Source organism: Mycolicibacter sinensis, from assembly GCF_001673565.1.
GTDB classification, from domain to species: domain Bacteria; phylum Actinomycetota; class Actinomycetes; order Mycobacteriales; family Mycobacteriaceae; genus Mycobacterium; species Mycobacterium sinense_C.
On record NZ_LZMF01000137.1, the window covers coordinates 56,222 to 110,231 of the forward strand.

A 54,010-nucleotide genomic window follows, 5' to 3' on the forward strand; every position below is an offset into this window, starting at 1 on the left:
CCCAGCTGTCTTGGGACTCGAGCACGTCGAAATCCGGGTAGCGCCCGATCATCTGCGGTGTGGTGCCGCGGCGCTGGCGAGGCAGCCAGGACGGATGTGGCGGTTGACGATCCGCCCGTAGGTTGGGTAGGTGGTCGGGAAGGGAGGTGTCGGCCATGGGCACCTCAGCGCTCGCGACGCAGCACCGCGGCCAACAGGCCCATCCCGCCCACCATGGCCATCAGGCCGGGCGCCGCGATGGGCGGACCCATCGGAACGTTGTAGGACGCGTTCTTCCAGCCGCCGGGCTTGCGGGCTACCCCGCGAGCGTGCAGGTACTCACCCAGCAGGCCGTTGGCGGCGTAGATCCCGGCGCTCAACGGCAACCAGCGTTTGGCCCAGCGGCGGGAGAACACGCCGCCGATGCCTGCCACCACCACCGGCGGCGTGACCAGCACCGGGCTCCACATCCACTTGTTGCCGAAGCCGGCCTTGTAATGCTCGAGATAGATCTCGGCGGTCGTCACCACCGCCGCCACCGCCGTCATCGCCGACAACGACCTCTCGAACCGGCCGTGTGCGACGTTGCGTAACAGGTGGTCGACAAGGTCGCCGGCCTCGCCGATCCACTCCGCGTGACTGCCCGCTCGCAGGCCCGATTCGCCGGTGCCCAGCAACATCATCTGCGCTCCGTCCTGTCATTCTTCCGTCCAACTCGGCCGCAGTACCCCGCTGCTGCCGGGGTCAAACATCGCCGTGCGGACCGCCAGGTTTCAACAGCGAGAGAAGCGGGAATTGATCGGGTACAGGTGAATGGAGGGACGGATGCGGTTCGGTGGGTTAGCCGGGGCGATTGTGCTGATATGGCTGCTTATCGGCGTCGTCGCCGCCTGGCAACGTGATTATTTCCGCGGTGGTCAAACCAGTTGTGCCACTGCCGGAACCATCGCTGTTACCACGCTGGCGGGCCCCTTGAACTATGCCGGATACAACCCGGTCGTGACGGATTGCCGTTTGCCGCAGCCCTCTTCGTCGGGTGTAGTCAGTTCGGTTGTTTAGAGAAGGGATTGGTGATGATCGCGCTCGGAGTGATCCTGCTTATTCTGGCCCTCGTTTTCAAGATCAACATCTTGTGGACGATCGGAATCATTCTGCTGGTTATCGGCGCAGCACTGTGGATCCTGGGCGCTGTCGGTCGTCCGGTCGCGGGCCGGCGCTACTGGTATTGATCAGTACCGCTGGGCGCCTTTCCCGCGCGCGGTCAAGCTAACGGTCGCTTACCCTCCCAGTGGCGGGCGGCCGCGTTAGACTGGCGAGGTTCTGCGGCCCGCTCACGGTAGACAACGGGGGCACATGCGATGACCGGCACGGCCGACGACGATCGCGGCACTTTCAGTCATATCGCGCTGTTCTACCGATCGCCGCGCGAATACTTGGATTCCATCTGCCCGTTCGTGAGCGACAGCGTTGTCGCCGGATTTCCCGTCTTGGTGGCTGTGCCAGAGCCCAACCTCTCACTGCTGCGCGATAGCCTCCCCCGAGGGATCGCCGAGGGCGTGACGCTGGCGGACATGAGCCAGGTAGGACGCAACCCCGGGCACATCCTCGGGGGCGTGATGGGCATGTTCGCCGCCGGTCACCCGTCCGGGCGGGTGCGGATGGTCGGCGAGCCGGTCTGGAAGGACCGGTCCGAGCAGGAGTATCCGGCCTGCGTTCAACATGAGGCGCTGGCCAACCAGGCGTTCACCGGCCGGGACATCACGCTGCTCTGCCCTTACGACGCAACGCAACTGGGCTCGGACATCCTCCTCGATGCGGAGATCACCCACCCGCGCCTGGACGGTGCCGGGCATCCGGAGCGAACCAGCGTGGGATTCGCCCCCGAGGCGGCCTGGGCCCGCTACAACGAGCCGCTGCCCAGCAGCCCGACGGCGGCGAGCTACACACTGAACCGGCTCGCCGATCTGTCGGCCGCCCGGGCGTTTTCCGCCAGATATGCCCGCTGGTTCGGTTTTTCCGCCGCCGACATCGCCGATCTGCAACTGATCGTCAATGAGCTGGCATCCAATAGCCTGCAGCACGGGAGCGGCCCCTGCACCGTGGCGCTCTGGGAGACCGACGGCCAATTGATCTGCCAGGTGCGCGACTCCGGCTACCTGGCGGACCCGATGGCCGGCCGATGGCCGCTCCGGCTCGACGACCACCAGGGACGCGGGCTGTTCGTGGTCAACGCGACCGCGGATCTGGTACGCATTCACAGCGCGGTAACCGGTACCACCGTGCAGGCACATCTGCGGATGAGGGAGCCGGCGTGATGGGAACCTTGCGGGCAGACCCGTCGGGCGAATTCGGACACATCGGCTGGCAGTACCAGGGCCACGACGAATTCCTCTGTCGGGCCGCGGAATACCTCGCGGTCGGCTTGAACCTGGACCAGCGGATGGTCTACGTCGGTGAGGAGGAACCCGCGGCGCTCCGGGCCGCTTTGGCTGCGGCCGGGCTCGGCGCCGGCGCGGACGAGGTGGACATCAAAGCCGTGCCGCAGCACTTCCGGTTCCGTGCGGGCGGTGACGTCGTCGATGCCGAGAGCATGGTCGAGCGCTATGCGGCCGCCGCGATCGCATCAGTCGCAGACGGCTATAGCGGTCTGCGGATTGTCATCGACGTGACACCGGTGGTTCGGACGCCGGCCCAGCGGGAGGCCCAAGCGGCCCTGGAGTTCCTCGGTGACCGGCGGATATCGACGCTGCCCGTCGCGGCGCTATGTGGTTACGACATCGCTGAACTCGGCGACGACGCTGCCGGGTTGTTGTGCCTGCACCCGGGGACCGGGCCGAGGCCGGTTCCGTTCCAGCTGTACACCCAACCCTCCCGGCGCAATGCGATCGCGCTGACCGGTGATCTCGACGCCGCGAGCGAGGCCCTGTTCATCGCCACCTTGCAGCGAATCCTGCCGCTGCTGTCGCACGGAACCCTGGACATCGACGCGCGGGAGCTGGAATTCGTCGGCCACCGCCAACTCGTCCTGCTCGACCGGTGCTGCGCCGCCCATGGCCGAACGGCGGTGCTGCGCAGCAATCTACCGACCGTGCACCGACTGTTCGAGCTGATCGGATTTCACAACGTCCGTCTCGACACCGCGGTGTGAAGCCTCCCGAACTGTCGAATGTCGGTGTAGCGTAAAAGATCGATGTCTGAGCTAGAACCCAAGTACGCCGAACTGCAATCGATCTACGACATCTCGAATGAGTTCTTCGAGCTGTTCCTAGGCCCCACGATGGGATATACCTGCGGGTATTACCAGCATCCGGAGACCACCCGCGATGAGGCGCAGAACGCCAAGTTCGACCTCGCCCTGGGAAAGCTGGGGCTGCAGCCGGGCATGACGCTGCTGGACGTCGGCTGCGGCTGGGGCGGCGGGATGCGGCGCGCACTGGAAGAATTCGACGTCAACGTCATCGGGCTGACACTCAGTGAGCGGCAACGCGAATACGCCATCGCCAAGCTGGCCGAGATACCCACGCAGCGCACCGTGGAGGTGCGTCTGCAGGGCTGGGAAGAATTCGATGAGCCGGTCGATCGCATCGTCTCCATCGGCGCCTTCGAGCACTTCGGGCACAAGCGTTACCCCGAATTCTTCAACATGGCCCACCGCGTTCTGCCGTCCGACGGGGCGATGCTGCTGCACACCATCACCGCGATCACCCAGGACGACGCGCAACGGCTGGGTCTTCCGCTGACCATGAGCTTGGCCCGATTCAACAAGTTCATCATGACCGAGATCTTCCCCGGAGGTCAGCTGCCGACGGTGTCCATGGTCGCCGACCGCGCGACCGAAGCCGGATTCACCGTCGCGCGCATCCATGAGATCGGGCCCAACTACGTGCGTACCCTTCAGGATTGGGCGGCGGCGCTGGCGGCCAACAAAGACAAGGCGATCGCAGCGCAGTCCGAAGCGGTCTATGACCGTTACGACAAATACCTCACCGGCTGCGTCAAGCTGTTTCGCGACGGCTACACCAGCGTCCACCAGTACACCCTGCAGAAGTGACCCGCCGACGCGGGTAGCCCAGTCAGCGGTGCCGACGCACCGGCCCGGCCCACAGGCCTGCTCGAGATTCGGGTGCCGATGGGCGACGGTAAGTGACCGGGATCTTCACCGGCCTTGCCGGATTCGCCGTGGGATGCTGTGGCCGGGGCGGATCGGCGTCGGCGTTCCGACGGCCGCCCCGACGCAGCGCGTCATGTGCCCGCAGCAGCTGCTGCAACTGTGCCGCCACGTCATCGGAAAGCTGCGAACGCGCAGATCCGGTGTCAGGGTGCAGGGCGCGCACCTTGGTGCGGAAGGCGTGGCTGATCTGAGCCGGAGTGGCCGAAGACATCACTCCCAGCACGTCGTAGGGATCAAAGCTCTCGCTCATCATGTTCCACCACGCTCGATCAGCAACGGAAGGCTTGTAGGGCGGCGTGGTCCCGCTGCCCCCTGCTCTCCCGGCAGCGGGACCACGCCGGACTCCGGTGTCGGGTAAGGGCTATCACCTCCCAGGTGCGAGCGGACAAGGCGGGCGGCGTCCCGGAGGCGACCGCTGCGTGGGCCACACCCGGCTGTTACGCCGCCGGGTGGCCCACCGGTGCGACCGGCAGGCCGGTAGTGGGACGCCACGCCGCCCAAGCGTGGCGCAACGAATGGCGAGCTGCGGGGGTCGGGACCGGGTGGCGGGCATTTCGGTGCGCACCGCGTGGCAGTGCTCCGGGATGGCGGCGCTCAGCAGTCGCAGCCATTCGGCGCGCACGATGCACTCCGCCTCGCCCAGCACCTCCGCGGTCAAAGTGTTGGTGGTCATGCTGCTCACCTCCTTCACCATGCAGGCCGCCTCCCGGCCCCTCGCAATCAGCCGTTGATGGCCCGCTCGCCGTGTCCACTGGCGACCTTGATCCGGCGCGGCTTCGCCTTCTCCGCAACCGGAATGGTCAGCCGAAGCACGCCGTCCTGGTAGCTGGCCTGGATCTGCTCGGCATCGAGGTTGTCGCCCAGAAACAGCTGGCGGCTGAACAGGCCGCGCGGCCGTTCCGCCGACACCATCTCGCGGCTCTGATCGAGGCCGGGCCGTTCGGCGTGCACGGTCAACACGTTGCGTTCGACATCGAGGTCCAAGGTGTCCGCCTGCACTCCCGGCAGGTCGAACTCGACGATGAACTGATCTCCGTCGCGCCAGGCGTCCATCGGCATCACCGCCGGCCGAGCCGCGGTGCCCAGGACTTGCTGGGTCCAGCGGTCGAGATCACGGAACGGATCGGTACGCATCAACATCATCTCCACCTCCTTGAACTGCGGCAGATCTTCTATGTCTGCCGACATAGATTTTTATATAGCACCGATGGTAGGTTCGTGCAAGAGGATCTCGCGACGAGTGGAAGCGACATGCGTTGACCGACGACATGAGTGCCCGATCCGGGCTTGGGGTATACAGCATTTCGGTGGCTGCCGAGCTGTCCGGTATCGGTCCGCAGACGTTGCGGCTCTACGAGAGCCGCGGCCTGCTCACCCCGGCACGCACCGCGGGGGGGACCCGCCGCTACAGCGATCACGACCTGATGCGGCTGCAGCGGATCGTGGAGTTGGTCGGTGAGGGGGTCAATGTGGCCGGTATCGGGGAGATCCTCGGTCTCGAAGCCCGCAACGCCCGCCTCGAGTCGGACAACAGCAGGCTCAGGTCCGATAACGACCAATTGAAGTCGGACTATGCCCTGCTCGCCGCCGAACGCGCAGTGCGACCGGACCAGGGCGCGCGGGCGCAGAAACGACAGAAACGAAAGGGGTCATGATGACGAACGCCGAAGGGCTGCCGCCGACCGAGGGCGTTCCGGAGGCCGATCTCGCCGAACAGCGAATCGACACCTCCGACGAGGACCACGGTCTGGATCCAGCAGACCTGGAAAACGTCAACGACATCGAGGCCAATCCTGCGGACCTGATCGAGCAGGCGACCAGCGTTCCGCTCCCCGACGAGGACTACGACTCCGGCCAGTAGCGCAGAACCGCCCCCCTACTCGGTTTCGGCCACGTCGTCGTCCACGTGGCGGCGCGCCGGTTCGCGGCGCCGGTGGCTGGTGTCGCAGAGCGGGTAATTGCGGCTGCGCCCGCAGGCGCAGATGGCGACCATGAACCGATCCGATTCGACGACGCCCTCGGGTGTCTCGATGCGTACCGGCCCGGGAACCAGAACCGGGCCGTTGCGGACCGGGCGTACCAGCCGCGGTTCGGTCATGGTTTGTCCGCCCGGATCACCACCAGCTGCTCTTCGCGGCAGCCGCGGGGCATCCGCCCGGTTCGTTCCAGCCAGCCGGCGCGCGCCGAGAGCACCGGCCCGAACGGAATCCACCGGGACGCCACGATGTCGGCGTCCAACCCGCCGTCTCGCAGCACTTTCAGCGACCTGCCGGTGTCTGCCAGGGCTGACTGGACCAACAGAAAGGAACCACCGCTGCGCAACAGCGTGCCGGCTGAGCGGCATAGCGGGTCGAGGATGATCCGGCCGTCGACACCGCCGTTCCACGACCACTCCGGGCCGCCGGCCGCCGGGATCGGGCCGCCGTGGCGCGGACTGGGCACATAGGGCGGGTTCGACACGATCAGGTCGAACGGGTCGCAGTCCAGCGCGCCGGTCCACGGGCCGTGCCGGATCTCCACATCCACCCCGGCAGCGCGCGCATTGTCCCGCGAGCACCGCACCGCGCGCGGACAGATGTCGAACGCGGTGACGCTGCCGGCGCCCATATCGGCCGCCGCGATCGCCACCACCCCCGAGCCGGTACACAGGTCGAGCACCCGGCTTGCGCGGGCCAGGCCCGACGATTCCATCGTCTCTATCAGCAGGTGTGAATCCTGCTGCGGGGCATAGACGCCGAGCGGAGTCAGTAAATCGGTCCTGGTAGCGGACGTGGCGATGATGGGGTTCACGCACCCGGTTTACCCGGCCACCGTCGCCGACAAACGCCGTTGCTCGGGCGCGAGACGTGCCATGGGCCGTTCGTCGGGCATACCCCTTCCGCCTCGCGGGTAGTCACCGGCCATGACTTTGCGCGCAGCCACCGCGATCCCGATCGAATCCGTCGAGGTCTCGGCCTACTCGATCCCCACCGACTCCGCAGAGTCCGACGGCACGCTGACCTGGGACTCGACCACATTCGTGCTGGTCAGCGTCCGCGCCGGGGGAATCGTCGGAACCGGCTACACCTACGGCGGAACGGCGGTGGCCACCGTGGTGGAAGCCAAGCTGGCCGACGTCATCACCGGCGAGGACGCGTTGCAGCCGCCGGCCCGGTGGGCCGGAATGCAGCACGCGGTGCGCAACCTGGGCAAGCCGGGCGTGGTCGCCTCGGCGATCGCCGCGGTCGACATCGCGCTGTGGGACCTACGGGCGCGACTGCTGGACGAGCCGCTGGTCATCACCCTGGGCGCCGTCCACGACACCACCCCGATCTACGGCAGCGGCGGATTCACCTCCTACGACAACGACACCTTGTGCGAGCAGTTGTGCGGCTGGGCCGACGCCGGCATTCCCCGGGTCAAGATGAAGGTCGGTCGCGACCCGGATACCGACGCCAACCGGGTGTCGGCGGCCCGCGCGGCGATCGGCGACGGGATCGAGTTGTTCGTCGACGCCAACGGCGCCTACCACCGCAAACAGGCCCTGTGGTGGGCTCATCGCTACGCCGATTTCGACGTGCGGTGGTTCGAGGAACCGGTCAGCTCCGATGATCTCGAGGGCCTGCACCAGCTGAGCCGCAACGGGCCGCCGGGGATGGACATCACCGCCGGCGAATACGGTTACCACCTACCGTATTTCGAGCAGATGCTGGCCGCCGGCGCGGTCGACTGCCTGCAGGCCGACGTCACCCGCGCACTCGGGATCACCGGTGTGCTCAAAGTCGGCGCGCTCTGCGACGCCCGCGGCATCGACCTGTCGCTGCACTGCGCGCCGCAGATCAGCGCTCAGGTCGGCACGGCGCTGTGGCATCTGCGCCATCTGGAGTACTTCCACGACCATGTGCGGATCGAAAGGCTGGCCTTCGACGGTGTGATCACCCCCGAGCCCGGCGGGGTGCTACGCCCGGACCGCACCTCGCCCGGGCACGGGCTGACCGTCAAACAGGCCGACCTCGACGAGTTCCGCGTCGCCTGAATCCGACGGCAGCGGCCGCCATCCCAGCCGCGACCGCGGCCACCGGCCCGGCGGTCCGGATGACCCGCGTCGAGGTGCCGGGCGCCGGGCGCCCGGGCGGGCGGACAGAGCCGACCTCGGCTGACTCCCGCGCCATGGCCATCAGCTGCCCCAGGTGCAGCGCTGAGGCGGCGCGGGCGTCGGAAAGCTGGGTCTGGCAGGAGAACCCGTTGGCCACCACCGTGGCGCCGGGATTCTTGCGGATGGCCGGAAACAGCGCCTGCTCACCGCAATCCATCGATATCTGGTACTTGCCCTCTTCGAAGCCGAACGATCCGGCCAACCCGCAGCAACCCCCGGATACCGGCTCGACGTCGACACCCATTTTCTGCAGCACCTGCTGGTCGGCGTCGACGCCGCCGGTGGCCCGCTGATGGCAGTGCCCCCACAGCAGGGCCCGCATCCCGGAGGTCTGCGGCACCTCGATATCGAACTTGGCGAAGAATTCCGCGAAGTGATAACTGTTGCGCACCAGCCGCTCGGCGTCGTCATCGTAGGGAAGCAGCTTGGGCAGCTCGTCTTTGAACACCGCCAGGCAGCTCGGCTCCATCCCGACCACCGGTGTGTCATCCCGGATCTCGTCGCGCAGTTGGGAAAGCACGTCCAGCAGATAGCGTTTCGCGATGTCCAGGAAGCCGTAGTCATACAGCGGGCGTCCGCAGCAGAGGTGACCGCGCGGCATGATCACCTGCCAGCCGGCCGCTTCGATGGCCTCCACGCAGGCCACACCGACATCGGTGTGCAGGTGGTTGTTGAAGGTGTCGGGGAACAGGATGACCCGTGGTCCGCCGGAGTTGACGACCGGACGCCGGAAGAACCACTGCTGCAAGCTCATCGGCGCGAACGACGGCAGCGGCCGCTGCCGGTCGATGCCACCGGCGAATTTGGCGATGCGCGAGAGCACCGGCGTATGGGTGGCGAAGTTGGCCAGCTCCGGCACCCTGGCGGCCAGCCGGACGGCCTGATCGATGAAGCCGAAGGCGTAGGCGTAGCGGGGCCGCCACCGGCGCCACGACCGGTAGTGGTGGTAGAGGAACTCCGACTTGTAGGTCGGGATGTCGACGTTGACCGGGCAGTCGTTGGTGCAGCCCTTGCAGGCCAGGCATAGGTCCAGTGCGTCGGCGACTTCTCTGGACTGCCAACCGTCTTGAATCACCTCGCCGCGCAGCATCTCGAACAGCAGCCGCGCGCGGCCCCGGGTGGAGTGCTTTTCCTCCCGGGTGACCTGATAGCTCGGACACATGGTGCCACTGGCCTCCGGCACCCGGCACTTACCCACCCCCACGCAGCGCAAGGCGGCATGCGAGAAGTCGCCGTGATCCTCGGGATAGGCGAACTTCACCGCCGGTCGCGGCGGGTTGTAGTCGGTGCCGAGCTTGAGGTTCTCGTCGAACCGGTAGGCGTCGATGACCTTGCCGGGGTTCATCTTCCACATCGGATCCCAGATCGACTTGAATTCCCGCATCGCCTCGATCAGTCGCGGGCCGTACTGCTTGCCGAGCAGCTCGGCGCGCTGCTGGCCGTCCCCGTGCTCACCCGACATGGATCCGCCGTAGGAGGCCACCAGATCGCCGGCGGCTTCCATGAAATGCCGGTAGGTGGCCAGCCCGTCTTTGTGGCGCAGATCGAAATTCACCCGGGAGTGGATGCAGCCCTCCCCCAGGTGCCCGTACATGGCGCCGCGCAGCCCGTGATCGGCGTAGAGCCGCTGCAGGTCTCGCACGTAGTCCCCGACCCGCGCCGGCGGCACCGCCGAATCCTCCCAGCCGGGCCAGTGATTGCCGCTGTCCACCGGGAACGCCGTCGACCCCAGACCCGCCTCTCGGATAGCCCACAGCTCGGCGCTGTTTCCGCCGTCCTGCTTGCTGCGGGCCATCACGATCCGCTCGGAGTCGAAGCCCTTCGCCTTCTGCAACCACTCGGCGAATCGCTGCGCCTGTGCCGAGGCGTCCTGGGGGTCATCGGAGCCGAACTGCACCATCAGCCACGCCCCGGCCGAATCCGGCTGCGGCAGCGCCGCTCTGCCCTCGGGGTTGACCCCGGTCAGCTCCTGGTCGTGCACCAGCAGCTTGTCCACCGCCTCGCATCCGATCGGTTTGAACTCCAGGATCTCCGGCGCCAGGTCGCCGGCGTCGCCGATCGAGTCGAACGCCACCACCACGACGCTGCGGTGCAGCATCGCCGGGGTGAGCATCACGGTGGCGCTCAGCACCACCGCGCAGGTGCTCTCGGTGCCCACCAGGGCGCGCGCGACGTTGAAACCCTTCTCCGGCAACAATTCGTCGAGGTTGTAACCCGACACCCGCCGCGGTAGCTCGTCGACGTCGGGGTAGCCGTGACGGATGTCCTCGGCGTACCTGTCGCGCAGGTCACGTAATGCCGCATAGATCTCGCCTTTGCGGCCGCCCTGGGCGATGATCGCGTCGATCTTGCCCTCTTCGTTGTTGCCCACCCAGAACCGCGCGCCGTCGTAGGTGATGACCTCCAGGGCGTGGGTGTTGTCCGAGGTGCGCGGTCCGGGCCCGTACAGGTGCGCCTGGATCGAGTGCACGCCGCACGAGTTGTTGCCGATGTTGCCACCTAGCGTGCACCGCGAATGCGACGACGGATCCGGTCCGAACACCAGCCCGTACTCGCCGGTGGTCTTGTTGAGTTGCTCGTTGATCACCCCGGTCTGCACGGTGCACAGCCGCCGGCCGGCGTCGATGTCGACGATCTCGGTCAGATACTTGGAGAAGTCGATGACCACCGCCACGTTGACGGTCTCCCCGGACAGGCTGGTCCCACCACCGCGGCACAGCAGGGGTGCTCGGTAGCCGTGGCAGGCCCGCACGGTCTGCACCACGTCCTCGATGGTCTTGGGCACGACCACCCCGATCGGCACCTGGCGGTAGTTCGACGCGTCATTGGCATACATCGCCTTGGTGCCGGCGTCGAAGCGCACCTCACCTTCGACGTGACGGCGCAACTGTTTTTCCAGGCCGATCACGTTGACCCGGTCGACCGCCGCCATCCCGGCGACGAACCGGGTGTCCGGCCGGGCGGGAATCTGCTCGGTGTGCCGGTGGCCGAGCAGGCCCATCAATCGTCCTTGTCGCGCAGGTCCCGCACCGTCTGCTTGGCCGACTCGGTGAACTCGTGCATCTTCTGCTTGGCGCCCTTGGTGGCGATGCTGACCCGGTCGGGATCCTTGATCATCGCCTTGGCGGTGTTCTTCGCGATGTCCATCCGGATCTGCGGCGGCACCGGTGCGACATCGGGGTCGACGACCACTTCCAGCACCACCGGGGTGGTGGCCGACAGCGCCTGATCCCAGGCATTCCCGATGTCCTTCGGGTCATCGCAGCGGATACCGGTCAGGCCCAGCAGCTTGGCGAACTCGGCGTACGGCACATCCGGAATGTATTGGGAGCCCTCGAATTTCTTCTCCCCGCCCATCGCGCGCTGCTCGAAGGTGACCTGGTTGAGATCCTGGTTGTTGAACACGCAGAAGATCAACGGGCCCTTGGACAACCGCTCCTTGTAGCGCTTGACGGTGATCATCTCGGCCATGCCGTTCATCTGGAACACCCCGTCGCCCACCAGAGCGATCACCGGGCGACCCGGATGTGCCAGCTTGGCGGCGATCGCATACGGCGTGCCGGGCCCCATCGTGGCGAGGTTGCCGGCCAGTGAGGCGGCCATCCCCGGCCGCAGCCGCAGATGCCGCGCCCACCAGTTGGCCACCGAGCCGGCATCGGTGGTGATGACGGAGTTGTCGGGCAGCCGCTTGGACAGCTCGTGCACCACCAGTTCGGGGTTGAGCGGGTTCGCCTTGTCGTGAGCCCGCTTGTCGAGCACCCGCCACCACTCCTGCACCTCGCCTTCGATCTTCTTGCGCCAGGACCGGTCGTCTTTGCGCTTGAGTAGCGGGATCAGCTCTTGCAAGGTGTCTTTGGAGTCACCGATCAGATTGGCGTCCATCGGGTACCGCACGCCTATCATCCGGCCGTCGTGGTTGATCTCCACTCCGCGGCACTGCCCTTCCTTGGGCAACCACTCGGCATAGGGGAAGCTGGAGCCGATCATGAACAAGGTGTCGGCCCCCGACATCATCGCTTCGCTGGCCGTGGAGCCGAGCAGCCCGATCGGGCCGGTGACATAGGGCAGATCATCGGGCAGCGAGGCCCGCCCCAAGGAGGTCTTGGCCACCCCGGCGCCCAGCAATTCGGCGACCTGCACCACCTCGTCTGACGCGTCGGCGGCGCCGGCGCCGATGAGGATCGCCACCTTCTTGGCGTCGTTGAGAATGTCGGCCGCCTTCTGCAGTTCGGGCTTCGCCGGCAACATCCGCGACCGGCTCCAGCCGACGCTGCTGTACACCGCGCCGTGCATCCGCGGTGGCGAGGGCACCGCGTCTTCCTCGGCGACGTCCTCCGGCAGGATGATGGTGGCCACCGTCCGATTTGTCAGTGCCACCTTGCACGCCCGGTCCACCAGGTGCCTGGCTTGTACGGGCGCCATGCAGGTTTGGATGAAGTCGGATGAGACGTCCTTGTACAGCGACATCGGGTCGATCTCCTGCTGGAATGCCGCACCCAGCGACATCCGCTTCTGTTGACCGACGATGGCGACCACCGGCTGGTGGTCGAGTTTCGCGTCGTAGAGCCCGTTGAGCAGGTGGATCGCACCGCCGCCGGAGGTGGCCAGACAACACCCGAGCTCGCCGGTGAACTTGGCGTGCCCGGTCGCCATGAACGCGCCCATCTCCTCGTGCCGGGGCTGGATCAGCTCCGGGTCGCCGTTGGCCCGGTCAAGTGCGCCGAGCATGGAGAGGATGCCGTCGCCGGGATATCCGAAGATCCGGCGCACCCCCCATTGGCGTAACCGGTCGATGATGAAGTCCGCGGTTTTCGGCATTGTGCGCTCCCTTCTCTGGGCTGACGGTTACCCGTCACCCTCGTTGCCAAACGCCGCTTGTCGGGCACCGCCCGTCACACCACGGCCCTGTTCTCTCCTGTCACAGCAGCGCCGGCCACCAGCAGGTCGTCGACGAAGGCGCGGTAGGCCTCCTGCCGGTCGGTGCGGTCCCGCAGCACCGCCGAGGGATGCACGGTGGCCAGCACCCGGGCCCGGCTGCGCCCTCCCGCCGCGTCCGGCAGCCGCAGCAGCTTGCCGCGCCCGGTGGAGATCCGGAATGCGGTACCCAGCAACGACTGCGCGGCGGTGGCACCCAGGCAGACCACCAGTTGCGGCCGGACCGCTTCGATCTCGGCGATCAGCCAGGGCCGGCACGCCACCACCTCGGTACGGCCGGGTTTCTGGTGGATCCGGCGTTTGCCCTCCCGGCGGGTGAACTTGAAATGTTTGACCGCGTTGGTCGCATAGATCAGCTCCGGGTCGATTCCCGCGTCGTGTATCGCACGATCCAACAGCCGGCCGGCCGGGCCGACGAAGGGGTGGCCCTGACGGTCCTCCTGATCGCCGGGCTGTTCACCGACCAGCATCAGCGGTGCGCCACGGCGGCCTTCGCCGAACACGGTCTGGGTGGCGTCGCGGTACAGCTCGCAGCCGTGACACCCTGCGGCGGCATCCCGCAGTGCGCCCAGCGTCCGCTTGTCGGGTAGATAACGCTGCGCGCCTGGCACTTTCGTGGTTGCGCTCACGCCGCCAGCTCCGGCGCGATCTCGGACTCCCAGAAGGTGAAGAACTGCTCCTGGTCCGGACCGATCTGCTGAACGTAGAGTTCGTCGAAGCCGGCGTCGGCGAATTCCTTTATCCGGTCCAGATACGGTTTGGCGTCCGGGCCGGCCGGCACTGCCTGTGCCACCGCATCGGTGGTGACCAGGCTCGAGGCCTGCTCGAAATGCGTGGGGGTGGGCAGGTTCTGGCCCAGTTCACCGGGTAGCTGCTCACTGGGCCACAACTCGTGCGCGGTCCGCACCCCCTCCTCTTTCGACGCCGCGTAGCACACCTTGAACCCGGCCTGGCTGGGCTTGCCCATCCCGCCGGCATGGTGGAACTCCGAGACCAGCGCGGCATCGGGCATGCTGCACTGGTAACCGTCGCCGATCCGGCCCGCCAGCCGCGCCGAGTGCGGTCCGTAACCAGACACGTAGATCGGAGTGGGCGCCGGCGGCAGCGTGTAGAGCCGGGCGTTCTCCACCGTGTAGTAGCGCCCATGGTGATTGACCTGTTCGCCGGTGAACAGCTCACGGATCACCGCCACGGCCTCATCAAGCATGCCGCGCCGGACCGCGGCCGGTGGCCAGCGCCGGCCGGTGATGTGCTCGTTCAGCGCCTCTCCGGTGCCCACGCCCAAGACGAAGCGGCCCTCGTGCAGCGCGGCGCTGGTCGCCGCCGCCTGCGCGATCACCGCCGGGTGGGTGCGCACGATCGGGCAGGTGACCGCGGTGGTGATCGGCAGCCTGCAGGATTGCGACAGCGCTCCGATTACCGACCACACGAACGCGCTCTGGCCTTGGGCGTCGGTCCAGGGATGGAAATGATCGGAGATCCACAGCGCCTCGAAACCGGCCTGCTGAGCCCGGACCGCCTGGCGGACCAGGTCGTTGGGGTGAAACTCCTCGCAGGACAACGCATACCCCAGGGTTGTCATGAGGCAGGCATACCCGCCATGGCGGCGGCTAATCGTGGTTGGCGGTTTCCGCGGGAATCAGGGCGTGGTTGTCGCAGGGTGGGCCGGAGTGGGTGTGGCGTCGGCCGGCTTGCGGGTCGTCTGCGGCCCGGAGGACGTCGGCGTCATGGTGGTCGACGAAGCGGCCGCCGGAGACGGGGTGGCCGGATCAGCGGGGGCGGTCGGAGTCGTCGCCACCACGATGTACGTGGCCACCGCCGCCGCGGCGAGCGCCGTCCCTACCAAAATGTGATTTCGCGTGGCCATGATGTTCCTCCCCGGATGTTTGCCCGCCAGGCGCGGGCGCGTGAGGGTGTTTACCCCCGAGCTTTGGGCGTCAACCGGGGTCAGTAGCCGCCCGGCGTTCCGTTGCCCAGGCAGGCTAGCCGGGCCCCGCCCACGGCATGGCGGTCGACGATGTTGCGGGTGTCGACGACCACGGCACCGGCAGCGGCGCATCGGGCGACCGCCTCCCAATCCAGCTCGGCGAAGTCGGGCCATTCGGTGAGCACCACGATCGCGTCGGCATCCTTGGCGGCGACGTAGGGATCGTCGGCGACCGCGATCGGCAGCTGTGCGGTGTCGATCATCTCCAGCCGCGGGTCATAGGCGGTCACCTGGGCGCCGACCCGTTGCAGGCCGGCGCAGACCGCGATCGCCGGGGAGTCCCGGATGTCGCTGGTACCGGCCTTGAACGTCAGACCCAGCACCGCGACCTTCAGCTCGGTCAGCGGTCGGCCGGCCCGCTGCCGCAGCATGGCGGCGATCCGGTGCACCTGGGCGGCGTTGGTCGCCCGCGCGGATTCGATCTCCCGCAATTCCACCCCGTGCGCCCGGCCGGTGCACACCAGTGCCGCGCTGTCCTTCGGCAGGCACGAGCCGCCCCAGCCCGGGCCCGGCCGCAGGAAGTGTGGGCCGATCCGCGGGTCGGCGCCCATGCACCGGGCGATGTCGGCGATATCGGCGCCGACCCGGCTGGAAAGCTGGGCCAGCGAGTTGACGAAGGACAGTTTGACCGCCAGGAAGGCGTTGCTGGCGTACTTGGCCAGCTCCGCGCTCTCCTGGCTCATCCGCAACACCGACTGCCCGGGGTACAGCTGCGCCACCACGTCGGCCGCCGCGCCGTCGTCGGCTCCGATCACCACCCGGTCAGGATGCTGAAAATCCTTGACGGCGAAACCCTCCCGGAGAAACTCCGGGTTGGCCACGACGTGGATAGCCCCCGGCGCCAGTGCCGCACCGAGGCGGCGGCAGGTGCCAGGCGGGACAGTGGATTTGACCGCCACCGTCGACCCCGGCGCCATCGTGTCGGCAAGGCGCGCCACCGCGCGTTCGACGGCGCGCAGGTCGGCGTTGCCGTTGTCGCCGGTGGGCGTCGGTACGCAGACGAAGACGACGTCGCGGTCGGCCAGTAGGCGGTAATCGCCGGTGACCCGCAAGGTTTCGTGCGCCAGCCCGGCGCGCAGCAACTCGGCGATGCCCGGTTCGTCGATCTCGGCGTATCCGGCGCGCAGCTGGGCGACACGGCGCCGGTCGGTGTCGATGCACACCGTGTCCACCCCGTCGGCGGCCAGACACACCGCGCTGGTCAAGCCGACATATCCGGCACCGATGACACCGACGCGTGACGTCATGCGCATTCCGCGAGGACGTCTCGGGCCGCCGCGATGACGCGCGCCGCGGTGATCAGCAGCAGTCCCGCATCCGGCCGATCGGCGTGCGGGTCGCCGCGGTCACCGGCCCAGATGGCGACGTGCGGGCCCGGGCCGCGCGGGCCCCAGTGCGCCGGTGGGGTCGGGCCGAACAGCAGCACCGAGGCGGTTCCGGTGGCGGTGGCGACGTGCCCGATGCCGGTATCCCCGCACACCAGCAGCCGGGCGTCGCTGATCAACGCCACCATGCCCAGCAGGTCCAGTTCACCGGCGAGCACCGACGATGATCTCAAGCCGGCGTAGGCGGCGACGATCTCGGCCAGCGAACGTTCAGCGGCCGAGCCGGTCACCACCACCCGGTGCCCGGCACGGCTCAGCGCCGCGGCGACGGCGGCGAACCGCTCCGGAGGCCAGCGCCGCGCCGGCGCCGCGGCACCGGGATGAATCACCACGACACCGTCTCGGCGCGGATATCCCGGTGGCCTGCCGATGCCGAGTTCGTCAGTCCGGCAGGAGATTCCCGCGGATTCGAGCAGCATGCACCAGCGGTCCACGTCGTGCAGGTCGTCGCGCCAGGGCGGCCCGCTCACCGCCGGGTGATCGCAGTTTCCGTGACTGATCACGGTTTTCGCGCCGGTGGGCAGCAGGTCGGCGATGCTCTGTGGGCCCCGCCCGTGCAGGTTGACCGCCACCTCCGGCGCCGGGCCGGACCACCGCAACGTACCGAGGCCGGCGGTCGGCACCACCTCGTCCACCGCGCCGCACAACAGCGCCAGCGGTGCCAGCGGCTCGCGCGTGGCCAGCACGATCCGCGCCGACGGGTATGCCCGGCGCAGCCCGCGCAGCGCCGGCACGCCGGTGAGCAGGTCGCCCACTCCCAGCGCCCGCAGCACCAGCACGGTGGCGCTGCTGGCTACGGCCACGACGCTTCCTCGCTGGAGCACACCACCATTTCCCGGATCTCGCTACCGGCCGGCTGGCGCAGCGCGAACAGCACCGCCTCGGCCACCTGGTCGGGGTCGTTGAGTTTGGCGTCCGGCGGCGGCTTGTACTGCTCGGGGCGCCCGTCGAAGAACGGCGTGGTCATCCCGCCCGGGATGAGCAGGGTTACGCCGACTTCACCGGCGAGTTCGGCGGCCAGTGCCCGGGTGAAGCCGACCACCCCGAACTTGGATGCGCAGTAGGCAGTGGCGTCGCTGACCGCTTTGATGCCCAGCGTCGATGCGCAGGTGACGATCCGGGCGTCGCCCCCGGCGTCGAGATATGGCAGTGCGGCGCGGATCACCGCGGCGGTGCCCAACAGGTTGACGTGCAGCACCCGTTCCCAGTCTTTGGCCGGGACGCGATCCAGCCGCCCGCAGCTGTCGATGCCCGCCGGCGTGAACACCCCGCGCAACGGTTGGTCGGCGGTGCCGGCCAGATCGGCGACGGCGTCCTCGACCGCCGCGGTGTCGGCGAGATCGGCGCACCGGTAGGCCCCACCACCCAGGTTCTCGGCCGGTGGGTTGATGTCGATCACCAGCGGTGTCCCACCGGCTCGCCGCACCGCGCGGACGGTGGCCGCGCCCAGCCCGGACGCACCGCCGGCGATCAAGATGTTGCCCAGCTCTGCTGTCATTTCCCTCTCACACACCTCTCCTTTTTGGTCAGCGGGCGGCGGCGATCAGCTTCGACGACGAGTAGCCCGGGATGGTGGGAAGCACCATCACCTGGCCGCCGTGGCGGCGCACCGTGTCCGCCTCGGGCAGCTCCACGCCGCCGTAGTCGCCACCTTTGACCCAGATGTCGGGGCGCAGCCGCTCCAGCACGGTGGTCGGCGAGGTCTCATGGAAAATCGCCACGCCGTCCACGCAGGCCAGCGCGGCCAGCACCCGGGCGCGGTCCTCGGCGGCCACCACCGGGCGTCCGGCGCCTTTGAGCGCCCGCACCGAATCGTCGGAGTTGATCAGCACCACCAGCGCATCGCCGAGGTCGCGTGCCCGGCGCAGCAACCGGATATGTCCGGTGTGGAGCAGGTCGAAGCACCCGCCGGTTGCCACCAGCGTGCCGCCGGCCCGCCGGACCCGATGGGCCAGCGCCGTCACCGCCGCCATCCCGGTGACCGCGCCGCCCGGGGTGGTCAGCTCGATCCCGCCCGGCATCGGCATGGCACTGGACACTCCGGCCGCACCGCCGGTCGCCACGAAGCGAGAAGCATCGGCCACCGCGGCGGTGGCGGCCGTCAGCGCGTCGGCGCCGTCGGCCAGCGCCAGCGCGGCGGCTACCGCGAAACGGTCTCCGGCACCGCAGGTATCGCTGCGGCCGGCGGCGGTGCCGGGCGAGTGGATGTGGTGGGCGGCGTGCCGCGCGTCGGCGAACAGCGCCCCGCCGGCGCCCAGCGTGACGCTGACGGCGCCCGCGCTCCAGGCTCGCCGCAGCGCGTCGGCCCGCTGCCCGCCGCCGGCCGAGGGTGCGAAAATCTTCGCTTCGGCGTCGTTCGGGGTCACCAGGGCACACCGCGGGATCGGCACCGCTCCGCGCGGGTGCGGGTCCCAGACCACGGGCGTGTGTGCCGCCGCGGCGGTCAGCGCGACACGCAGCTTCTCGTGGGAGGCAACGCCGTGGCCGTAGTCGGCGACGCAGATCGCGGCGGCCTCGCCGAACAGCTCGCCGATCTCGGCGGGCAGTCGCTCGTCGGCCGCATAGCCGTCGCCGTGGTCGAGGCGCACCACCGATTGCCCGCCGGCCCGGATCCGGATCTTGCTGAGCGTGCCGCCGCACAGTGGCAGCCCCACCACCCGGATGCCCGGGTGGTCGTCGGCGAAGATCTTGGCCAGGCTACGGCCGGTGGCGTCGTCGGCGGTGGCGGTGACCAGCACGACGTCGGGATACTCCCGGGCGGCCAGCACCGCCGCCAGGCCGGCTCCGCCGGGCCGCTGCCAGATCCGCTCGGGGTCGACCACCGGGACCGGCGCCTCCGGGGACAGGCGGCTGGCCGAGCCGTCCACATCGACGTCGAGCATCGAATCACCTATCACCACAAGCGGTTTCATCACAGCACCCGTTCGCTGTCGAGCAGCACGGCGTCCACGGCCATGCACAGGCTGTGCACCAGCAGCAGGTGGATCTCTTGGACGGTGGCCGTCGAATCGGCTTCCACGCCGATGCCGTCGTCGCTCATCGTCAGCAGCGGGTTGGGCGCCGGCCCGGTCAACGACCAGGTGGTCACGCCGATCTCCTGCGCCGCCTTCACCGCGGCCAACACGTTGCGGCTGGTGCCACTGGTGGACAGCGAGATCAGCACGTCCCCGCGGCGCCCGTGGGCACGCACCCCCCGAGCGAACATCTCCTCGGCGCCGTAGTCGTTGACGATCGCGGTGGACGCCGAAGTGTCGGCGTGTAATGCGATGGCCGACAGGGGTTCTCGTTCATGATGGAAGCGGCCCACCAGTTCCGCGGTCAGATGCTGGGCCTCGGCTGCACTGCCGCCATTGCCGCAGGCCAGCAGCCGGCCGCCGCCGGTCAGCACCTCGGCCAGCCGCGCCCCCCAATCCGACAGCTGGGTGGCCGCCGGGCGTACCCGGGCGATCGCTCGCTCCAGCTCGGTCATATGCCGTGCGATCATGCCGCACCTCTTCCGTTTCGGGGACTTCCGATTTCGGCCACGGCCGCCACCACGTCACCGGCGGCGATGCCGTCCAGACAGGGATGGCCCGCGACGGGACAGTTTCGGGCCCGGCTGCCGCGGCACGGCGCACTCTGATCGCCGCACAGCACTACCGGGACGCCGTAGGGACTCCAGCGCTCGGCGGGCACCACCGGCGCGAACAGCGAGACGATCGGCGCCCCGACCGCCGCGGCGAGGTGCGCCGGTCCGGTGTTGGGCGCCACCACCGCCCGGGCACCGGCGAACACCGCACCGAGTTCGGCCAGCGTGGTGCGCCCGCCCAGGTCGGTTGCCATCTCACCGGCGACGGTCGCGGTGAGCTCCCGCTCGGCGGCGGAGCCGGTGACGACGACGTGATGACCGGTCCGCGCCAGCGCGCGCACCAGCTCGGCGGATTTGCCCGCCGGGGGCTGGCGCGCCGGCACCGCGGCTCCGGGATGGAACGCCACGTAGCCGCCGCCGAGCGCCGCGCGCAGCGGCCCGGGCAGCGGCGGTAATCCCTTGACCCGCAGCCGCCCGTCGTCGCCGGGCGGCAACCGCCAGCCGGCGGCCCGGGCCAGCGACAGGGCCCGCAGCGGTTCGGGGATGTCACCGGGGTCGGGGTGGCGAAGGTCCAGCAGGGTGCCGGGGTAGTCGGCGCAGATCGCGCCGATCCAGCGCACGCCCGCCATCCGGCCGATCAGCGCCAGCGGCAGCGGCGACTGGTGAAACGAGGTGAGAATCAGCAGTGCGTCAGGCCGTTCGGCCGCCAGCAAGCCGATCAGTTCGGTCACCGCCGCCGCGGTCACCGGACCGGCGTCGAAGTCCACCCAGCCGGCACGCCACCGCACCACCCGGTCCACCCCGGGCAGCAGCTCGGCGGCGACGGCGCCGCGCGGGCCGGCAAGAAACACCACCCGGTCGTGGGCCGCGGCGACGGCACGCACCGCCGGGCCGCTGATCAGCACGTCGCCGAGACTGTCGAGCCGCGCGACCACCGCGGTGCTCATCGAATCCCCTTGAGCACCAGCGACACCGCCGCATTCAGGGAGCGAGCCACCGCGGCAGTGGCACGCGCGTCGGCGATCTCGGCGGTCCGGGTGCGCCCGGTCGGCACCAGGATGGCGTCGGCCTGCGCAGCCAGCGCGGCGGCCACATCGCCGCCGGTGTCGCCGATCATCACGCAGCGACTGGGCTGCACGTCCAACGCGTCGGCGGCCGCCGCGACCAGGCCGGGAGCCGGTTTGCGGCAGCCGCAGCCGTCGCCGTCGTCGTGCTGGCAGACCTGCCAGCTGTCGAACGGCCCGAGCAGTTCGTCCACCCGGGAGTTGACCGCGGCCAACTGCTCGGGGCTGATCAAGCCTTTGGCCACCCCCGATTGATTGCTCACCACCGCCAGCCGCAGACCATGCCGGCGCAGCCGCGCCAACGCGCGACGGGCGTGCGGCAGCGGAACCACCCCGTCCGGATCGGCCAGGTACGGGCCGTCCTGAATCAGGGTGTCGTCGCGGTCCAGCAGCACCGCCAGCGGCGGTTCGGCCAGCGCATTGCGGAACCGCAGAGCGCCGCGGATCCGGTAGGTCACCGCGACGGGCGGAATCAGCGCACTGCTCACCACCATCGCCGCGATCTCGCGGCCACCTCGGGGCCCGGCGGCGATCCGGCGCAGCGCGAATTCTGCCGTGAGCCCCAGCCAGCCCCATGCCCCGGCCCGCAGCATCGAGCGCCGGCCGGTGAGCATGCCCAGCACCGCGAGCAGCCCGGCACCGCAGCTGATCACGTGCAGCGGCAGTCGTCCGCGTCCCTCGCCGATCGCGCTGCGCCACCCGCGGCCGTGCTTGCGGCGCATCAGCGCGTCATCACGATTGCCGCGCTGCGCCGCGACGCTGCCCCATAGGCTGCTGCGCGCGGGAATCGGATGCACCGATTCACGGCTGCCGACGGTGATTCGGCCCCCGGCCCGGGTGAGCCGCAAGGCGATGTCGGCGTCCTCGCGGTAGGCCCGCGGGAAACGCTCATCGAAGCCGCCGCAGGCCACCAGCGCGTCGCGCCGGTAGGCCATGTCGGCGGTGATCCATCGGGCGCCGTCCAGGCGCAGGGTGCGCCGTTCGTCGTCGGACGGGCGGCGATCCGCCGGCGCCGGCACCACGATCCTGGCCTGGGATCCGACCACCTCGGGGCCGGCGGCCCGCAGGTCGGCTTCCAGGCGGGTGCACCAGTTCTCGCCGGTCTCCACGTCGTCGTCGAGGAAGCAGATCCAGTCCGTCCGGGCCGCGCGCCAGCCGACGTTGCGGGCGGCGGCCGGCCCGCGCCCGCCGGAGTGCAGCACGGTGACCGGCAGAAAACCTGCCTCGGGCCACAGCGGCCGCGGCGGTCCCGGCCGGTCGTCGACGATGATCACCTCACCGGCCGGCAGGCGATCGCCTCCGCACAACGCAACCAGCAGCCGATTCAGTGACGGGCGCCCGATGGTGGGGATCACCACCGCATAGCTCGGTGTCATTGCGCATGCCGCCGAATCAGGAAGGGCCCCAACGCCAATGCGTCGATCGGGGCGCTGCCGAAGCATTCCAGCGCGTCGCGCGGGCTGTCCACCATCGGCCGCCCGGCGGTGTTGAAGCTGGTGTTGACCACCACCGGCACACCGGTGCGCTGGGCGAACGCGCTGATCATCGCGTGCAGCAGCGGCTGGTCGGTGTCGACGGTCTGGATGCGCGCGGTGCCGTCGACGTGGGTGACCGCGGGAATGCGGTCGCGCCACGCCTCGACGACATCGTGCACGAACAGCATGTACGGGCTGGGCAGTGGGCCGCCGGTGAAGATCTCGGCGGCCCACTCGGCGAGCACCATCGGTGCGACCGGGCGGAACTGTTCGCGGCCCTTGACCCGGTTGAGCCGCTCCAGGTTGCCGGCGCGGCGGGGGTCGGCCAGCAGCGACCGGTTGCCCAGTGCCCGCGGACCGAATTCGGAGCGGCCCTGGAACCATCCGACGATCCCGTCACCGGCCAGGACTTCGCCGACCGCGACGGCGATATCGTCGGGGCGTTCATACCGGATGTCGGCGTCGGTCAGCGCGGCGGCGATCGCGTCATCGGTGAACGAGCGGCCCAGCGACGCCGACGGCATCGGCGAGATCGCTGAACCGCCCAGCTCAGCCGCCACGGCCAGTGCCGCCCCCAGCGCGGTGCCGGAATCACCGGCGGCCGGCTGCACCCAGATCGCGCGGAAGTCGCCCCGGTTGAACAACGCGGTGTTGGCCACGCAGTTCAGCGCCACTCCCCCGGCCAGGCACAGACTGTCGGCCTTGGTGTGCGCCGCCAGCCAGGCCACCGTGTCGGCCAGCACCTGCTCGACCACCCGCTGCACGCTGCAGGCCAGGTCGGCGTGCGCCGGGTCCAGGCCGTCCTCATCGCGGCGGCGGGGCCGGGTGAGCTCGGCGAAGTCGACGCCCTGGGTGCGAAAGGTGCCGTCCGGGCAGGAGTACACCCGCTTGCGCAACTCCTCGGCGTAGACGGGCCGGCCGTAGGAGGCCATCGCCATCACCTTGTACTCGTCGCTGGACCGGGTGAACCCGAGGTGCTCGGTGAGGTCTTCGTAGAGCAGGCCTAGTGAATGCGGTAACGCTTGGGAGGCAAGGATATCCAGCTTCTGGTCGCGGTACTCGCCGGCCAGCATCGAGGTGGCCTCACCGCGGCCGTCGACCACCAGCACGGCGCTGTCGCGAAACGGGGACGCCAGCGCCGCCGATGCCGCGTGCGCCACGTGGTGCCGCACGTGCCGCACCACGCCGGGGTCCAGGCCGGGCAGTGCCGCGGCCAGAAACAGCGGGGCCCGGCGGGCGTACATGGTGCGCAGGTGCTCCCAGTCGCGGTCCTGGCCTTCGAGCACCTCGCCTTCGGCTGAACCGGCCTCAGCCAGCGCGGGGTCATAGGAGTAGCCGACCGCGTCGAGGTCTTCCGCCCCGATCCCGCCCTGCTCCAGACACCACCGGGCGGCGCGCACCGGCAGTTCCCAGGTAGAGAACGCCACCGCCTGCTTGCCGTGCTTGCGCCGGGTGAACCGCTCCTCTTCGGCCGCCGCGACGATCCGGCCGTCGACGACCAGGGCGGCGGCCGGGTCGTGAAAGACCGCGTTGACGCCAAGCACCCGCACCAGAACCACCCCCCGACCGCGAGAACCGCTTTGCTAGCACAGGAGATACCCACCAGCACCGTTGCTAAACGGCGGTTGAACAGGGTCGGCTAAACCGTTGCGGTGACGTCGATCTGGGGACGGAACCAGGCGATGGTGGCATCCAGGCCTTCGGCAGCACCGACCTTGGGCGCCCAGCCCAGCGATTCGCGCGCACGCCGGATGTCGGGGCAGCGGCGCTGCGGGTCGTCTTCCGCCGCGGCGATATGCCGGATCGGTGAGGCACTGCCGGAGCGCTCGCGAATCAATTCGGCGACTTCCAGCACGGTCAGCTCATGCGGACTGCCGATGTTGACCGGGCCGGTGACGTCGCAGGCGGCCAGCGCGATCAGCCCGGCAACCGTGTCGTCGACGTAGCACAGTGACCGGGTCTGCCGGCCGCTGCCGGCGACCGTGATCGGCTCGCCGCGCAACGCCTGACCGCAGAACGTCGGCACCATCCGGCCGTCATCCAGGCGCATTCCCGGGCCGTAGCTGTTGAAGATCCGGGCCACCCCGACATCGGCGGACCGGGCCCGGCGGTAGGCGAAAGTCAGCGCTTCAGCGAACCGCTTAGCTTCGTCGTAGACACTGCGCAATCCGATGGGATTCACGTTGCCCCAGTAGGTTTCGGGCTGCGGATGAACCAGCGGATCGCCATAGACCTCGCTGGTGGAGGCCAGCACGAAGCGGGCACGGGACGCCTCGGCGACGACGAGGGCGGCCGCGGTGCCCTGCGCGCCGGCCCGCAGGGTCGCTATCGGCATGCGCAAGTAGTCCGGCGGGGATGCCGCCGAGGCCAGATGAAACACCACGTCCAGCGCCCCGAACCGCCCGGGGTCGGCGAATCCGTCCGAGATATCGGCCTCGACAAACTCGATACCCGAAAGACCCTGCACTACAGAAAGATTGGCTTCCGACGCGGTGGACCGGTCATCGACGCACCAGATCCGCTGCGCGCCTTCGCCGAGCAGCGCCAGGCACAGCCGGCTGCCGAGAAACCCGGCCCCGCCGGTGATCAGAACCCGCTTCAGCGCACGGCCGGGGCGCACGCCGAAATGGGCCCGACCGAGATCGGGCCCATCGCGGCTCGGGGTCAAGCCTTGCTCGTCCAGATCAGCACATCCTGAACGCCGTCGTTGTAGACCACTCCGTCCGGCGCCGGGCCGGTGACGTCGAAGTAGATCTTGCCGTGGGCCTGATCGCCCTGGGCGATCGGCGTCGGCGGGATGCCGCCGGGCACCGGCACGTTGTTCACCACCCGGTAGGTGGCGCTGCTGGCGGCCCGGGCGTTGAAGTCGTTCACCAACGGTGTCACCGTCCCCTGGTCCGCACGCGCGGTCACGTCGGCCTGATACAGCTTGCCGTGGGGCTGGTACCCGGGAATCACCACGTTGGCCGGTCCCAGGTTGCTGACCGTGTACGACGTTGCCATCGCTCCGTCGTGGAGCTGTTCGGGCGTACCGAACGGTTGGATCGCCGGCTCGGCCATGGCGGTGGTCGCGGCGAAAACACTCAGTGCGGCGATTCCGGCTGCACCGGCGGCCGTCTTGGCCGCAGTCGTTGAGAGCTTCACTTCAGACTCCTTTCCGTCGAGTCGTGCCGAGCGGCGGTCCGTTTGCTCGAACAACACCGCCCGTGTCCCAGCGCGTACCCGACGGCGCCGTGGGCAAAACACCAACGCAGTTGCGCGGAGTAGCTAGATTGTGGATAGTTACGAAGCTCGGGCGTTCAGGAAGTAGCGCCGGTCCGGATCGTCCGTGCATTCATTCCTGCGATTCCTGACCGCGGTTTGCCCCGCCGGCCGGTGGAATCAGCTCATACTGTGTGGGTACGAGAAAGCGGGTATGTGTGGTCGGGGATGTCAACGCTCAGTTCACGGCGCCGATAGGCGATGACGACGAGGTCCACAGTGACCTCGACCTCGTCGTAGGCCACGGCGAGCCGCAGCGGGTCGGCCGATTTCGGTACTTTCTCGGCGAGCAGCGCTGGGAATGGTCGGACACGGTGGCCCGGATGCACGGCTATGAGCCGGGCACGGTGGAGCCCAACACCGAGTTGCTGCTGCAGCACAAGCACCCCGAAGACCGCCCCCAGGTCGCCGAGGTGCTGGATCGGGTCGTGCAGGGCGAGCCGTTCAGCAGCCGGCACCGCATCGTCGACACCGCCGGGCAGGTGCACTGGGTGATCGTGGTCGGCGACCGGATGCTCGACGACGACGGCGTGTTGACCGGTACGGCCGGCTTCTATGTCGACGTCACCGATGTGCTGCAAGCCGACGTCAGCGCCGTGGTCTCCGAGGTCGCCGAGTCGCGCGCGGTCATCGAGCAGGCCAAGGGTGTGCTGATGGTCGCCTACGGCATCTCCGCCGCGCGGGCCTTCGACATCCTGGTGTGGCGGTCGCAGGAGACCAACATCAAGGTCCGCGACCTGGCGGCCCGATTCCTGGCGGCTTTCACCGGCAGGTTGCCGGGCGAGGTGTTGTCGGATCTGGACCACACGCTTTTGACCGTGACCTGACGCGGCGACGCGAAGCCTGCGCTGGATATCGCCGCAGATAAAGGTTGCCTACCCAGTCGGAGTGGGTAGCCATCTGAAGGTGGTGAGAGCAATGGCGGACACTTCTGGCCCTTTGAACGTCGTCGGCGTGGGGGCCTCTGCCGGTGGGGTCGAGGCGCTGAAGAGTTTCACGGCCGAACTGCCGGCCGGATTGCCGTGCGCGATCCTGGTCGTGCTGCACATGCCGGCCGCCGCGCCCAGTGTGCTGGCCCGGATCCTGGATCGGCACGGCACCGTGCCGGCGGTGACGGCGGCCACCGGCATGCGCTTGGAGCACGGTTCCATGTATGTGGCCGCGCCCGATCATCACCTACTGGCCGACGACGGCCGGATCCTGCTCAGCGAGGGACCCACCGAAAACGGCCACCGGCCCGCGATCAACGCGCTGTTCCGGTCGATCGCACTGTCCCACGGCCCTCGCGCGATCGGGGTGCTGTTGTCGGGAGTACTGGACGACGGGGTGGCCGGATTGGGGGCGATCCGGTCGCGCGGCGGGGCGGCGATAGTCCAATCACCGGGCGACGCACTGTTCCCTGCGATGCCGCAGAACGCGATCAACGCCGGCGTCGTCGACCATCAGGCGCCGGCAGCCGAGATCGGTCGCCTGCTGGAGAAGCTGACCAGTAGAGAATTCAAGGACACTGAGATGGAGCGGGATCCACGGATGGAGCTGGAGAACCGGATCGCCATGGCCCAGCGGTTCTCCACCGATTTCGACACCGAAGAACTCGGGCCGCCGTCGGGGTACATCTGCCCGGACTGCAACGGTGCACTGATCGCCGTCGGTGAGGGCAACTACCGCTGCCACGTCGGGCACGCCTGGACCGCTGACGCCTTGCTGCAGGCCCGTGACGACGAAGTAAGCAACGCACTGTGGATCGCGCTGCGCAGCCTGCAAGAGAAGGCCAAGCTGTCGCGTCGGCTGGCCGGTGAGGTGCCCCCCGGCATCGTGCGCCAACGTTACGAAGGGCTCGCCCGCGAGGCCGAACACGCCACCTCCATACTCGGCCAGCGGCTGGCCGTCATCTGTGACAGGCAGGACGAGGGCCCTGAGTAACAGCTCGAGTCAGCTCACGGTGTCCACGGACACCGTGGCCAGAGCGTGCCTGTTGCGCGCGGTCGGCACGCTGGACAGCAGCACCTACCTGCAGATGCGCGACAGCGTGATCAAGGCGGCGCTGGACGAACCGCAGGCCGTGCTGGTCGACGTCAGTGAGCTGGCGGTACCCGTGCCCTCGGCGTGGACGGTGTTCACCAGTGCGCGCTGGCACGTGAACACCTGGCCCGATATCCCGATCCTGCTGATCTGCGCCCCACCGGCCGCTGCTGCGCGGATCAGCCACACCGGGGTGACCCGCTACGTTCCGGTCCATCCCGACGTCGACAGCGCGCTTGCCTCGCTGGTCATCGGCAAGCCCTTGCGCCGCCGGGTCCGCCTGCAGCTGCCACCTCGCACGAGCAGCCTGCGCGGCTCCCGCGACTTCGTGACCGAGTGGCTGACCAACTGGTCGCTGGGCGAGTTGATCCCGACCGCCAAGGTGATCGTCGATGTGCTGGTGGAAAACGTTCTGCACCATACCGGAAGCCCACCGGTGGTCCGGCTGGAAAGCGCCGGTTCCGCGGTCACCATCGCAGTGGAGGACACGGACGACGCCCCGGCCGTGCGTCGCGAAGCCCCCACCGGCGGCGCCGGCTACACCTCGGGCCTGGCCGTGGTCGACGCACTGTCGCGCGCCTGGGGCAGCAGTCCCACCCCCGGCGGCAAGACGGTGTGGGCGGTGGTAGGACCGGAGAACCTGCTGTAACCCTCCCGGCCCCGGGCGTACCCGCGAGTAATGTTTGCGATCGCGGCGATTCTGGCGAACGGACGGGGCGAGATGGAGACGAACGAGGAAGCGGACGAAGCGTTCGAGGCCCTGCTGCGCTACCTTCGTGACTCCCGCGGTTTCGATTTCACCGGCTACAAACGCGCTTCGCTGATGCGACGGGTGCGCCACCGGATGAGCCAGAGCGGACACGAGACCTACGAACAGTATCTGGACGTCCTGCAGGCCAGCTCCGACGAATTCTCGGCGCTGTTCAACACCATCCTGATCAACGTCACGGCGTTCTTCCGCGACCCGGACTCCTGGGACTACATCGCCACCGACGTCATTCCGCGGATTCTGGCCGAGCGCGGGCCCGACGACCCGATCCGGGTGTGGAGTGCCGGCTGCGCATCCGGCCAGGAGGCGTACACGCTGGCGATCCTGCTGGCCGAAGCGCTCGGCCCGGAGGCGTTCCGTCAGCGGGTCAAGATCTACGCCACCGACGTCGACGAGGACGCGCTCACCGAGGCCCGCGCCGCCACCTACGACACCAAGGCCATCGAGTCGGTGCCGCCGGAGTATCTGGAGCGGTACTTCGAACCCGCCAACGGCCGGTACACCTTTCATAAGGACTTGCGCCGCGGGGTGATCTTCGGCCGCAACGACCTGGTCAAAGACGCGCCGATCTCGCGGGTCGACCTGCTGGTGTGCCGCAACACCCTGATGTACATGAACGCCGAGACACAGCGCAATGTGTTGAGCCGCCTGCATTTTGCGCTGTCGGCGCAGGGCACGCTGTTCCTCGGCCACGCCGAGATGCTGCTGAGCCACAGCGATCGATTCACGCCGCTGAGCCTCAAGCACCGGATCTTCCGCAAGGCCGCCGGGTCGCACAACGGCCTGCAACGCTATGACCCCGCCGCATCGATGTATGAGCGGCACGGCGACGTTCCCGGCCTGGTGACCGTCCGGGAGATGGCTTTCCGGGCGAGCCCGGTGGCGCAGATCGTGGTGACCGGCGAGGACACCGTGGCGATGATCAACCAGCAGGCCGAAACGATGTTCGGCCTGTCCGCCCGCGACCTCGGGCGGCTGCTGCGCGACCTGGAGGTCTCCTATCGGCCGGTGGAACTGCGCGCCTATCTGGAGCAGGCGAAGGTCGAACGGCGCTCCGCCCGGATTCAGGACGTCAGCTGGCAGCGCCCCGGCGCCGAGACGGTCTGGTTCGAGATCCACGTCAACCCGCTGATCGACGGCGAGAACGGCCTGCTGGGTGTCTCGATCGTGTTCTTCGACGTGACCGCTACCCGGGCGTTGGTCGACAAAGTGGTTGCGACCAACCGCCAGCTCGAGGCGGCTTATGAAGAGCTGCAATCCACCAACGAAGAGCTGGAGACGACGAACGAGGAGCTGCAGTCGACGGTCGAAGAGCTGGAAACGACCAACGAGGAGCTGCAGTCGACCAACGAAGAGCTCGAAACGATGAACGAGGAGCTGCAGTCCACCAACGACGAGTTGCACACCATCAACGACACGCTGCGAGAGCGCAGCATCGAGCTGGACGACGCCCGCGGCTTCCTGGATTCACTGGTGAACTCGGTACATCTGGGCATGGTCGTGGTCGACCGGGAGATGCGGGTAGTGGTGTGGAACCGGGGCTGCGAAGAGTTGTGGGGGCTGCGTTCGGAAGAAACGGTCGGTATGGCACTGACCGGCCTGGACATCGGACTGCCGTTGGAGAACGTCCGGCCGTTGATCGGCAACGCCTTCGTCGACCCGGACAATCCGGGCGAGGCGTTGATCGACGCCGTCAACCGGCGGGGCCGCCCCACCGAGATCCGGGTGACGTGTACGGGTTTTCAGGCGCCCGCCGACGGCGGGGTGAAGGGGGCGCTGTTGCTGATGGAAGTGCGGTCGTGATCCGCCTGCTCCGCCCGGGACTGCTCGGCAGCCGCCAGCCGATGCAGCTGCGCCTCGGCACGGTGGCCCGCGGCGGCGTCCAGGTGCGCTTCCCCGTCGCCGTTGCCGGCCAGTAACGCCGCCTGCTCGTGCGCAGCGGCGGCCTTCAGGTGCGCCTCGACCGCCTCCAGGTGCCGCTCGGCGGCGTCCCGATGGGCCCGCTCCGCGCGCTCGCGCGACTCCTCGGCGCGCCGGCGGGCGGCCCCGGCATTCTCCGCCGAAACCGCAATCCCGGCCGCCAGTTCCTCACGCCGCCGCTGCAGTTCGGCGGCTCGCTGCCGGGCCAGCTCCCCGCGTGCGGCCGCCGCCGACGGGGTCACCGACCGGCCCCTTGTCGGCCGACCACCTGGTGTGCCACCTCGGCGAGCGGGACGTTCAAGTTCTGCGAGAGCCGCTTGAGCAGTTCGAAGGCGCGCACCGCATCGATGTCGAACCGCTCCATGAGCATCCCCTTGGCCTGGCCGATGACGTCGCGGGAGGCCAGCGCGCTGCGAACTGCTCGTCGCGGCGGACCATGTGCCAGGCCAGCGCGGCGTGGGTGGCCAGGGTCAGACCCAGCTCCACCGCATCGTCGTCGAAGGCGCCGGGCGATTCGGCGTAGAAGTTCAGAGCTCCGGTGCTGGTCTTGCCGGTGAACAATTCGAATACCAGGATCGACCGGATCGGGGTCGTTTCGGCCGCCTCCCGGCAGTAGGCCGGCCAGCGTTCCTCACGTGAGATGTCGTCCAGGCGAACGAGATGGTGCTTCCACGCCGCGGTCAGGCACGGCCCCTCTTTGAGGCGGCGTTGGATGTCGTCGAGCACAGCCGGGTAGGCGTCGGTGGCAGCCAGGGTCTGTACCCCGCCATCCGACGTCGTCAGCGTGACCCCGGCGTACTGTGCGCAGGGCATGTGGGCCAGCAGATTCGCGATAAGCGCATCCAGCGCATCGTCTGAGTGGACGTGTGGCCGCTGATCCAGCGTGTAAACCAGGCCCGCAACCTCGCGCATCATGTCATTGCGGGTCGTCACCGCCATCTCTTCGCTCCGCCCACGGTCGCCGTCCGGTGAATTCATGGTCCTCCGTTCAGTCGAGCGCGGCAACAGTTTCGCGCCCGCGCTGGCAGTAGGAGTGAAAATCGAGAATCCTCAAATGGCTCTCAGGAGTTACACATTCGCAAATTTTCGGCGGTTACCCCGACCCCGACGCCCTGGCCGCGGAATGGGCCGGTGCCGTTGCCGGCAGCAGCCGGTCATACACCCGCATTGTGTCGGTGGCGATGCGATCCCAGGAGTATCTCGAGCGGGCGCGCTCCCGCCCGGCGGCGCCGAACGCGGAGGCGGCGCGCCGATCCCGCAGGATGGCATTGACCGCGTTCGCGCAGGCACGCGGATCCTTCGGCGGTATCAGCAGGCCCGTCGCGTCGTGGACCACGGTGTCGAGCATGCCGCCCACCGCCGACGCCACCACCGGCACGCCGCAGGCCATCGCCTCCAATGGCACGATCCCGAACGGCTCATACCACGGGGTACACGTCACCACGTCCGCGGAGCGCAGCAGCGCCGGCATATCCCCGCGAGCCACCGACCCGTAGAGCGAAACCCGGTCCGCTACCCCGAGGTCGACAGCCAGCTTGCGCAACCGGCAGGCCTCCGGGACGGTGTCGAGTTCGGCACGTTCGGGGCCACCGGCGATCACCAGCTCGGCGGTCGGGACGGTGGTCAGCGCCTCGATCACGGTGTCAAATCCTTTGCGGGGCACGAACCTGCCGACCGCGACGATGCGGCGCCGCGCCGACCGCGGTGCCGACGGGCCGTCCGGCGAGAACCGGTCCACGTCGACGCCACACGGCACCACCGAGATCCGCAACCGGTCCCGGCCGAGGCGCATCAACTCGAATACCTCGTCGCTGCAGCCGGCCGTCACCCACGTCGCCTCGCGCGCCACCCGCGTCTCCAGCCGCAGCCGTTCGGCGGGACTGGTGTCGCGATGTCCCTGATGTCGCTGCTTGACCACGCCCAGCGCGTGAAACGTCTGGACCGTCGGCACCCGGCGGCGCTGGGCCGCCAACTGGGTGGCGATCCCCGACATCCAAAAGTGCGCGTGCGCGATGTCCGGGCGCTCCACGTCCCACTGCTCACCCAGATACCGCCCGAACGTCCCCATGTACTGCAGCAGTTCGTCTTTGGGCAGATACCGCGGCGGTCCGGCGGGTACGTGCACCACCGTGTAACCCTGCTCGGTTTCGACCCGCTCGGGCAGGTCGGGATCGTCACGGCGGGTGTAGACCTCGACGCGGTGGCCGCGCCGGGTCAGCGCTGCGGACAACTCGGCGACGTGGACATTCTGGCCGCCGGCATCGGCTCCGCCGAGCGCGGCGAGCGGGCTGGCGTGTTCGGAAACCATTGCGATCCTCATCGCGATCCTCCCCTGATACTGACGATGCTCATGCGCACTGCGCTTCGATCACCTGGTCCCAGTCGCTCAGGAACCGTTCGAGCCCGAAATGTTCGGTCGCGTAGTCGCGGGCCGCCTTGCCGACCACCTCGGCCAGGTAACGGTCGGCGACCAGCCCGCTCAGCGCCACCCGCAAGGTGTCGACGTCGGCGCTGACGACGCCTGCCTCCCGGGGCACCACCAGCGGCGCCATGGTGGAGGCCACCGCCACCACCGGCATGCCCAAGAACATGGCCTCCAGCAACGACAGTCCCAGCGACGTCCAGCGCGCGGTGTGCAGATAGACCCGCCGATGCGCCAGTTCCTTCATCAGCGGCCCGGTCCGCATATCGCCGTGGCCGGTGACGCCGGCGCAGCGGTGCGCCGGGTCGTTGAGGTCTTCGGTCCCGATCCCCCAGACGTCGACCGGCGCGGATTGCCCGAACGCTCCCAACAGGTCGGCCCCCACCGTGCGCCACCGCCGCACCGGTTCGTTGATCAAGGTGCCCGCCGCCGCGATGTCACCGGTATAGAGGTGTCCTGGGTCGGCGATGCCGTGGTCGATGACCATGGTTGGGGCCCGCCCGTTGTCCCACATCAGCCGGTTGAAATCGGTGACGTGGATCAGTGGGATGTCGTCGCGGTCGGCGATCGGGTGCCGGCTCTCCACCACGAATGGCCGCGGCGCGTTGTGCTCGACGTACACCGCGGGAACATCGATACCGGGCCGGCGGCCCAGCAGCCGGGCGGCCAGCTCTAGCTCGTGCGGGCGCTGCAGCACCACCAGGTCGATGTCTTGGTCGTGCAATCGGCCCGCCGGGACCTCGGACGCCCGCGGCCAGTCGCGGCCGCAGAGTCCGCGTCCATCCGGATCGTGGGGAGCGTTGACCGGAAGGAGGTAGCGGTGCGCGCCCGCAACGAAGGCATCCATCCAGGAGCCGTGCACGTGCCAGACGAGCACCGAACGCCGGGTGGTCTGCGGAAACGTCATAACCGCTTGTATCCCGCGGCGCTGGCCTCTAAACGCGGAAACGGCCCGGAAAGGGGTTAGCAGCGGTTTGCTGCAAGCGAATTCGCGAAGAACTCTCCGCAGAACCGTTACAAATCCGTTGCAAAGCCGCGCGCTTCGGCGTAGGTTCAGGGGCAGGTTGAGTTCACAGCCACCCGGAGGACGCGTTACCACGCAAGCCAGGGAGGCCCACTCCCTAGCTACTCATCCGTGCAGGGTGTAACTCGCGTCGGGCGCGATCCAACAGTTACGAATCTCGACTGATGGAGTGATCCAATGCCTGCACTCAAAGTGACGGGTCCGGCCTCGCCGGCGTCGCTCATAGATACCGTCCCGCCCTCTGATACCTGGGAAAGCCCCAACGCCCGTTGCGTCGCCCGCTGGGGGCGTTCCGGCGTGGTGATCAGCGTGTGCGGCGAACTCGACGCCTCCAACACCGGTCAGCTGGCCGGCTACGTGCAGCACTGCGCTGCTTACTGCGAATGGCTCATCCTCGACCTCAACGACCTGGAATTCATTGGTACCGCAGGTTTTTCCGCGCTGAAGGCGATCACTTCCCAGTGCTCCGATGCCATGGTCTACTGCACGACGGTGCCGGGCCCGGCGGTAACCCGCCTGCTACGGATCTGCGATCCCACCAACGCTTTGTCGACGACGGCGTCGGTGACCGAGGCGCTTGCCGGCGTGCAGGAATTGCGACGGGTGCACTAAGCCTCCCGCCCCTCGACCAGCTCGCGGGCCCGCGCCTCAGTTTCGACCGCGGGCCCCGAGCCGGGCAGGCGCCGGCCCGCCACCTCGGGCGTGAATATCAGCGCCACGGCCCCGATCACGCCGGCGGCAATCAGTAGGTAGGCCGGCGCGGTCGGGTTGCCGGTGCTCGAGACCAAGGCCTCGGCGATCAGCGGAGTGGTGCCACCGAACGCCGACACCGAGAGGTTGAAGCCGATAGCGAGCGCACCGTAGCGGACCTGGGTGGGAAACAGCGCCGGAAGCGTCGCGGGCAAGGTGGCATCGAAGCACAGCAGCATCACGCCGATCAGCAGCACCCCGGCGAACGCCATCGGAAAGCTGCCGGCCGAGCGAATCAGGGCGAAGGCCGGCACCGACAGGATCACCAGCATGGCGCAACCCAGCCACAGCACCGGCTTGACGCCGATGCGGTCCGACAGTCTGGCCACCGGCACCACGGTGGCCATCATCAGCAGCAGAGTCAGCACGATCAGTAGCAGCCCGGCGGGGTGCGGGACTTGCGCGGTGGTCTGCAGATAGGTGGGCAGGAAACCGGTGAGCAGGTAGTCGGTGACGTTGTAGGTCAGCACCAGCGCGATGCACAACGCCAGCGGCTGCCAGCGTCTGGTGGTACGGCGCAGCTGCGCCAGCGCGGACTCGTCAGCATCAGCTGTGCGGGCGGCCTGCTGGTAGGCGGTTGATTCCTCCAACCGCAGCCGCAGGTACAGCGCCGCCAGCCCCAGCGGAGCGCTGAGCAACAACGGGATTCGCCACCCCCAACTGAGCATGGCCTCATCGGTCAGCCAATTCTGCAGCCCCATCACCACCGCACCGGCGACGACGTAGCCGGCCTGTGAACTCAGCGGCAGAAATCCGGCCAGCATGCCCCTCTTGTTGTCCGGGGCCTGCTCGCCGACATAGACCATCGCGCCGACGTATTCACCGCCCGCGGAGAAGCCCTGCACCATCCGGGTCACGATGAGCAGAATCGGCGCGGCGATACCGATGGCCCGGTAACCGGGCAGCAGGCCGGTGGCGGTGGTGCCGAGCGTCATCAGCACCAGGGTGGTGACCAGCACCCGCTTGCGTCCGATCCGGTCCCCGAGTTGTCCGAACACCAATCCACCCACCGGGCGCAGCGCGAACGCCGCGGCCAGCGTGCCGAACACGCCGATCAGGCCGGCGGCACCGGAATCCGGATAGAACACTCGCGCGATCGTGGTGGCGAGGTAGCCGTAGACGCCGAAGTCGTACCACTCCATGAAGTTGCCGATGGCGGTGCCACGGATGGAGCGCCGGACTTCCGCAGGATCGGCGACCCGGATCTGATCGCGCCGCCAGCGTCGGCGACGGCGGTTGCGGCCGGCCAGCGTTAACTCACCGCTCGCAACGTTTCGGGCGTGAGGTCGCGCCGCGTCGGGTAGCCGTCGACGGCCATCAGCAGATCGACTTCAGCCAGCAGGCAGCGCAGCACGTGCACCACGCCGTCCACCCCGCCGAGCGCCAGTCCATAGGCGTACGGGCGACCGATTCCCACCGCGGTGGCGCCGAGCGCCAGCGCTTTGATGATGTCGGCGCCGCTGCGGATCCCCGAATCGAACAGCACCGGCAGCCCGTCGGCGGCCTCCAGCACCGCCGGCAGGCAGTCCAGCGCCGGCAGGCCGTTATTGGCCTGCCGCCCACCGTGGTTCGAGCAGTAAATCCCGTCGACCCCGGCGTCTTTGGCACGCCGCGCGTCGTCGGGATGGCAGATTCCCTTCAGGATCAACGGCAGCGCGGTCAGCGAGCGCAGCCAGTCCAGATCCGCCCAGGTCACCGGGCCGCCGAAGATCGGCAGCTTGCGCACCACCGCATCGGTCGGATCCTCGCCGTCGGAAAGGCCGGCCAGAAAAACGGGGTCGGTGGTGTAGTTGGCCAGACAGCCGCTGGGGACCTGCGGGTAGTTGCCCGCGCTCAGGTCCCTGGGCCGCCAGCCGGTGACCCAGGTGTCCAGGGTGAGCACTATGCCCTTGAAGCCGACCGCCTCGGCGCGGTGCACCAGGCTGGCGGCCATCTCCCGATCGGGTGGGGTGTAGAGCTGGAAGAATCCCGGGGTGCCGCCGCACGCCGGCGCCACGTCTTCCATCGGGTCACTCGACAAGGTGCCGGCCACAAAGGGGACGCCGGTGCGCGAGGCGGCGCGCGCGCAGGCCAGGTCCCCGTGGCCGTCCTGGGCGCAGACCCCGATGACCCCGATCGGCGCCATGAACACCGGGGCGTCCAGCCGCACCCCGAACAGCTCGACCGACAGGTCTCGCTCGGTGGGGGCCACCAGCATCCGCGGGATCAGGCCCCAGCGCTCGAAGGCACGGCAGTTGGCGCGTTGGGTGTGCTCGTCACCGGCGCCGCCGGCCACATACCCCCAGACCGAAGACGGCAGCGCGGCAGCGGCTTTGGCTTCCAAGTCGGCGAATGTGATCGGCAGCGCCGGGTTGTGGCCGGCGAGGCCGCGACGGTAGATCTCGTCCTGGTAGCTGGCGAAGGCCACCGGCTCACCGGTTCTGCTGTTGTTGCATGCGCCAGGCGACGAAGTTGGCCCCCTGTTGGACCATCGTCGCGTCGTCCCCGGAGTAGCTGTCGTGCGCGGCGAAATTCAGTCCCTCGGAGCAGACCGCGTCTTCCGGCGCGCACACCAGCAAGGTCTTGCCTTGATAGGACGGACCGATCACGATCGCGGGTTCCTTGAGGAACTGCATCGCCCGCTCGTTGGGCATCGCGAACAGCACGACCGCGGCGACGTGGTCGGCGATGGTGGGGTCCAGCGGCTTGGGTACCGTCGCCGGGTCGACACCGTCGGGTACCTGCGCCGAGGTGACGAAGCCCATCACCGCTGCGCCCTGCGAGTAGCCGCCCAGCACCATCTTGGTTCGCGGGCATGTGGTCGCCCGGGACAGCACGTGAGTGGCTGCGTCCCGAACGCCACCGACGCCGGTGTCCCATTGGTCGCTGGCCGGGTAGTCGACGGCGTAGACGGACGGGCTGTAACCGAGACGTGCGTTGAGCGCGTTGACGAACGCCTGCCCCGTCGGCCCGACACCGGGCGCCTCACCGGTGCCGCGCGCGAACACCAATTCGGTGTCGGGACACGGCGCAGCCCGCGCGGCGGGAACGCCGGGGGCGAAAAGCATTGCGGCACCGGCGGCCGCCGCAGCGAGCGCCAGAGTGCCAAGGGAATAGCGGGAGTCATGCTCGGACATGTCGGTGAAGGTGCCCCCCGTGACCTCGCCTCAAACCGCCAATTCCATGTTTTTTCCGGTCTTTTTCCGGGGCCGCTCTCTGGACAACCGTCGCCCACTTTGTTAAGACAAGAAGGTTAGGTGTCTGTCGACGTTTCCCCTCTCGCACACCCGGCCGGCAGGCCGTGGCTTTCGGGTCTGCGCGGAAGGGGAAACACCATGGGTAAGAACACCGCGGGCCGGGTGCGCCGGGCCGCCAACGTCATCGTCGCCGCCGGGATGCTGCCCGGGGTGATCGGACTGGCCGCTCCGGCCCCGCCCGCCGCGGCCGCCGGGCCGGAGTTCCTCTCTGTTCCCTCGCCGGGCATGGGCCACAACATCACCGTGGAATTCCAGGGCGGCGGCGCACCGGCGGTCTACCTGCTCGACGGTCTGCGCGCCCGTGACGACCGCAGCGGCTGGGACATCGAGACGCCGGCGTTCAACGAGTACGCCGGTTCCGGGATGTCGGTGGTGGCGCCGGTCGGCGGACGCTCCAGCTTCTACACCGACTGGTACGGGCCGGCCAACGGGCAGACCTACAAGTGGGAGACGTTCCTGACCAGTGAGCTGCCGAACTTCCTCGCCGGCCGGGGCGTGCGCTCGACCCGCAACGCGGTCGTGGGCGTTTCCATGTCCGGATCCTCGGCCCTGATCCTGGCGGCTTACCACCCGCAGCAATTCGCCTACGCTGCCTCGCTTTCGGCGTTGTTGACCCCGTCGAGCGGCAATGGCCCGATGCTGATCGGCATGGCGATGAACGACGAGGGCGGCTTTCACCCGCAGGACATGTGGGGCCCGGACGGTGGTCCCGGCTGGCAGCGCAACGACCCGACGGTCCAAGCCGGGCGGCTGGCAGGCGCCGGCACCCGGCTGTGGATCTACAGCGGCAACGGCAGCCCGTCGGAGATCGGCGAAGGAAGCCTGCCCGGCCAGGTGATCGAGCAGGTCGTCATGCAGAGCAACATCGCCTTCCGCGACGCCTACAACGGCGCGGGCGGACACAACGCCACGTTCAACATCGACAGCAACGGCGTGCACAGCTGGGGCTACTGGGGCGCCCAGCTGGCGGCGATGAAGCCCGACATGCAGAACACCTTGGGTGCCGGAGGCCGCGTCTGACAGATCGCTGACCTGCCGGCTCAGGACGGCCCGGCCGCCGACGCCGCCTCTGCTGCGGCGGCCACCCCGTCATACCAGGGCTCGCCGTGGCCGGGGAGCACGGTCGTCGCGCCGGTGCCGGCCAGCGCGGTCAGCGACGCCAGCGCTTCGGCGCTGTCGGCCGTCGCGGCACCCGAGACGATCTGCGGCCCCGCGACACCGGTATAGGGGTCAAGAGTGACCAGCGCATCCCCGGAGATCAGGGTGTCGCGGTCGGCCAGGTGCAGAGCGCAGTGGCCCAGGGTGTGTCCCGGGCTGAACACCACCCGCGGCCGGCCTGGGACATCGAGTTCAGTGCCGGCCGAATAACAGGTGGTGTCGGAGATGCCGCGCACGAACAGCGCACCGGCGGCGGCCATCCGCAACAGCCCCGGTATCGACTTCGGGTAGCGCAGCGGATAGATCAGCCGGCTGCGTTCGTGCGCGTAACGAGCGGGATGCGCGGCCAGATACTGATCGGCGGCGTGCACCCACACCGGCACCTGCCACCGGTGATGGACGCGCCGGGCCGAGCCGACATGGTCGAAATGAGCGTGCGTCAGCACCACTGCCCGCACCTCGTCGACCGACCGATTAAGCTGTGCCAGCACCGTTTTCAAGTGCCTAAAGGTGGCCGGCAGCCCGGTGTCGACCAGCGTGACGCCGCTGTCGTCCTCGATCAGGTAGACATTGACTCCCGCATGCGCCAGGCGGTGGACGCCATCGGCGACGTTGCGTTCGAGTACGCCTGCCATGGCCCCGGGCTACCCCGGCCGGGCGGGGGCAAAACCCGCACCGCCCTCAGGCCACCACCCGGATGTGCTCGAGGGAGGGGTCCGCGGCGTCGGGCAACGCCATGCCGGCCGCCTGGCCCGAACGCAGATAGTCGACGACGGCCGTGTCGAGACGCTCGCCGGGCACCACCGCGGGCACGCCGGGCGGGTACGGCGTGATCTGCTCGGCCGCGATACGCCCGGCGGCCCGCGATGCGGCGACCATCTCGGTGCGGCCGAAGAAGGCGTCACGGGGAAGCAGCACGCTTTCCAGCTGTAGCTCTTCCGGTGACGGCAACCTGATCGGCCAGGGCTGTTCGAATGACCTTGCGGCGGCGCGCCACCCGCCCAGCGCATCCAGCAGCCGGTCGGCGGTGCTGCCGTCGTCGGCGAAGGACATGGTGGCCAGGATGCGCCGATGATCGGCCAATCCCACGTCGAGGCAACGATGTTGACGCAGCCAATCTCGGGCCTGATAGCCCGACGTACCGGTGCCCGAGACATCCACCAGCACCTGCATCCGGTCCAGGTCGTGGGAGGCCTCCTCGCCCAGCAGCACATGCTCGAGCACCGCGACGTCGGGCAGCTCATCGATGCGACCCCGCACGTCGCGCGCCAACTTCAGTGCGGCGTCCAACATTCCGTGTCCGCTTCGCATCATCTGACGGCGCCAGCCGTCCAGCGCCGCGTAGATCGGCACACTGGGGCTGGTGGTCATCAGCAGGTCGGCGCAGGCGGTGAGCCGCTCGCGGTCGATGAGATCACCCTGCACGTGATAGACCGAGCCCTGCTCGAACCCGGCACCCATCTTGTGCACGCTGACCACGCAGACATCGGCGCCGGCGTCCATCGCCCAGGTAGGCAGGCCGTCATGGAAAGGCAGGTGCGCGCCCCAGGCCTCATCGACGATCAGCGGCTTGCCGCGCTGATGGCAGATCTCGGCGATGGCAGCCAGGTCCGCGCAGGTGCCGTACGGCGACGGGCTGACGATCAACGCTCCGGCAGCATCGGGGTGCTCCTCCCAGGCACCGGCGACCCGCTCGGGTGACGGCGGATGACTGAAGTGCCGCTCGGCGTCCCAGCGCGGAGTGATCCAGCGCGGCTGGATGCCGGAAAAGATCAGCCCGCCCACGATCGATTTGTGGCTGTCGCGCGGCAGTAGCAGCCCGCCGCTGTCGCCGCCGGCCACCGCCATCATCGCCGCGCGCACGGAAAGCGAACTGCCGCAAGTAGAGAAGAACGCCATCTCGGCGCCCACCGCGTCGGCCATCAGATCTTCGGCGTCGGTGAGAAACGCTCCGCCCGCCTCCCAGTCGTCCAGCCCGCCGCGCGCGAGGATGTCGGCGCGGAACAGATCAGACCCCAGCACCTCGCGCACCGCCTCGTCGGCACCGCGGCCCCGGCGGTGTCCCGGTGGGCTGAAGCCGTAACGGTTTTTGCGGTGGTAATCCGCCAAGGCGTCCAACACAGGTGCTCGGCGGTGATCCATATCGGCCATATCGGCTAGGCATACCCAAGGCAAGCAGCGGGTAATCGGCGGTCATGACCGACCGGATCGCCGAGCCGTGGGGTGCCCGAACCCCCTACGCCGCGGGCCAGCAGTGGCCCGATCGGGTGGACACCGAGCTCGCCGCGGGAGTCAACGCCGACGAGGTGGCGTGGGCGCAGTCCGCGGCGGTGCTGCACTCCAATGGCGACGGCCTCGACATTGCCAGCCACGACGGCCGGATCGTAGGGGTGCGAGGCCGGCGCGTCGACCGGGTCAACCATGGACGGCTGGACCCCAAGGACCTGTTCGGCTGGCAGGCCAACAACTCCCTCGATCGGCTGACGGTGCCGCTGGTGCGAGAACGCGGCCGGCTGATCGAATCGGACTGGGAGACAGCGATGGATCGGATCGTGGCGACGAGCCAGGCGCTGCTTCGTGACATCGGCCCGAGCGCGATCGGCTTCTATACCAGCGGCCAGCTGATGCTCGAGGAGTACTACACGCTCGGGGTGATCGCCCGCGGCGGGCTCGGCACCAACCACGTCGACGGCAACACCCGGCTGTGCACCGCCACCGCCGAGTGGGCACTCAAGGAGACCTTCGGCTGCGATGGCCAGCCCGGTTCCTACACCGATGTCGATCATGCGGACGCGATCGCGCTGTACGGGCACAACGTTGCCGAGACCCAAACCGTGCTGTGGTCACGGATGCTGGACCGGCTCGCCGGCTCCGACCCGCCACAGATCATCTGCGTCGACCCACGCGAAACCCCGGTCGCCAAGGCAGCCACGGTGCACCTGGCGCCGACCCCGGGCACCAACCTGGCGTTGATGAACGGCTTGCTGCACGAGGTGATCGCGCACGAGTGGGTGGATCACGACTACATCGACGCCCACACCGTCGGCTACGAGCAGTTGGCGGCCTGCGTTGCGCAGTATCCGCCGGAGCGGGTCGCCGAGATCTGCGATGTGCCGGTCGCCGATCTGCGGCGCGCCGCGGAGATCCTCGGTCATGCGCGGCGCCTGCTGTCCACCGTGCTGCAGGGCTTCTACCAATCCCACCAGGCGACCGCGGCGGCCGTACAGGTCAACAACCTCAACCTCATTCGCGGCATGCTGGGCCGGCCCGGTGCCGGCATTCTGCAGATGAACGGGCAGCCGACCGCGCAGAACACCCGGGAATGCGGCGCCAACGGGGACCTGCCGGGGTTCCGCAACTGGGAGAACGACGCGCATGTCGCCGAGCTGGCGCGGCTGTGGAATGTCGAGCAGGCCAAGATCCCGCACTATTCCGAGCCGACCCACGCCATGCAGATGCTGCGCTTCGCCGAGCAGGGCAGTCTGCGGATGCTCTGGGTCAGCGCCACCAACCCGGCGGTGTCGCTTCCGGAGCTGCACCGCATCCGGCGCATCCTCGGCCAGACCCGGCTTTTTCTGGTGGTGCAGGACATCTTTCGCACCGAGACCGCCGAGCTCGCCGACGTGGTGCTGCCGGCCGCGGCGTGGGGCGAGAAGACCGGGACGTTCACCAATGCCGACCGCACGGTGCACCTCTCGGAGCAGGCCGTCGACCCGCCCGGGAAGGCTCGGGCCGATCTCGACATCTTCTGCGACTACGCGCAGCGGATGGGCTTTCGGGATCGCGACGGCGCGCCGCTGATCTCCTGGAAGGATCCCGAGTCCGCGTTCGCGGCCTGGCAGCGCTGCAGCGCCGGGCGCCCCTGCGACTACACCGGCTTGAGTTATGACAAGCTGCGCGGTGGTAGCGGAATCCAATGGCCGTGCAACGCTGAGCATCCCGAGGGCACCGAGCGGCTGTACGCCGATGGTGAGTTCTGGGCTAAGCCCGACTACTGCGAAAGCTACGGCAAAGACCTGATCACCGGCGGGGCGATCGACGAAACCCAATACCGGGCAACCAACCCGGACGGCAAGGCGGTGCTGCGGGCCGCCGATTACACCCCGCCGCACGAGCACCCCGTCGACGACGACGAGCTGTGGCTGACGACCGGCCGCACCGTCTACCACTTCCACACCCGCACCAAAACCGGTCGGGCACCGCAACTCAACGACGCCGCACCCGAGGCCTGGGTGGAGCTGTCGGCCGGCGACGCCGAACGCCGCGGGATCCGCGACGGCGATCCGGCCGTCATTCGTTCGGCGCGTGGCTGCGTGCAGGCCCGCGCCAAGGTCGGCGGCATCCGCGACGGGGCGGCGTTCCTGCCGTTTCACTACGGCTACTGGGACACCGAAGGCGCCGGCCACCACCGTGCCGCCAACGAACTCACCATCACCGACTGGGACCCGGTGTCCAAACAGCCACTGTTCAAGACGTCGGTGGTGCGCATCAGCAAAGGCGCCGAGGCGGACAGGAGCGGCTGGTGAAACTCGTCCTGGCACTGCGGGAGCTGCACCGCTCCGAAACGTCGCTGGCGCACCGGTTCCGCCGGGTCGGCGAGCGGCACAAGGCCGATCACGACATCTTTCACCTGTGCGCCGATCTCGCGGGCTGGTCCGAGGACCACGTCGCCAAGCTTGCGGGCGCCGGACGCAGTCACGGCGTGCGTCTGGCCGAGTCTCCCCCGCGGCCGGGCCGGGTGCTGTCGTCGTTGCGGGAGCTGACCAGCGTGGGGCTCGGCCGGCGCCCCGAACCGGGCCTTCTGCTGCTAGCTGATCTGCGCAGCCTGCACCTGCACGCCGCCGCGGTCTCGGTCGACTGGGAGCTGCTCGCTCAGGGCGCCCAGGCCGCCCGCGACCAGGAACTGCTCGAGCTTTCCGCACGGTGCCATCCCGAGACGTTACGGCAGATGGACTGGGCCAACACGAAGCTCAAAGAGCTTGCGCCGCAAGTTCTGATGTCGTGACCGCTAGCGCCGGAACGCGATGACCAGTGCCAGCACGTCGAGGGCAAGCAGGCCCCAACCCACCAGCGGCACAACGAAGCCGCGTCGCCGCCCGGCCGTGAAGAACGAGGCGAGAATGGTCAGCGCGGCGATGACGGGCGCACCGTAGTAGAGCACGCCGAAGACCGCTCCGCTCGGTCCCAGGTCAGGACATTCGGCGGTGCTGCAGGCCGCGGTGCTCATCACCGCGCCGGTGGCGAACACCATCACCAATGCCGCCCCGGCGACGGTCAGCAGGGCAGTCACCCAGTTGACCCATAGCCGGGCGCGGCGGTTGTCGGTCTCGACCGGTACCGGCATCGGCTCTCCGGTCACAACGCAACCTCCCGGCTCTGCAACTCATGCACCAGCGCGTCGCAGAAGGCCGGCAGGTCGTCGGGCTTGCGACTCGACAGCAGGATCGACGGTCCACCGTCGCAGCGCACCAACTGCTCATCGACCCAGTCGCCACCCGCATTGACGATGTCGGTGCGCAGGCTCGGCCATGACGTGATCCGCCGCCCGCCAAGAACTCCGGCTTCCACCAGCGTCCACGGCCCATGACAGATGACCGCCACCGGCTTGCCGGCCTCGAAGAACTCCCGCACGAACGCGACCGCACGGTCATTGGTGCGCAACTGGTCCGGATTGGCCACCCCACCGGGCAGCACCAGCACGTCGAAGTCGTCCGCCGAGGCATCGTCGACCACTCGGTCCACGTCGAACTCGTCGGCGCGGTCCAGATGATTGAACGCCTGGATCTTGCCGGTCTTCGTCGACACCAGCACCGGTTCGGCACCGGCTTCGCCAACCGCCCGCCACGGCTCGGTCAGCTCCACCTGCTCGGTCCCCTCAGGCGCCACCAGAAACGCGACCCGGCGGCCCCTTGCCGATTCGGACATCGACCTCCCCTTTCGCCGAAACTTCGGACACCTGCTGCCATACCCGATGGCCCTACCGCACAAACGGACCGGTGTAGGCGGCCGTCACCGGGGGTACCCCGGCCATCATGAGATGGCAGGGCTGGTGCGGCACGGCGGTCGCCGGCGTGCTGGCGAGTGCTGGCTGCTCAGCGCCGGGACAGTCGTTGCTCAGTGCGCCGGAAGCCGTGTCGGTGCAGGTGCAGACGCCGCTGCGCGATCCGGTGTGGTCGTATCGCACCGGGTCGCTCATCGCGCTCACCGACGACGGGCGGGTGGCGGCCATCGATCACGCCGCTGACCCGGATGCGGTCACCACCCGGCTGTCCGCGCCGCTTCACGCCGGGCGCAACCTCCAGATCAGCGGCGCCGACCAGACCACCGTGTTCGTCCCGCAGCCGGCCCGCGGCCGGGTCGCGGCGGTCGAGCTGAGCAGTCTGGAGCAGACCGGTGAAATCGACGCCGGGCCGGCGCCGGCCTACCTGTCCCAGGACTCGGGCATGCGGGTGCTGCTCGCGCTGTCCGCCGACGGGGCGACGGTGACCCCGGTCGAAGAGCACGGCCTGCGGAAGCTGCCGAGTGCCCGGGTGACCGCGGGCGCCGCCGGCATCCTCGATGGCGCCAATCGTGGGCGCGCCATCGAATACCACGTCTACGGTCCGGGCGGAATCTCCTACTACAAGGGGCCGTCCTCGCCGCCGGAGCACCGCGGCAGCTACGACACGAAAGTCACCGCGGCCGCCGGAGACGGCACCGCGGTGAGCCGGGCCTATCTGGCCGACGCCGACGGCGACACCCTGTACGTCGTCGAGTCCGCCCGCGGCGGGCACGGGTTGGAGGAGATCGGCCGTTATCCGGTGTCCTCGCCGATCCGCTACCTCGGCTCCGACGACACCCGGATCTATGCCGCCACCGACACCGGTGTGACGGTCTTCGAGTCGGCTACCTTTACCGGCTTCTCCCACGGCAGCATCCCGATGCTGCGCGTCCTCGACTACCGGGCCGGTCTACCGTCCGGGCCGGCCCGGTCCACCCCTTTGTCCGGCATGGCGATCGGCCCCGACCGGGTGTATCTGACCTTCAAGGGCCAGCCGCTCGTGGTCAGCGTCGCCAAGCCGCGGCTATGAGAACGGAGGTTCCCGTGCCGGCGACCGACCGCGTCAGCATCGACGACGACGTCGCGGTGCTCACCGAGCAAGTGCGCGCATTGCGCGAGCTGGGGCAGCGCGCGCAGGTCGAAGACGTGCAGATCTACGACCTGAGCATCCGGTGGGGCACCGCACTCGCCGGCCGGCTGCGCCGGCTGGCGTACTACTACGGCCGCGGTGTGCTCGACGACGACGCCGAGCACCGGCTCGCCCAGGTCTGCGACGACCTGCGCAGCGTGGCCCACCTGGTGGAGCGCTTCGACCTCGCCCGTCCCGACCTGCCTACTTAGCCAGAAACTCCTTATAGCGCAACCGGATCGCGGTTCTGGGCTGTGGGCACGACGGCTCACGACAGGTCAGCGCAACCAGGTAGGCGTCATGGTCTTCGTCGAGGAACAGAAAACCCAGGTACAGCGCGCGGCCCACCGCGAAATCGGTTCCACCGCAGGCCGCGCAGCGCCCGCCCCGCACTCTGACCAGCTCGGACACCCGGTCGCGGGCGACACCGTCCACGTCGATCAGTTCCGGGCGAGACTCCGCGGTGGCAGTCATCTCTAGATCTCCCCGTCCATGCCGTAGTAGACGTTGTCTTCACGCCAGCCCCCGCGTCCCTTGCCGATGTGGACGTAGTCGTCGACAAACTCGATCTGGTTGATCCACTTGGCCATCTTGAAACCCACCTGCGTCTCGGCCCGCAGCCGAAGTGGCGCACCGTGCTGGATCGGCAGCGGCTTGCCGTTCATCGCGTAGGCCAGCAGCATCTGCGGTTTGTGGGCCAGTTTCAGGTCGAACACTTCATAGAACTGCCCACCGCCCTCTGAGCTCGGCTCGTCGGTGGTGTTGTTCTGCATGCTCATAAAGCAGATGTAGCGGGCCTGCGGCAGCGGTCGCACCCGGTCCACCAAGACGCCCAGCGGTAGTCCGGTCCATTCGCCTATGGACGTCCACCCCTGCACACAGTTGTGCAGCACCCGCTGAGTCCGCGGTTCGCCCAGCGCGCGCAGTTCGGCCAGATCCAGTGTCACCGGTTGCTCCACCAGCCCACCGACCCGGAGGCGCCAGTCGACGAAGTCGTGCACCGCCATCACCTTGTAGTACTCCGCGGTGGGCGGCTTGCCGTTGACCCGGTGCTGCGGCGAGAGCATGCGCGCCGGATAGTCCTGCCGAGAGTTCAACCGGCGCAGCAGTCCCTTGCGGGGCACGCTGATCACCGCACCGAGCACCCGCCGCACCGATGCCGGGCTGCGGTGACTCCACACCGTCGCGGCGACGTGCACGGCGATGATCGCCGCGATGATGAGCAGCGACAGCGCGGTCGCCCAGTACAAGTTGCGCACCGACCCGAAGATCATCAGAGCCGTGAGGCGGCCCCAGCCCCAGAAGAACAGCATCGACAGGTGGATCGCGATGAACACCACAAACGCCAGCAGCCCGAGGAAATGCAGGCTGCGGGCGGTCTGCCGGCCACCGAACAGCCGGACATACCAAGGAAAGCGGGCCTCGATCGCCGGTGACTGCGCGGCGCCGGTGAGGATCTGAAACGGCGCCAGGACGAAGATCACGCCGGCGTAGGTCAGTTTCTGGATGGCGTCCAGCGGCTCACCCGGCAGCAGCGGCGGCAGGTTGAAACTGAGGTAGGTGACGATGTCGTTCCAGGCCTCGGAGAAGATCGACCAGGAGTACGGCCAGTAGCGATGCCACTGGCCGGTGGCGAAAAGCAGGATGTAGTAAGACAATCCGACCAGAATCCAGCCGATGACGGCGGCGAAGTGCCAATGCCGGCCGATACCCAGCTGGGAGCGGCCCGGCAGCGCGATCAGCGGGTGGTAATCCTCTTCCTCATCCAGGGTGTCGTAGAGCTTGTCGGTGGTCATCACCTTGCGGGTGAACCGGGCCCACTCCGTGCCGGGCGCGCTGTCGTCGTGCCAGTAGAGCTTCGCATGGGTGGACAAGATCTCGAAGCCGCTGCGCAACAACAGGGTCAGGAACAACACGTTGAGCCAGTGGTCGATGCGGAGCCAGAGCGGAAAGTCGAGGGCCATCAGTCCCTCCAGGCCCTGCGCTGCCCGAACGCCACATTGACCCCGATCAGCACCGTCAGGTGCAGCCCGAGAAAGCCTGCCGCGCAAGCCAGTGCGAGGCTGCCCGGAGCCAGATCCCACCGACCGGTCAGGGCCTCAAGGCCCGGCAGGCTCACCCACCGGCTGATCAGATAGCCGGTCCCGAAAGCCGTGCAGACGAGGCTGCCGGCCAGCCAGCCCAGCCGCGGCACGATGTCGTCGACGTCGATCCAGGTGACGGCCGCCGCAACGACGCAGCCGATCATCACCGCGACGCAGTACACCCGGAAATAGCCGGGCGCACCGGCGGCCGTCGCCAGCAGATAGCCGTGCGTCGCCGCCAGACCCAGCAGCGCAAGATCGGCGAGCAGGGTGACCGTGCGCGGCAGGTTGAACGCGATAGGAATCACGGGTGCTTGCGTACCTCGATCCGGCCGTCGACGTCGCGGCATTGCAGAGCCGGCTGGGCACCGGTCGCCGGCCCGCGCAGCAACGCTCCGTCGCGGATGTCGAACCGTGAGCCGTGGCACGAGCACGTCACCACGGTGCCGTCGAGTTGTCCCTCGCTCAGCAGGCAGCCGCGGTGCCCGCACCGGTCATGGATGGCGAAGAGGTGTCCGTCGACGCGGACCAGTAGCACGGGCGTGCCGTCGGCATCGGCCGAATGCAGTTGTCGCTCGGCCAGTTCGGCGTTCGCGAGCACCGGCGTCCAGTCCTCGGGCCCCGGATCGAACACGGTCTGGTTGACTCCGACTCCCCGAGAGTAGGCCAGGTGGCCACCGAGATAGCCGCCCGCACTCAAGGCGGCGGCGCCACCGAGTCCGAGCAGCGCCGCGCGGCGCCGCCGGCCGCGCCTTCGGTTGACCAACGACGCGCAGTACATCAGCAGCGCGGCGGAGTTGGCTCCGGCGTGCACCAGACCGACCCGGCGGGACGCTTCGTCGGACAGCTCGGTGTCAGCCCAGTCGCTGATGCCGGTGAGGGCCGTCGGGGCGAACGCGGCGATACCCACCGCGGTCAGCCGGTTGGCCGCTGTCGCACCGGTCCGCGGCGCCAGCAGGTCCAGCAGCAAAGCCGACAGGAATGACCCGATCACCACGTCGGTCAGCGGTGGATGTGCCGGGTGCCCGAGGCCGGTCCCGCTGATGAGGTCTTTGAGCCTGCCCTGCCCGGTCAGCCCGCGCACCTTGGCGGCAATCGTCTGCGCCGGACCGTCCAGGGCGCCGGCTTGCTCCAGCATCTTGGTCAACCGCCGGTCGGGCGCGGTGGTGGTCGGCGTCATGGGCACCTCCGGGGCCTGAAGCGACGTCACTGCTCGGTGATCTGCTGAGCTTTCGCGTAAGCCAATTGCAGGAAATCCGCGCCGGCCAGCGCGGTGAAGGTGCCGGCGACCAGGCGGGTCAGCCGGGGCGCGAACACCAGGCCGGCGGTGAACGCGGTCACCGCCCACATGTCCACGCAGAACGGACACGTCAACAACTCCCCCAGGCTATGGCGCAGCTGGTTGGACCGGCGGGTCTCCTCCATCACCTCGGCCGGGCCGCCAGAGCCGGCATAGTGCGCGAACGGCGCCCGCAGCGGACTGGTCACCGCGTCCTTGGTCAGCGTTCGGGACAGTTTGTGCGCACCGACGGTCACCGTCAGCAGATCGCCGGCCGCCCAGCGCTGCGGTAGCCGGCGGCCGGTGGCCGCGGCGGCCACGGTAACCGCCGCGACCAACCCGCCGTACACCAGCAGCACCATCGCGTATCCCCCCAGCGGCCGCGGGTTGTCGCCGCGGTACGCGTCGGCTTCCCGCTTGGCCGCATCGGCGATGGTGTTACCGGCTTCGGTCGACTGAGACATCGCCTTTTAGTACTTGTCGCAGGTCTTCGCGATGGGCCCGACCATGTTGACGAACTGCGCCGCCTCGGGAACGCCTTGAGCCTGCTGCAGCATCTCCTCGCGCTGCGGCGCCGGCGAGGCGAGGAAGTTCTGAAGGAACGACTTCGCCATCGGCGTCGCCTCGAATTGCGCTGCGGTTTCCGGTGATTGCGCGTTCATCGCCGCGACCACCTGGGAGTAGCTGCAGGTGGTGTTGACCGCCGGGTCCTGGCCCGGGTCCGCCGCCGCGGCCCCGGCCGCCGACAAAGCCAGCGCCACGCCGCCGGCAGCGGCAGCAAGCCTGGTCAAAGACGTTGTGATCATTGATTCTCCCCTTCGACTTCTGTGCCGTCGGCGACGGTACCGACGTAGGCTTGCCGTTTTCGCACAAGCTAAACCACGGTTTGCCGAGAAGCGGTTGTGGGTATCGAACGCATTGCTGTGATTACTCGGATACTCGCCGCGGCCGGCCTGGCGGGCGGCACGCTGCTGTCGTTGCCCGCCGGGGACGCCGACGCCTTCGACTGCCCCGACATCGAAGTGGTGTTCGCCCGCGGCACCGCCGAACCGCCCGGGGTGGGATGGATGGGTCAGCAGTTCATCGACGCACTGCGGTGGCGGGTCGGCGGCCGCCCCGTCGGGGTCTACCCGGTCAACTTCCCGGCCGTGCCCGAATTCGGCCCGACCATCGCCGGGGTCGCCGACGCCGCCGGCCACATCACCGACATGGCGGCGGGCTGCCCGCAGACCGCGCTGGTGCTCGGCGGGTATTCCCGGGGCGCGGCGCTCATCGGCTACCTCACCGAACCCGCGCCGCCCGCCGACGGGTTCCCGCCACCGTTGTCGCCCGACGCGGCCGGCCGGGTCGCCGCCGTCGCGTTGCTGGGCAGACCGTCCGCGGCGTTCCTGAACTCCCTCGCCGCCCCGCCCCTGACGATCGGGCCCGACTTTGCCGCCAAAACGATCGACTTGTGCGCTCCGGGCGACCCGATCTGCTCGGCGGGCGCCGACGGCGCCGCGCACGCGGCGTACGCGGCCAACGGGATGACCGCACTAGCAGCGGATTTCGCGGTCGAACGTCTCACACCGCCCGAGCCGGATCCGCGGACATGAACCCCGGGCCGCCACTGCTGGAACGGTTTCCGCCACAGGTGCTGCGGCAGTACGCGCTGATCGCCGATGGCGAGCGCGGGATCGTGGTGGGGCCGCGCGGCGACTTCTGCTGGATGTGCCTGCCGCGCTGGGACAGCCCCGCGGTGTTCAGCTCACTGCTCGGCGGCGCCGGTGTTTACGCCGTCACCCCGGAGTTGCGCTACGTGTGGGGCGGCCAATACGAGGAGCGGTCGCTGATCTGGCGTTCCCGCTGGGTCACCACCGACGGCATCGTCGAGTGCCGCGAGGCGCTGGCTTTCCCCGGCGACCCGCACACCGCGGTGGTGCTGCGCCGCATCCGGGCGCTCGACCGTCCGGTGCGGGTGCAGGTGGCGCTGCAGGTTCGGACCGACTTCGGCGCCACCGCCATGTCGGGGCTGTCCTGCCGGGACGCCGTGTGGACCGGCCGATCGGGCCCGCTGCGATTCCGGTGGTCGGGTGCCGAGCAGGCGCGCCGGCCCGGCGACGGATCGCTGCAGATGGTGCTCGACGTCGAACCGGGCCGCGACCACGACTTGGTGCTCGAGCTGTCCGACCGCGAACTGCCGGACCGGCCGGTCGACGCCGCGCAGGCCTGGGTCGCCACCGAAACCGCCTGGCGCGAAGCGGTTCCCGAGTTCACCGGCACGCTGGCCGACGTCGACGTCGGGCTGGCCTACGCGGTGTTGCGCGGCATGACCAGCACCGGCGGCGGGATGGTGGCGGCGGCGACGATGTCGTTGCCGGAGCGGGCCAAGGCCGGCCGCAACTACGACTATCGCTACTGCTGGATTCGCGACCAGTGCTACACCGGGCAGGCGATCGCCGCCGCCGGGGCGCATCCCCTGTTGGATGACGCCGTCCGGTTCGTCACCGAGCGGGTCCTGGCCGACGGACCCGACCTGCGACCGGCTTACTGCGTCGACGCAGGCGCCCCGCCGCCCGAAGAAGATCTGCCGCTGCCGGGCTACCCGGGCGCCGCGGTCAAAACCGGCAATTGGGTGCGCGGGCAGTTTCAGCTCGACAACTTCGGGGAGGCGCTGCTGCTGCTGGCCGCCGCCGCCGGACTGGACCGGCTGGACAGCACCCATTGGCGTGCGGTGCACACCCTGGTGGACGCGATCGAAGCCCGTGGTGCCGAGCCCGATGCCGGGGTGTGGGAGCTCGAAGACCGGCGCTGGGCGCATTCCCGGCTGATGTGCGCGGCCGGGCTGCGCCGCATCGCCGGGGTGGCATCGCTTTCCGAAGGTGCACGCTGGAATCAGCTGGCCGACAAACTGGTCGCCGATACCAGCAACGACTGCCTGCACCGCGACGGCAGATGGCAACGCGCACCTGATGACTCGGGGATCGACGCGGCCCTGCTGCTGCCGGGCCTGCGAGGGGCCGTGCCCCTCGACGATCCCCGCACGGTGGCCACCCTGGCCGCGGTGCGCCATGACCTGACCCGGGACGGCTTCGTCTACCGCTACCGGCCCGACCACCGCGAACTCGGCGAGGCCGAAGGAGCCTTCCTGTTGTGCAATTTCGCGATGGCACTGGCAGACCACCAGCAGGGCAATGATCTTGCCGCACTGCAGTGGTTCGAACGCGGTCGCACCGCGTGCGGCCCGCCCGGCCTGCTCACCGAGGAGTACGACGTCGGCCAGCGCCAGTTGCGTGGCAACCTACCGCAGGCGTTCGCGCACGCGCTGCTGTTCGAGGCCGCGCACCTGCTGGCCGCCAACGTAACTACTTGAGTGATCGCGGCGAGTTACGGCTTGAGCAGGATCTTCACCGCGCCGTCGCGCTTCTCCTGGAAGATCTGGTAGCCGTGCGGCGCCTCTTCCAGCGGCAATTCGTGGGTGGCGAAGGTGTCGACCCCCAGTGGGTCGTTGTCGGTGAGCAGCGGCATCAAGCGATCGGCGCGCGGTTTGACGTTGGCCTGTCCCATCCGCAGCTGAATCTGCTTGTCGAACAAGGTGAACATCGGCAGCGGGTCCAGCTTGCCGCCGTAGACGCCGACGACCGACACCGTGCCGCCGCGGCGCACGATGTCGATCGCCGAGTACAGCGCCGCGAGCCGGTCGATGCCGGCCTTGCTGATCAACGGTCCGGCGACGGCGTCGGGCAACAGCGAGCTGAGCTGTTGCACCGCCTTGGCGCCGCCGGAGCCGTGCGCCTCCATACCGACGGCGTCGATCACCGCGTCGGTTCCACGCCCGTCGGTGCGGTCGCGGATCACCTCGCCGAGCTCGGATGCCTCACGCAGGTCGATGGTTTCGATTCCCCGCCGGGCCAGCCGACCCAGCCGCTCGGGCACCAGGTCCACCCCGATCACCCGGGCGCCCTGATGGGCGGCGATGCGGGCCGCCATGTCGCCGATCGGCCCGAGTCCCAGCACGGTCACCGACCCGCCGTCGGGTATCGCGGCGTAGTCCACCGCCTGCAGGGCGGTAGGCAGCACGTCGGACAGATACACGAAGCGTGAATCCGGCGGCCCCTCAGGCACTTTGATGTGGGTGTAGTGCGCCTGCGGCACCCGCAGGTACTGCGCCTGTGCGCCCGGAACCTGGCCGTAGAGTTTGGAATAGCCGAACAGGGCGGCCCCGGTGTCCTGCTCGC

General features: G+C 68.9%; 60 protein-coding genes and 1 pseudogene (2 of these 61 cut by a window edge). 22 read left to right on the plus strand and 39 right to left on the minus strand.

Annotation, left to right across the window (positions count from 1 at the left end; translation table 11 throughout):
- Both A5648_RS19910 and A5648_RS19915 read right to left on the minus strand, forming a co-directional pair.
- Positions 1-157, minus strand: partial view of a gluconate 2-dehydrogenase subunit 3 family protein gene (locus tag A5648_RS19910; protein ID WP_065026283.1) — the 5' portion only. It extends 590 nt beyond the left edge of the window; only the first 157 of its 747 coding nucleotides appear in the window; the start codon lies at positions 155-157; its stop codon lies off the left edge, out of view.
- A 7-nt stretch (positions 158-164) separates the two neighbouring features.
- Complete coding sequence (locus A5648_RS19915) at positions 165-662, minus strand: hypothetical protein (protein WP_065026199.1); 498 nt, start codon at positions 660-662, stop codon at positions 165-167.
- Between the two features lie 130 nt (positions 663-792).
- On the opposite strand from A5648_RS19915, the gene A5648_RS22960 reads away from it, so the two are divergent.
- The 5 genes from A5648_RS22960 (at position 793) to A5648_RS19930 (ending at position 4,030) form a co-directional block, all read left to right on the plus strand.
- Complete coding sequence (locus tag A5648_RS22960) at positions 793-1,038, plus strand: hypothetical protein (RefSeq protein ID WP_082966604.1); 246 nt, start codon at positions 793-795, stop codon at positions 1,036-1,038.
- A 14-nt stretch (positions 1,039-1,052) separates the two neighbouring features.
- A complete protein-coding gene (locus tag A5648_RS24160; protein WP_165607377.1) occupies positions 1,053-1,208 on the plus strand; it encodes a DUF6131 family protein in 156 nt (51 codons plus the stop codon).
- 129 nt (positions 1,209-1,337) lie between these two features.
- Positions 1,338-2,294, plus strand: a complete 957-nt coding sequence (locus tag A5648_RS19920) for a sensor histidine kinase (RefSeq protein WP_065026200.1) — start codon at positions 1,338-1,340, stop codon at positions 2,292-2,294.
- Positions 2,294-3,127: an MEDS domain-containing protein gene (locus tag A5648_RS19925; RefSeq protein ID WP_065026201.1), complete on the plus strand. Its 834-nt coding sequence runs from the start codon at positions 2,294-2,296 to the stop codon at positions 3,125-3,127. The genes A5648_RS19920 and A5648_RS19925 overlap by 1 nt, the downstream gene beginning before the upstream one ends.
- 42 nt (positions 3,128-3,169) lie before the next feature.
- A complete protein-coding gene (locus A5648_RS19930) occupies positions 3,170-4,030 on the plus strand; it encodes a cyclopropane mycolic acid synthase family methyltransferase (RefSeq protein ID WP_065026202.1) in 861 nt (286 codons plus the stop codon).
- Between the two features lie 22 nt (positions 4,031-4,052).
- Here the strand turns inward: A5648_RS19930 and A5648_RS22965 are convergent, their stop codons facing one another.
- Complete coding sequence (locus A5648_RS22965; RefSeq protein WP_082966614.1) at positions 4,053-4,400, minus strand: J domain-containing protein; 348 nt, start codon at positions 4,398-4,400, stop codon at positions 4,053-4,055.
- A gap of 292 nt (positions 4,401-4,692) precedes the next feature.
- Between A5648_RS22965 and A5648_RS19935 the strand changes: the two genes are divergently transcribed.
- The gene (locus A5648_RS19935; RefSeq protein ID WP_131810601.1) at positions 4,693-4,881 is read left to right on the plus strand and encodes a hypothetical protein; all 189 of its coding nucleotides are present in this window, start codon (positions 4,693-4,695) and stop codon (positions 4,879-4,881) included.
- Here A5648_RS19935 and A5648_RS19940 read toward each other — a convergent pair.
- On the minus strand, positions 4,871-5,293 hold the full coding sequence (locus tag A5648_RS19940) for an Hsp20/alpha crystallin family protein (RefSeq protein ID WP_275080653.1): 423 nt from the start codon (positions 5,291-5,293) through the stop codon (positions 4,871-4,873). The two genes, A5648_RS19935 and A5648_RS19940, sit on opposite strands and share 11 nt — an antisense overlap.
- A gap of 113 nt (positions 5,294-5,406) precedes the next feature.
- On the opposite strand from A5648_RS19940, the gene A5648_RS19945 reads away from it, so the two are divergent.
- The gene (locus A5648_RS19945) at positions 5,407-5,805 is read left to right on the plus strand and encodes a MerR family transcriptional regulator (protein ID WP_065026204.1); all 399 of its coding nucleotides are present in this window, start codon (positions 5,407-5,409) and stop codon (positions 5,803-5,805) included.
- The gene (locus tag A5648_RS19950; RefSeq protein WP_065026205.1) at positions 5,805-6,011 is read left to right on the plus strand and encodes a hypothetical protein; all 207 of its coding nucleotides are present in this window, start codon (positions 5,805-5,807) and stop codon (positions 6,009-6,011) included. Before A5648_RS19945 ends, A5648_RS19950 begins: the two co-directional genes overlap by 1 nt.
- Before the next feature lie 15 nt (positions 6,012-6,026).
- Here the strand turns inward: A5648_RS19950 and A5648_RS19955 are convergent, their stop codons facing one another.
- Positions 6,027-6,248 carry a CDGSH iron-sulfur domain-containing protein gene (locus A5648_RS19955; RefSeq protein ID WP_065026206.1) on the minus strand — a complete coding sequence of 74 codons (222 nt, stop codon included), beginning with the start codon at positions 6,246-6,248 and terminating at the stop codon, positions 6,027-6,029.
- On the minus strand, positions 6,245-6,928 hold the full coding sequence (locus tag A5648_RS19960) for a HemK2/MTQ2 family protein methyltransferase (protein ID WP_065026285.1): 684 nt from the start codon (positions 6,926-6,928) through the stop codon (positions 6,245-6,247). Before A5648_RS19960 ends, A5648_RS19955 begins: the two co-directional genes overlap by 4 nt.
- A 124-nt stretch (positions 6,929-7,052) precedes the next feature.
- On the opposite strand from A5648_RS19960, the gene A5648_RS19965 reads away from it, so the two are divergent.
- Positions 7,053-8,165, plus strand: a complete 1,113-nt coding sequence (locus tag A5648_RS19965; RefSeq protein WP_065026207.1) for an enolase C-terminal domain-like protein — start codon at positions 7,053-7,055, stop codon at positions 8,163-8,165.
- Here the strand turns inward: A5648_RS19965 and A5648_RS19970 are convergent.
- The 4 genes from A5648_RS19970 to A5648_RS19985 all read right to left on the minus strand — a co-directional run bounded on the left by A5648_RS19970 (position 8,128) and on the right by A5648_RS19985 (position 14,802).
- The gene (locus tag A5648_RS19970; RefSeq protein ID WP_065026208.1) at positions 8,128-11,286 is read right to left on the minus strand and encodes an FAD-binding and (Fe-S)-binding domain-containing protein; all 3,159 of its coding nucleotides are present in this window, start codon (positions 11,284-11,286) and stop codon (positions 8,128-8,130) included. The two genes, A5648_RS19965 and A5648_RS19970, sit on opposite strands and share 38 nt — an antisense overlap.
- Positions 11,286-13,103 (minus strand): thiamine pyrophosphate-requiring protein, encoded by a 1,818-nt coding sequence (locus A5648_RS19975; RefSeq protein WP_065026209.1) that lies wholly within the window; start codon positions 13,101-13,103, stop codon positions 11,286-11,288. The genes A5648_RS19970 and A5648_RS19975 overlap by 1 nt, the downstream gene beginning before the upstream one ends.
- Before the next feature lie 74 nt (positions 13,104-13,177).
- Positions 13,178-13,849 carry a UdgX family uracil-DNA binding protein gene (locus A5648_RS19980; protein ID WP_065026210.1) on the minus strand — a complete coding sequence of 224 codons (672 nt, stop codon included), beginning with the start codon at positions 13,847-13,849 and terminating at the stop codon, positions 13,178-13,180.
- Entirely contained in the window at positions 13,846-14,802 is a 957-nt protein-coding gene (locus tag A5648_RS19985) for a TIGR03557 family F420-dependent LLM class oxidoreductase (RefSeq protein WP_065026211.1), read from the minus strand. Before A5648_RS19985 ends, A5648_RS19980 begins: the two co-directional genes overlap by 4 nt.
- Before the next feature lie 88 nt (positions 14,803-14,890).
- Between A5648_RS19985 and A5648_RS19990 the strand changes: the two genes are divergently transcribed.
- Positions 14,891-15,073, plus strand: coding sequence for a hypothetical protein (locus tag A5648_RS19990; RefSeq protein ID WP_065026212.1), 183 nt, complete (start codon positions 14,891-14,893; stop codon positions 15,071-15,073).
- A gap of 94 nt (positions 15,074-15,167) precedes the next feature.
- On the opposite strand, the gene A5648_RS19995 is transcribed toward A5648_RS19990, so the two are convergent.
- The 10 genes from A5648_RS19995 to A5648_RS20040 all read right to left on the minus strand — a co-directional run bounded on the left by A5648_RS19995 (position 15,168) and on the right by A5648_RS20040 (position 25,843).
- Positions 15,168-16,454, minus strand: coding sequence for a UDP-glucose dehydrogenase family protein (locus A5648_RS19995; RefSeq protein WP_234787488.1), 1,287 nt, complete (start codon positions 16,452-16,454; stop codon positions 15,168-15,170).
- The gene (locus tag A5648_RS20000) at positions 16,451-17,395 is read right to left on the minus strand and encodes a glycosyltransferase family 9 protein (protein ID WP_065026214.1); all 945 of its coding nucleotides are present in this window, start codon (positions 17,393-17,395) and stop codon (positions 16,451-16,453) included. The genes A5648_RS19995 and A5648_RS20000 overlap by 4 nt, the downstream gene beginning before the upstream one ends.
- Positions 17,386-18,090 (minus strand): SDR family oxidoreductase, encoded by a 705-nt coding sequence (locus tag A5648_RS20005; protein WP_065026215.1) that lies wholly within the window; start codon positions 18,088-18,090, stop codon positions 17,386-17,388. The genes A5648_RS20000 and A5648_RS20005 overlap by 10 nt, the downstream gene beginning before the upstream one ends.
- A gap of 28 nt (positions 18,091-18,118) precedes the next feature.
- On the minus strand, positions 18,119-19,504 hold the full coding sequence (locus A5648_RS20010; protein WP_065026216.1) for a PfkB family carbohydrate kinase: 1,386 nt from the start codon (positions 19,502-19,504) through the stop codon (positions 18,119-18,121).
- A complete protein-coding gene (locus A5648_RS20015; protein ID WP_065026217.1) occupies positions 19,504-20,076 on the minus strand; it encodes a D-sedoheptulose-7-phosphate isomerase in 573 nt (190 codons plus the stop codon). Before A5648_RS20015 ends, A5648_RS20010 begins: the two co-directional genes overlap by 1 nt.
- Positions 20,073-21,107, minus strand: a complete 1,035-nt coding sequence (locus A5648_RS20020; RefSeq protein ID WP_065026218.1) for a glycosyltransferase family 9 protein — start codon at positions 21,105-21,107, stop codon at positions 20,073-20,075. Before A5648_RS20020 ends, A5648_RS20015 begins: the two co-directional genes overlap by 4 nt.
- A complete protein-coding gene (locus A5648_RS20025) occupies positions 21,104-22,600 on the minus strand; it encodes an HAD-IIIA family hydrolase (RefSeq protein ID WP_065026219.1) in 1,497 nt (498 codons plus the stop codon). Before A5648_RS20025 ends, A5648_RS20020 begins: the two co-directional genes overlap by 4 nt.
- On the minus strand, positions 22,597-24,249 hold the full coding sequence (locus A5648_RS20030; protein WP_065026286.1) for a carbamoyltransferase family protein: 1,653 nt from the start codon (positions 24,247-24,249) through the stop codon (positions 22,597-22,599). The genes A5648_RS20025 and A5648_RS20030 overlap by 4 nt, the downstream gene beginning before the upstream one ends.
- Positions 24,250-24,338: 89 nt before the next feature.
- Positions 24,339-25,367 carry an NAD-dependent epimerase/dehydratase family protein gene (locus tag A5648_RS20035; protein WP_234787489.1) on the minus strand — a complete coding sequence of 343 codons (1,029 nt, stop codon included), beginning with the start codon at positions 25,365-25,367 and terminating at the stop codon, positions 24,339-24,341.
- Entirely contained in the window at positions 25,364-25,843 is a 480-nt protein-coding gene (locus tag A5648_RS20040; protein WP_065026220.1) for an MPT63 family protein, read from the minus strand. The genes A5648_RS20035 and A5648_RS20040 overlap by 4 nt, the downstream gene beginning before the upstream one ends.
- Before the next feature lie 275 nt (positions 25,844-26,118).
- Here A5648_RS20040 and A5648_RS20045 point away from each other — a divergent pair, with 275 nt between their 5' ends.
- From A5648_RS20045 to A5648_RS20060, 4 genes are all read left to right on the plus strand, one after another.
- Positions 26,119-26,787 carry a PAS and ANTAR domain-containing protein gene (locus A5648_RS20045; RefSeq protein ID WP_065026221.1) on the plus strand — a complete coding sequence of 223 codons (669 nt, stop codon included), beginning with the start codon at positions 26,119-26,121 and terminating at the stop codon, positions 26,785-26,787.
- 73 nt (positions 26,788-26,860) lie between these two features.
- Positions 26,861-27,883, plus strand: coding sequence for a chemotaxis protein CheB (locus tag A5648_RS20050; protein WP_428844362.1), 1,023 nt, complete (start codon positions 26,861-26,863; stop codon positions 27,881-27,883).
- Entirely contained in the window at positions 27,876-28,631 is a 756-nt protein-coding gene (locus A5648_RS20055) for an STAS domain-containing protein (RefSeq protein ID WP_428844363.1), read from the plus strand. The genes A5648_RS20050 and A5648_RS20055 overlap by 8 nt, the downstream gene beginning before the upstream one ends.
- A gap of 72 nt (positions 28,632-28,703) precedes the next feature.
- Positions 28,704-30,554 (plus strand): CheR family methyltransferase, encoded by a 1,851-nt coding sequence (locus A5648_RS20060; RefSeq protein ID WP_065026289.1) that lies wholly within the window; start codon positions 28,704-28,706, stop codon positions 30,552-30,554.
- Here the strand turns inward: A5648_RS20060 and A5648_RS20065 are convergent.
- From A5648_RS20065 to A5648_RS20080, 5 genes and pseudogenes are all read right to left on the minus strand, one after another.
- A complete protein-coding gene (locus A5648_RS20065; protein ID WP_065026223.1) occupies positions 30,494-30,913 on the minus strand; it encodes a hypothetical protein in 420 nt (139 codons plus the stop codon). The genes A5648_RS20060 and A5648_RS20065 overlap by 61 nt on opposite strands.
- Positions 30,910-31,041, minus strand: a complete 132-nt coding sequence (locus A5648_RS24760) for an ANTAR domain-containing protein (protein WP_342707280.1) — start codon at positions 31,039-31,041, stop codon at positions 30,910-30,912. The genes A5648_RS20065 and A5648_RS24760 overlap by 4 nt, the downstream gene beginning before the upstream one ends.
- A gap of 131 nt (positions 31,042-31,172) precedes the next feature.
- Positions 31,173-31,649 (minus strand): annotated as a pseudogene (locus A5648_RS24765) (hypothetical protein); the annotation flags it as partial.
- Between the two features lie 115 nt (positions 31,650-31,764).
- Positions 31,765-32,991, minus strand: a complete 1,227-nt coding sequence (locus tag A5648_RS20075) for a glycosyltransferase (RefSeq protein ID WP_065026224.1) — start codon at positions 32,989-32,991, stop codon at positions 31,765-31,767.
- Between the two features lie 28 nt (positions 32,992-33,019).
- The gene (locus A5648_RS20080) at positions 33,020-34,000 is read right to left on the minus strand and encodes a glycosyltransferase (protein WP_065026225.1); all 981 of its coding nucleotides are present in this window, start codon (positions 33,998-34,000) and stop codon (positions 33,020-33,022) included.
- A gap of 294 nt (positions 34,001-34,294) precedes the next feature.
- Here A5648_RS20080 and A5648_RS20085 point away from each other — a divergent pair, with 294 nt between their 5' ends.
- Positions 34,295-34,729, plus strand: coding sequence for an STAS domain-containing protein (locus tag A5648_RS20085; protein ID WP_131810602.1), 435 nt, complete (start codon positions 34,295-34,297; stop codon positions 34,727-34,729).
- Here A5648_RS20085 and A5648_RS20090 read toward each other — a convergent pair.
- The 3 genes from A5648_RS20090 to A5648_RS20100 form a co-directional block, all read right to left on the minus strand.
- Complete coding sequence (locus tag A5648_RS20090) at positions 34,726-36,036, minus strand: MFS transporter (RefSeq protein ID WP_267887841.1); 1,311 nt, start codon at positions 36,034-36,036, stop codon at positions 34,726-34,728. The two genes, A5648_RS20085 and A5648_RS20090, sit on opposite strands and share 4 nt — an antisense overlap.
- A gap of 83 nt (positions 36,037-36,119) precedes the next feature.
- Positions 36,120-37,274, minus strand: coding sequence for an alpha-hydroxy-acid oxidizing protein (locus A5648_RS20095; protein ID WP_065026227.1), 1,155 nt, complete (start codon positions 37,272-37,274; stop codon positions 36,120-36,122).
- 4 nt (positions 37,275-37,278) lie between these two features.
- Entirely contained in the window at positions 37,279-37,983 is a 705-nt protein-coding gene (locus A5648_RS20100; RefSeq protein ID WP_065026228.1) for a cutinase family protein, read from the minus strand.
- Positions 37,984-38,181: 198 nt separating this feature from the next.
- On the opposite strand from A5648_RS20100, the gene A5648_RS20105 reads away from it, so the two are divergent.
- Positions 38,182-39,123, plus strand: a complete 942-nt coding sequence (locus A5648_RS20105) for an esterase family protein (RefSeq protein ID WP_065026229.1) — start codon at positions 38,182-38,184, stop codon at positions 39,121-39,123.
- A gap of 20 nt (positions 39,124-39,143) precedes the next feature.
- Here the strand turns inward: A5648_RS20105 and A5648_RS20110 are convergent, their stop codons facing one another.
- The gene (locus tag A5648_RS20110) at positions 39,144-39,896 is read right to left on the minus strand and encodes an MBL fold metallo-hydrolase (RefSeq protein WP_065026230.1); all 753 of its coding nucleotides are present in this window, start codon (positions 39,894-39,896) and stop codon (positions 39,144-39,146) included.
- Positions 39,897-39,942: 46 nt separating this feature from the next.
- Positions 39,943-41,403 carry an aminotransferase class I/II-fold pyridoxal phosphate-dependent enzyme gene (locus tag A5648_RS20115; protein WP_065026291.1) on the minus strand — a complete coding sequence of 487 codons (1,461 nt, stop codon included), beginning with the start codon at positions 41,401-41,403 and terminating at the stop codon, positions 39,943-39,945.
- A 53-nt stretch (positions 41,404-41,456) separates the two neighbouring features.
- Between A5648_RS20115 and A5648_RS20120 the strand changes: the two genes are divergently transcribed.
- Together A5648_RS20120 and A5648_RS20125 are read left to right on the plus strand one after the other, a co-directional pair.
- A complete protein-coding gene (locus A5648_RS20120; protein WP_065026231.1) occupies positions 41,457-43,787 on the plus strand; it encodes a molybdopterin oxidoreductase family protein in 2,331 nt (776 codons plus the stop codon).
- Complete coding sequence (locus A5648_RS20125; RefSeq protein ID WP_065026232.1) at positions 43,784-44,266, plus strand: hypothetical protein; 483 nt, start codon at positions 43,784-43,786, stop codon at positions 44,264-44,266. Before A5648_RS20120 ends, A5648_RS20125 begins: the two co-directional genes overlap by 4 nt.
- A gap of 3 nt (positions 44,267-44,269) precedes the next feature.
- On the opposite strand, the gene A5648_RS20130 is transcribed toward A5648_RS20125, so the two are convergent.
- Complete coding sequence (locus A5648_RS20130; RefSeq protein WP_234787492.1) at positions 44,270-44,605, minus strand: hypothetical protein; 336 nt, start codon at positions 44,603-44,605, stop codon at positions 44,270-44,272.
- Positions 44,606-44,616: 11 nt separating this feature from the next.
- Entirely contained in the window at positions 44,617-45,186 is a 570-nt protein-coding gene (locus A5648_RS20135; protein WP_065026234.1) for a type 1 glutamine amidotransferase domain-containing protein, read from the minus strand.
- A gap of 107 nt (positions 45,187-45,293) precedes the next feature.
- On the opposite strand from A5648_RS20135, the gene A5648_RS20140 reads away from it, so the two are divergent.
- Positions 45,294-46,331 (plus strand): hypothetical protein, encoded by a 1,038-nt coding sequence (locus A5648_RS20140; protein WP_065026235.1) that lies wholly within the window; start codon positions 45,294-45,296, stop codon positions 46,329-46,331.
- A 14-nt stretch (positions 46,332-46,345) separates the two neighbouring features.
- A complete protein-coding gene (locus tag A5648_RS20145) occupies positions 46,346-46,642 on the plus strand; it encodes a hypothetical protein (RefSeq protein ID WP_234787493.1) in 297 nt (98 codons plus the stop codon).
- Here A5648_RS20145 and A5648_RS20150 read toward each other — a convergent pair.
- Genes A5648_RS20150 through A5648_RS20175 form a run of 6 tightly spaced genes read right to left on the minus strand, consistent with a single transcriptional unit; the run spans position 46,635 to position 50,599 of the window.
- The gene (locus A5648_RS20150) at positions 46,635-46,904 is read right to left on the minus strand and encodes a hypothetical protein (RefSeq protein WP_065026237.1); all 270 of its coding nucleotides are present in this window, start codon (positions 46,902-46,904) and stop codon (positions 46,635-46,637) included. The genes A5648_RS20145 and A5648_RS20150 overlap by 8 nt on opposite strands.
- Before the next feature lie 2 nt (positions 46,905-46,906).
- On the minus strand, positions 46,907-48,397 hold the full coding sequence (locus A5648_RS20155; protein ID WP_109470869.1) for a molybdopterin-dependent oxidoreductase: 1,491 nt from the start codon (positions 48,395-48,397) through the stop codon (positions 46,907-46,909).
- On the minus strand, positions 48,394-48,822 hold the full coding sequence (locus A5648_RS20160) for an oxidoreductase (protein WP_109470863.1): 429 nt from the start codon (positions 48,820-48,822) through the stop codon (positions 48,394-48,396). The genes A5648_RS20155 and A5648_RS20160 overlap by 4 nt, the downstream gene beginning before the upstream one ends.
- Positions 48,819-49,694, minus strand: coding sequence for a Rieske (2Fe-2S) protein (locus tag A5648_RS20165; RefSeq protein ID WP_065026292.1), 876 nt, complete (start codon positions 49,692-49,694; stop codon positions 48,819-48,821). Before A5648_RS20165 ends, A5648_RS20160 begins: the two co-directional genes overlap by 4 nt.
- 26 nt (positions 49,695-49,720) lie before the next feature.
- Positions 49,721-50,257, minus strand: a complete 537-nt coding sequence (locus tag A5648_RS20170; RefSeq protein WP_065026240.1) for a DUF1360 domain-containing protein — start codon at positions 50,255-50,257, stop codon at positions 49,721-49,723.
- A gap of 6 nt (positions 50,258-50,263) precedes the next feature.
- The gene (locus A5648_RS20175; RefSeq protein ID WP_065026241.1) at positions 50,264-50,599 is read right to left on the minus strand and encodes a hemophore-related protein; all 336 of its coding nucleotides are present in this window, start codon (positions 50,597-50,599) and stop codon (positions 50,264-50,266) included.
- A gap of 117 nt (positions 50,600-50,716) precedes the next feature.
- Between A5648_RS20175 and A5648_RS20180 the strand changes: the two genes are divergently transcribed.
- On the plus strand, positions 50,717-51,388 hold the full coding sequence (locus A5648_RS20180; RefSeq protein ID WP_082966615.1) for a cutinase family protein: 672 nt from the start codon (positions 50,717-50,719) through the stop codon (positions 51,386-51,388).
- On the plus strand, positions 51,385-53,145 hold the full coding sequence (locus A5648_RS20185; RefSeq protein WP_065026242.1) for a glycoside hydrolase family 15 protein: 1,761 nt from the start codon (positions 51,385-51,387) through the stop codon (positions 53,143-53,145). Before A5648_RS20180 ends, A5648_RS20185 begins: the two co-directional genes overlap by 4 nt.
- Positions 53,146-53,159: 14 nt before the next feature.
- Here A5648_RS20185 and A5648_RS20190 read toward each other — a convergent pair whose 3' ends face one another.
- Positions 53,160-54,010 carry the 3' portion of an alcohol dehydrogenase catalytic domain-containing protein gene (locus tag A5648_RS20190; protein WP_065026294.1) on the minus strand. Its footprint extends 328 nt past the window's final position, so the window shows 851 of its 1,179 coding nt (coding positions 329-1,179); its start codon lies off the right edge, out of view; its stop codon occupies positions 53,160-53,162.

What these genes read in the sequence shown, in the direction of transcription:
- A5648_RS19925 (WP_065026201.1), top strand. Translation starts at nt 2,294, where the DNA reads ATGGGAACCTTGCGGGCAGACCCGTCGGGCGAATTCGGACACATCGGC.
- A5648_RS20185 (WP_065026242.1), top strand. Translation starts at nt 51,385, where the DNA reads ATGAACCCCGGGCCGCCACTGCTGGAACGGTTTCCGCCACAGGTGCTG.
- A5648_RS20105 (WP_065026229.1), top strand. Translation starts at nt 38,182, where the DNA reads ATGGGTAAGAACACCGCGGGCCGGGTGCGCCGGGCCGCCAACGTCATC.
- A5648_RS20025 (WP_065026219.1), bottom strand. Translation starts at nt 22,600, where the DNA reads ATGACACCGAGCTATGCGGTGGTGATCCCCACCATCGGGCGCCCGTCA.
- A5648_RS19930 (WP_065026202.1), top strand. Translation starts at nt 3,170, where the DNA reads ATGTCTGAGCTAGAACCCAAGTACGCCGAACTGCAATCGATCTACGAC.
- A5648_RS20115 (WP_065026291.1), bottom strand. Translation starts at nt 41,403, where the DNA reads ATGGATCACCGCCGAGCACCTGTGTTGGACGCCTTGGCGGATTACCAC.
- A5648_RS19970 (WP_065026208.1), bottom strand. Translation starts at nt 11,286, where the DNA reads ATGGGCCTGCTCGGCCACCGGCACACCGAGCAGATTCCCGCCCGGCCG.
- A5648_RS19985 (WP_065026211.1), bottom strand. Translation starts at nt 14,802, where the DNA reads ATGACAACCCTGGGGTATGCGTTGTCCTGCGAGGAGTTTCACCCCAAC.
- A5648_RS19950 (WP_065026205.1), top strand. Translation starts at nt 5,805, where the DNA reads ATGACGAACGCCGAAGGGCTGCCGCCGACCGAGGGCGTTCCGGAGGCC.
- A5648_RS22965 (WP_082966614.1), bottom strand. Translation starts at nt 4,400, where the DNA reads ATGAGCGAGAGCTTTGATCCCTACGACGTGCTGGGAGTGATGTCTTCG.
- A5648_RS20080 (WP_065026225.1), bottom strand. Translation starts at nt 34,000, where the DNA reads ATGACGTTTCCGCAGACCACCCGGCGTTCGGTGCTCGTCTGGCACGTG.
- A5648_RS20170 (WP_065026240.1), bottom strand. Translation starts at nt 50,257, where the DNA reads ATGTCTCAGTCGACCGAAGCCGGTAACACCATCGCCGATGCGGCCAAG.
- A5648_RS20015 (WP_065026217.1), bottom strand. Translation starts at nt 20,076, where the DNA reads ATGATCGCACGGCATATGACCGAGCTGGAGCGAGCGATCGCCCGGGTA.
- A5648_RS20010 (WP_065026216.1), bottom strand. Translation starts at nt 19,504, where the DNA reads ATGAAACCGCTTGTGGTGATAGGTGATTCGATGCTCGACGTCGATGTG.
- A5648_RS20100 (WP_065026228.1), bottom strand. Translation starts at nt 37,983, where the DNA reads ATGTCCGAGCATGACTCCCGCTATTCCCTTGGCACTCTGGCGCTCGCT.
- A5648_RS19965 (WP_065026207.1), top strand. Translation starts at nt 7,053, where the DNA reads ATGACTTTGCGCGCAGCCACCGCGATCCCGATCGAATCCGTCGAGGTC.
- A5648_RS20005 (WP_065026215.1), bottom strand. Translation starts at nt 18,090, where the DNA reads ATGACAGCAGAGCTGGGCAACATCTTGATCGCCGGCGGTGCGTCCGGG.
- A5648_RS24160 (WP_165607377.1), top strand. Translation starts at nt 1,053, where the DNA reads ATGATCGCGCTCGGAGTGATCCTGCTTATTCTGGCCCTCGTTTTCAAG.
- A5648_RS20020 (WP_065026218.1), bottom strand. Translation starts at nt 21,107, where the DNA reads ATGAGCACCGCGGTGGTCGCGCGGCTCGACAGTCTCGGCGACGTGCTG.
- A5648_RS20140 (WP_065026235.1), top strand. Translation starts at nt 45,294, where the DNA reads ATGAGATGGCAGGGCTGGTGCGGCACGGCGGTCGCCGGCGTGCTGGCG.
- A5648_RS19940 (WP_275080653.1), bottom strand. Translation starts at nt 5,293, where the DNA reads ATGATGTTGATGCGTACCGATCCGTTCCGTGATCTCGACCGCTGGACC.
- A5648_RS20130 (WP_234787492.1), bottom strand. Translation starts at nt 44,605, where the DNA reads ATGCCGGTACCGGTCGAGACCGACAACCGCCGCGCCCGGCTATGGGTC.
- A5648_RS20060 (WP_065026289.1), top strand. Translation starts at nt 28,704, where the DNA reads ATGGAGACGAACGAGGAAGCGGACGAAGCGTTCGAGGCCCTGCTGCGC.
- A5648_RS22960 (WP_082966604.1), top strand. Translation starts at nt 793, where the DNA reads ATGGAGGGACGGATGCGGTTCGGTGGGTTAGCCGGGGCGATTGTGCTG.
- A5648_RS19995 (WP_234787488.1), bottom strand. Translation starts at nt 16,454, where the DNA reads ATGACGTCACGCGTCGGTGTCATCGGTGCCGGATATGTCGGCTTGACC.
- A5648_RS20120 (WP_065026231.1), top strand. Translation starts at nt 41,457, where the DNA reads ATGACCGACCGGATCGCCGAGCCGTGGGGTGCCCGAACCCCCTACGCC.
- A5648_RS20150 (WP_065026237.1), bottom strand. Translation starts at nt 46,904, where the DNA reads ATGACTGCCACCGCGGAGTCTCGCCCGGAACTGATCGACGTGGACGGT.
- A5648_RS20075 (WP_065026224.1), bottom strand. Translation starts at nt 32,991, where the DNA reads ATGAGGATCGCAATGGTTTCCGAACACGCCAGCCCGCTCGCCGCGCTC.
- A5648_RS24760 (WP_342707280.1), bottom strand. Translation starts at nt 31,041, where the DNA reads ATGCTCATGGAGCGGTTCGACATCGATGCGGTGCGCGCCTTCGAACTG.
- A5648_RS20165 (WP_065026292.1), bottom strand. Translation starts at nt 49,694, where the DNA reads ATGACGCCGACCACCACCGCGCCCGACCGGCGGTTGACCAAGATGCTG.
- A5648_RS20110 (WP_065026230.1), bottom strand. Translation starts at nt 39,896, where the DNA reads ATGGCAGGCGTACTCGAACGCAACGTCGCCGATGGCGTCCACCGCCTG.
- A5648_RS20135 (WP_065026234.1), bottom strand. Translation starts at nt 45,186, where the DNA reads ATGTCCGAATCGGCAAGGGGCCGCCGGGTCGCGTTTCTGGTGGCGCCT.
- A5648_RS19955 (WP_065026206.1), bottom strand. Translation starts at nt 6,248, where the DNA reads ATGACCGAACCGCGGCTGGTACGCCCGGTCCGCAACGGCCCGGTTCTG.
- A5648_RS20085 (WP_131810602.1), top strand. Translation starts at nt 34,295, where the DNA reads ATGCCTGCACTCAAAGTGACGGGTCCGGCCTCGCCGGCGTCGCTCATA.
- A5648_RS20175 (WP_065026241.1), bottom strand. Translation starts at nt 50,599, where the DNA reads ATGATCACAACGTCTTTGACCAGGCTTGCTGCCGCTGCCGGCGGCGTG.
- A5648_RS19915 (WP_065026199.1), bottom strand. Translation starts at nt 662, where the DNA reads ATGATGTTGCTGGGCACCGGCGAATCGGGCCTGCGAGCGGGCAGTCAC.
- A5648_RS19920 (WP_065026200.1), top strand. Translation starts at nt 1,338, where the DNA reads ATGACCGGCACGGCCGACGACGATCGCGGCACTTTCAGTCATATCGCG.
- A5648_RS19975 (WP_065026209.1), bottom strand. Translation starts at nt 13,103, where the DNA reads ATGCCGAAAACCGCGGACTTCATCATCGACCGGTTACGCCAATGGGGG.